General features: G+C 48.5%; 52 protein-coding genes, 1 tRNA gene, 1 pseudogene and 1 riboswitch (2 of these 55 only partly in view). Of the genes and pseudogenes, 35 read left to right on the top strand and 19 right to left on the bottom strand.

Features of this window, described 5'->3' with window-relative positions; translation table 11 throughout:
* Positions 1 to 957 carry the 3' portion of an APC family permease gene (locus OK023_RS15015; protein ID WP_317693487.1) on the top strand. 387 nt of this gene lie to the left of the window's left edge, so 957 of the gene's 1,344 nt are visible here — the last part of the coding sequence; its start codon lies off the left edge, out of view; its stop codon occupies positions 955 to 957.
* A 205-nt stretch (positions 958 to 1,162) separates the two neighbouring features.
* Here the strand turns inward: OK023_RS15015 and OK023_RS15010 are convergent, their stop codons facing one another.
* Complete coding sequence (locus OK023_RS15010; protein ID WP_317693486.1) at positions 1,163 to 2,656, bottom strand: PLP-dependent aminotransferase family protein; 1,494 nt, start codon at positions 2,654 to 2,656, stop codon at positions 1,163 to 1,165.
* Positions 2,657 to 2,777: 121 nt separating this feature from the next.
* Here OK023_RS15010 and OK023_RS15005 point away from each other — a divergent pair, with 121 nt between their 5' ends.
* From OK023_RS15005 to OK023_RS14995, 3 genes are read left to right on the top strand one after another with little or no spacing between them, the layout of a single operon-like run.
* The gene (locus OK023_RS15005; RefSeq protein ID WP_317693485.1) at positions 2,778 to 4,043 is read left to right on the top strand and encodes a 4-aminobutyrate--2-oxoglutarate transaminase; all 1,266 of its coding nucleotides are present in this window, start codon (positions 2,778 to 2,780) and stop codon (positions 4,041 to 4,043) included.
* 12 nt (positions 4,044 to 4,055) lie between these two features.
* Positions 4,056 to 5,510 carry an NAD-dependent succinate-semialdehyde dehydrogenase gene (locus tag OK023_RS15000; protein WP_317693484.1) on the top strand — a complete coding sequence of 485 codons (1,455 nt, stop codon included), beginning with the start codon at positions 4,056 to 4,058 and terminating at the stop codon, positions 5,508 to 5,510.
* A 58-nt stretch (positions 5,511 to 5,568) separates the two neighbouring features.
* Positions 5,569 to 6,813, top strand: coding sequence for an amino acid permease (locus OK023_RS14995; RefSeq protein WP_317693483.1), 1,245 nt, complete (start codon positions 5,569 to 5,571; stop codon positions 6,811 to 6,813).
* 94 nt (positions 6,814 to 6,907) lie between these two features.
* Here OK023_RS14995 and yfcF read toward each other — a convergent pair whose 3' ends face one another.
* Positions 6,908 to 7,543 (bottom strand): glutathione transferase, encoded by a 636-nt coding sequence (yfcF, locus tag OK023_RS14990; RefSeq protein ID WP_317693482.1) that lies wholly within the window; start codon positions 7,541 to 7,543, stop codon positions 6,908 to 6,910.
* A gap of 279 nt (positions 7,544 to 7,822) precedes the next feature.
* Entirely contained in the window at positions 7,823 to 8,206 is a 384-nt protein-coding gene (locus tag OK023_RS14985) for a YgiW/YdeI family stress tolerance OB fold protein (protein WP_317693481.1), read from the bottom strand.
* Between the two features lie 528 nt (positions 8,207 to 8,734).
* On the opposite strand from OK023_RS14985, the gene OK023_RS14980 reads away from it, so the two are divergent.
* From OK023_RS14980 to OK023_RS14970, 3 genes are all read left to right on the top strand, one after another.
* Entirely contained in the window at positions 8,735 to 10,192 is a 1,458-nt protein-coding gene (locus tag OK023_RS14980) for an EmmdR/YeeO family multidrug/toxin efflux MATE transporter (protein WP_317693480.1), read from the top strand.
* Between the two features lie 351 nt (positions 10,193 to 10,543).
* The gene (locus tag OK023_RS14975) at positions 10,544 to 11,455 is read left to right on the top strand and encodes a YPO3983 family protein (RefSeq protein ID WP_317693479.1); all 912 of its coding nucleotides are present in this window, start codon (positions 10,544 to 10,546) and stop codon (positions 11,453 to 11,455) included.
* Positions 11,406 to 11,870 carry a DUF943 family protein gene (locus OK023_RS14970; RefSeq protein WP_317697742.1) on the top strand — a complete coding sequence of 155 codons (465 nt, stop codon included), beginning with the start codon at positions 11,406 to 11,408 and terminating at the stop codon, positions 11,868 to 11,870. The genes OK023_RS14975 and OK023_RS14970 overlap by 50 nt, the downstream gene beginning before the upstream one ends.
* Before the next feature lie 243 nt (positions 11,871 to 12,113).
* Here OK023_RS14970 and OK023_RS14965 read toward each other — a convergent pair whose 3' ends face one another.
* The gene (locus OK023_RS14965; protein ID WP_317693478.1) at positions 12,114 to 12,332 is read right to left on the bottom strand and encodes a hypothetical protein; all 219 of its coding nucleotides are present in this window, start codon (positions 12,330 to 12,332) and stop codon (positions 12,114 to 12,116) included.
* Between the two features lie 255 nt (positions 12,333 to 12,587).
* Between OK023_RS14965 and OK023_RS14960 the strand changes: the two genes are divergently transcribed.
* Together OK023_RS14960 and OK023_RS14955 are read left to right on the top strand one after the other, a co-directional pair.
* Entirely contained in the window at positions 12,588 to 13,466 is an 879-nt protein-coding gene (locus OK023_RS14960) for a YPO3983 family protein (protein ID WP_317693477.1), read from the top strand.
* A pseudogene (locus OK023_RS14955) lies at positions 13,441 to 13,915 on the top strand (DUF943 family protein). Before OK023_RS14960 ends, OK023_RS14955 begins: the two are co-directional and overlap by 26 nt.
* A 323-nt stretch (positions 13,916 to 14,238) precedes the next feature.
* On the opposite strand, the gene OK023_RS14950 reads toward OK023_RS14955, so the two are convergent.
* Positions 14,239 to 14,499: a type I restriction-modification system subunit M N-terminal domain-containing protein gene (locus OK023_RS14950; protein WP_317693476.1), complete on the bottom strand. Its 261-nt coding sequence runs from the start codon at positions 14,497 to 14,499 to the stop codon at positions 14,239 to 14,241.
* Positions 14,500 to 14,660: 161 nt separating this feature from the next.
* Between OK023_RS14950 and OK023_RS14945 the strand changes: the two genes are divergently transcribed.
* Together OK023_RS14945 and OK023_RS14940 are read left to right on the top strand one after the other, a co-directional pair.
* Positions 14,661 to 15,089, top strand: coding sequence for a DUF5681 domain-containing protein (locus tag OK023_RS14945; protein ID WP_317693475.1), 429 nt, complete (start codon positions 14,661 to 14,663; stop codon positions 15,087 to 15,089).
* Complete coding sequence (locus tag OK023_RS14940) at positions 15,082 to 15,261, top strand: hypothetical protein (RefSeq protein ID WP_317693474.1); 180 nt, start codon at positions 15,082 to 15,084, stop codon at positions 15,259 to 15,261. Before OK023_RS14945 ends, OK023_RS14940 begins: the two co-directional genes overlap by 8 nt.
* A 144-nt stretch (positions 15,262 to 15,405) precedes the next feature.
* On the opposite strand, the gene OK023_RS14935 is transcribed toward OK023_RS14940, so the two are convergent.
* The 3 genes from OK023_RS14935 to OK023_RS14925 form a co-directional block, all read right to left on the bottom strand.
* The gene (locus OK023_RS14935; protein WP_317693473.1) at positions 15,406 to 15,852 is read right to left on the bottom strand and encodes a hypothetical protein; all 447 of its coding nucleotides are present in this window, start codon (positions 15,850 to 15,852) and stop codon (positions 15,406 to 15,408) included.
* The gene (locus OK023_RS14930; protein ID WP_317693472.1) at positions 15,845 to 16,549 is read right to left on the bottom strand and encodes a hypothetical protein; all 705 of its coding nucleotides are present in this window, start codon (positions 16,547 to 16,549) and stop codon (positions 15,845 to 15,847) included. The genes OK023_RS14935 and OK023_RS14930 overlap by 8 nt, the downstream gene beginning before the upstream one ends.
* Positions 16,550 to 16,775: 226 nt before the next feature.
* Positions 16,776 to 16,851 (bottom strand) — tRNA-Ile (locus OK023_RS14925).
* A 141-nt stretch (positions 16,852 to 16,992) separates the two neighbouring features.
* On the opposite strand from OK023_RS14925, the gene mug reads away from it, so the two are divergent.
* On the top strand, positions 16,993 to 17,493 hold the full coding sequence (gene mug / locus OK023_RS14920; RefSeq protein ID WP_317693471.1) for a G/U mismatch-specific DNA glycosylase: 501 nt from the start codon (positions 16,993 to 16,995) through the stop codon (positions 17,491 to 17,493).
* Between the two features lie 52 nt (positions 17,494 to 17,545).
* On the opposite strand, the gene rpoD is transcribed toward mug, so the two are convergent.
* From rpoD to rpsU, 3 genes are all read right to left on the bottom strand, one after another.
* The gene (gene rpoD / locus OK023_RS14915) at positions 17,546 to 19,384 is read right to left on the bottom strand and encodes an RNA polymerase sigma factor RpoD (RefSeq protein WP_317693470.1); all 1,839 of its coding nucleotides are present in this window, start codon (positions 19,382 to 19,384) and stop codon (positions 17,546 to 17,548) included.
* A 158-nt stretch (positions 19,385 to 19,542) separates the two neighbouring features.
* Positions 19,543 to 21,291, bottom strand: coding sequence for a DNA primase (dnaG, locus tag OK023_RS14910; protein ID WP_317693469.1), 1,749 nt, complete (start codon positions 21,289 to 21,291; stop codon positions 19,543 to 19,545).
* 134 nt (positions 21,292 to 21,425) lie between these two features.
* Positions 21,426 to 21,641, bottom strand: coding sequence for a 30S ribosomal protein S21 (gene rpsU, locus OK023_RS14905; RefSeq protein ID WP_001144069.1), 216 nt, complete (start codon positions 21,639 to 21,641; stop codon positions 21,426 to 21,428).
* Between the two features lie 285 nt (positions 21,642 to 21,926).
* Between rpsU and tsaD the strand changes: the two genes are divergently transcribed.
* On the top strand, positions 21,927 to 22,940 hold the full coding sequence (tsaD, locus tag OK023_RS14900) for a tRNA (adenosine(37)-N6)-threonylcarbamoyltransferase complex transferase subunit TsaD (protein ID WP_317697740.1): 1,014 nt from the start codon (positions 21,927 to 21,929) through the stop codon (positions 22,938 to 22,940).
* A 30-nt stretch (positions 22,941 to 22,970) separates the two neighbouring features.
* Here tsaD and plsY read toward each other — a convergent pair whose 3' ends face one another.
* Positions 22,971 to 23,600: a glycerol-3-phosphate 1-O-acyltransferase PlsY gene (gene plsY / locus OK023_RS14895; RefSeq protein WP_317693468.1), complete on the bottom strand. Its 630-nt coding sequence runs from the start codon at positions 23,598 to 23,600 to the stop codon at positions 22,971 to 22,973.
* 107 nt (positions 23,601 to 23,707) lie between these two features.
* On the opposite strand from plsY, the gene folB reads away from it, so the two are divergent.
* The 8 genes from folB (at position 23,708) to OK023_RS14855 (ending at position 32,140) form a co-directional block, all read left to right on the top strand.
* The gene (gene folB, locus OK023_RS14890) at positions 23,708 to 24,070 is read left to right on the top strand and encodes a bifunctional dihydroneopterin aldolase/7,8-dihydroneopterin epimerase (RefSeq protein ID WP_317693467.1); all 363 of its coding nucleotides are present in this window, start codon (positions 23,708 to 23,710) and stop codon (positions 24,068 to 24,070) included.
* Between the two features lie 219 nt (positions 24,071 to 24,289).
* Positions 24,290 to 25,114 (top strand): undecaprenyl-diphosphate phosphatase, encoded by an 825-nt coding sequence (gene bacA, locus OK023_RS14885; protein ID WP_317693466.1) that lies wholly within the window; start codon positions 24,290 to 24,292, stop codon positions 25,112 to 25,114.
* 4 nt (positions 25,115 to 25,118) lie between these two features.
* Complete coding sequence (locus OK023_RS14880) at positions 25,119 to 25,385, top strand: hypothetical protein (protein ID WP_317693465.1); 267 nt, start codon at positions 25,119 to 25,121, stop codon at positions 25,383 to 25,385.
* Positions 25,386 to 26,297: 912 nt separating this feature from the next.
* A complete protein-coding gene (locus OK023_RS14875) occupies positions 26,298 to 26,813 on the top strand; it encodes a fimbrial protein (protein WP_317693464.1) in 516 nt (171 codons plus the stop codon).
* Between the two features lie 81 nt (positions 26,814 to 26,894).
* Complete coding sequence (locus tag OK023_RS14870; protein WP_317693463.1) at positions 26,895 to 27,653, top strand: molecular chaperone; 759 nt, start codon at positions 26,895 to 26,897, stop codon at positions 27,651 to 27,653.
* A gap of 53 nt (positions 27,654 to 27,706) precedes the next feature.
* Positions 27,707 to 30,292, top strand: a complete 2,586-nt coding sequence (locus OK023_RS14865; protein WP_317693462.1) for a fimbria/pilus outer membrane usher protein — start codon at positions 27,707 to 27,709, stop codon at positions 30,290 to 30,292.
* A gap of 35 nt (positions 30,293 to 30,327) precedes the next feature.
* A complete protein-coding gene (locus OK023_RS14860) occupies positions 30,328 to 31,395 on the top strand; it encodes a fimbrial protein (protein ID WP_317693461.1) in 1,068 nt (355 codons plus the stop codon).
* A gap of 151 nt (positions 31,396 to 31,546) precedes the next feature.
* Positions 31,547 to 32,140 (top strand): fimbrial protein, encoded by a 594-nt coding sequence (locus OK023_RS14855; protein WP_317693460.1) that lies wholly within the window; start codon positions 31,547 to 31,549, stop codon positions 32,138 to 32,140.
* Positions 32,141 to 32,298: 158 nt separating this feature from the next.
* On the opposite strand, the gene OK023_RS14850 is transcribed toward OK023_RS14855, so the two are convergent.
* Positions 32,299 to 33,537, bottom strand: coding sequence for a multifunctional CCA addition/repair protein (locus OK023_RS14850; RefSeq protein ID WP_317693459.1), 1,239 nt, complete (start codon positions 33,535 to 33,537; stop codon positions 32,299 to 32,301).
* Positions 33,538 to 33,706: 169 nt separating this feature from the next.
* Positions 33,707 to 34,324 carry a TIGR04211 family SH3 domain-containing protein gene (locus OK023_RS14845; protein WP_317693458.1) on the bottom strand — a complete coding sequence of 206 codons (618 nt, stop codon included), beginning with the start codon at positions 34,322 to 34,324 and terminating at the stop codon, positions 33,707 to 33,709.
* Positions 34,325 to 34,717: 393 nt separating this feature from the next.
* Between OK023_RS14845 and OK023_RS14840 the strand changes: the two genes are divergently transcribed.
* From OK023_RS14840 to yjeH, 4 genes are all read left to right on the top strand, one after another.
* The gene (locus OK023_RS14840; protein WP_317693457.1) at positions 34,718 to 36,025 is read left to right on the top strand and encodes an inorganic triphosphatase; all 1,308 of its coding nucleotides are present in this window, start codon (positions 34,718 to 34,720) and stop codon (positions 36,023 to 36,025) included.
* A gap of 48 nt (positions 36,026 to 36,073) precedes the next feature.
* Positions 36,074 to 38,929, top strand: a complete 2,856-nt coding sequence (gene glnE / locus OK023_RS14835; protein ID WP_317693456.1) for a bifunctional [glutamate--ammonia ligase]-adenylyl-L-tyrosine phosphorylase/[glutamate--ammonia-ligase] adenylyltransferase — start codon at positions 36,074 to 36,076, stop codon at positions 38,927 to 38,929.
* Positions 38,930 to 39,050: 121 nt separating this feature from the next.
* The gene (hldE, locus tag OK023_RS14830) at positions 39,051 to 40,481 is read left to right on the top strand and encodes a bifunctional D-glycero-beta-D-manno-heptose-7-phosphate kinase/D-glycero-beta-D-manno-heptose 1-phosphate adenylyltransferase HldE (protein ID WP_317693455.1); all 1,431 of its coding nucleotides are present in this window, start codon (positions 39,051 to 39,053) and stop codon (positions 40,479 to 40,481) included.
* Positions 40,482 to 40,532: 51 nt separating this feature from the next.
* Positions 40,533 to 41,789: an L-methionine/branched-chain amino acid transporter gene (gene yjeH, locus OK023_RS14825; RefSeq protein ID WP_317693454.1), complete on the top strand. Its 1,257-nt coding sequence runs from the start codon at positions 40,533 to 40,535 to the stop codon at positions 41,787 to 41,789.
* A 30-nt stretch (positions 41,790 to 41,819) separates the two neighbouring features.
* Here yjeH and ubiK read toward each other — a convergent pair whose 3' ends face one another.
* The gene (gene ubiK, locus OK023_RS14820) at positions 41,820 to 42,095 is read right to left on the bottom strand and encodes a ubiquinone biosynthesis accessory factor UbiK (protein WP_317693453.1); all 276 of its coding nucleotides are present in this window, start codon (positions 42,093 to 42,095) and stop codon (positions 41,820 to 41,822) included.
* Between the two features lie 198 nt (positions 42,096 to 42,293).
* Positions 42,294 to 42,455, top strand: a riboswitch (FMN riboswitch).
* Positions 42,456 to 42,564: 109 nt separating this feature from the next.
* Here ubiK and ribB point away from each other — a divergent pair.
* Positions 42,565 to 43,218 (top strand): 3,4-dihydroxy-2-butanone-4-phosphate synthase, encoded by a 654-nt coding sequence (gene ribB, locus OK023_RS14815; RefSeq protein WP_317693452.1) that lies wholly within the window; start codon positions 42,565 to 42,567, stop codon positions 43,216 to 43,218.
* A gap of 204 nt (positions 43,219 to 43,422) precedes the next feature.
* On the top strand, positions 43,423 to 44,205 hold the full coding sequence (ygiD, locus tag OK023_RS14810) for a 4,5-DOPA dioxygenase extradiol (RefSeq protein WP_317693451.1): 783 nt from the start codon (positions 43,423 to 43,425) through the stop codon (positions 44,203 to 44,205).
* Positions 44,206 to 44,243: 38 nt separating this feature from the next.
* On the opposite strand, the gene OK023_RS14805 is transcribed toward ygiD, so the two are convergent.
* The 3 genes from OK023_RS14805 to tolC all read right to left on the bottom strand — a co-directional run bounded on the left by OK023_RS14805 (position 44,244) and on the right by tolC (position 47,873).
* Positions 44,244 to 45,404 carry a glutathionylspermidine synthase family protein gene (locus tag OK023_RS14805; protein ID WP_317693450.1) on the bottom strand — a complete coding sequence of 387 codons (1,161 nt, stop codon included), beginning with the start codon at positions 45,402 to 45,404 and terminating at the stop codon, positions 44,244 to 44,246.
* 3 nt (positions 45,405 to 45,407) lie between these two features.
* Positions 45,408 to 46,073, bottom strand: coding sequence for a DUF1190 family protein (locus OK023_RS14800; RefSeq protein ID WP_317693449.1), 666 nt, complete (start codon positions 46,071 to 46,073; stop codon positions 45,408 to 45,410).
* A gap of 336 nt (positions 46,074 to 46,409) precedes the next feature.
* Entirely contained in the window at positions 46,410 to 47,873 is a 1,464-nt protein-coding gene (tolC, locus tag OK023_RS14795; protein WP_317693448.1) for an outer membrane channel protein TolC, read from the bottom strand.
* Between the two features lie 422 nt (positions 47,874 to 48,295).
* Between tolC and nudF the strand changes: the two genes are divergently transcribed.
* The 6 genes from nudF to OK023_RS14765 all read left to right on the top strand — a co-directional run bounded on the left by nudF (position 48,296) and on the right by OK023_RS14765 (position 53,837).
* Positions 48,296 to 48,928 carry an ADP-ribose diphosphatase gene (gene nudF / locus OK023_RS14790; RefSeq protein WP_317693447.1) on the top strand — a complete coding sequence of 211 codons (633 nt, stop codon included), beginning with the start codon at positions 48,296 to 48,298 and terminating at the stop codon, positions 48,926 to 48,928.
* Positions 48,929 to 49,354 carry a DUF1249 family protein gene (locus tag OK023_RS14785; RefSeq protein ID WP_317693446.1) on the top strand — a complete coding sequence of 142 codons (426 nt, stop codon included), beginning with the start codon at positions 48,929 to 48,931 and terminating at the stop codon, positions 49,352 to 49,354.
* Between the two features lie 27 nt (positions 49,355 to 49,381).
* Positions 49,382 to 50,209 carry a 3',5'-cyclic-AMP phosphodiesterase gene (cpdA, locus tag OK023_RS14780; RefSeq protein ID WP_317693445.1) on the top strand — a complete coding sequence of 276 codons (828 nt, stop codon included), beginning with the start codon at positions 49,382 to 49,384 and terminating at the stop codon, positions 50,207 to 50,209.
* Positions 50,209 to 50,784 (top strand): esterase YqiA, encoded by a 576-nt coding sequence (gene yqiA, locus OK023_RS14775; RefSeq protein WP_317693444.1) that lies wholly within the window; start codon positions 50,209 to 50,211, stop codon positions 50,782 to 50,784. Before cpdA ends, yqiA begins: the two co-directional genes overlap by 1 nt.
* Before the next feature lie 193 nt (positions 50,785 to 50,977).
* Positions 50,978 to 52,867: a DNA topoisomerase IV subunit B gene (gene parE, locus OK023_RS14770; protein WP_317693443.1), complete on the top strand. Its 1,890-nt coding sequence runs from the start codon at positions 50,978 to 50,980 to the stop codon at positions 52,865 to 52,867.
* Positions 52,868 to 52,940: 73 nt separating this feature from the next.
* A complete protein-coding gene (locus OK023_RS14765) occupies positions 52,941 to 53,837 on the top strand; it encodes a LysR substrate-binding domain-containing protein (protein ID WP_317693442.1) in 897 nt (298 codons plus the stop codon).
* A 26-nt stretch (positions 53,838 to 53,863) separates the two neighbouring features.
* Here OK023_RS14765 and OK023_RS14760 read toward each other — a convergent pair whose 3' ends face one another.
* Complete coding sequence (locus OK023_RS14760; protein ID WP_317693441.1) at positions 53,864 to 54,445, bottom strand: NAD(P)H-dependent oxidoreductase; 582 nt, start codon at positions 54,443 to 54,445, stop codon at positions 53,864 to 53,866.
* A 337-nt stretch (positions 54,446 to 54,782) separates the two neighbouring features.
* Here OK023_RS14760 and parC point away from each other — a divergent pair, with 337 nt between their 5' ends.
* Both parC and OK023_RS14750 read left to right on the top strand, forming a co-directional pair.
* Positions 54,783 to 57,056, top strand: coding sequence for a DNA topoisomerase IV subunit A (gene parC, locus OK023_RS14755; RefSeq protein WP_317693440.1), 2,274 nt, complete (start codon positions 54,783 to 54,785; stop codon positions 57,054 to 57,056).
* A 219-nt stretch (positions 57,057 to 57,275) separates the two neighbouring features.
* Positions 57,276 to 57,671, top strand: partial view of a 1-acylglycerol-3-phosphate O-acyltransferase gene (locus tag OK023_RS14750; protein WP_317693439.1) — the 5' portion only. The gene runs 339 nt beyond the window's last position; only the first 396 of its 735 coding nucleotides appear in the window; the start codon lies at positions 57,276 to 57,278; the stop codon falls past the right edge of the window.

Genomic DNA, 57,671 nt, shown 5'->3' with positions numbered 1-57,671 from the left:
GCCATCGGCAGCGTGAGTGCGCTGAATATTCTTGGCGTGCGTTTACTGAGTTCAGTTAACTTCACGCTGATTACTTTGCAGATGGTTTTTATCGTGTTGTTTATTGTGTTGTCATTCAGCGAGGCCGATCTCAGCCCAGAGTCATTGATGAAACCGTTATTAGTGGGTGCTGACGACTTCTCTGGTCTGATCGCGGGGGCAGCCGTACTGTGCCTGGCATTTTTGGGGTTTGATGCCATCGCGACTATGGCAGAGGAGGCGAACGACGCCAAACGCACACTACCGCGTGCAATCCTGATTACCGTTATCAGCGCTGGAGCCATTTTTATCGCGGTCTCTTATGCTGCACACCTGGTATATCCGGACTGGCAATCTTTGATCCCTTACCAGGATACTTCTAGCCTGATTATTTCGGAACATGTGGGCGGCAAGTGGATGTACAGCTTCTTTATGGCTACGTACCTGACCGGGGTTTATGCCTCCTGTATGACGGCACAAACCGGCGTTTCGCGCATCTTCTATGCCATGGGGCGTGAAGGGGTATTGCCACGCAAAGTGTTTTTCCATCTCCACACTCGTTACCATACGCCTTGGCGTGCCATTGTATTTGTGGCCATTGTTTCCCTGTTGGCACTGTGGATGGATCTCAGCATGGTGGTGTCGATGATCAGTTTTGGTGCTTTGGGGGCGTTTACTTTCGTCAATCTAAGCGTGATCAAGCATTTCCTGATTAACCAGAAACACCGTGGTCTCAACGCGATGTTAAAATATGGTTTGCTGCCGCTTATTGGCTTTGTTATGTCGATATGGTTATGGGTCAATCTGGATCCAGAGGCATTGAAAGTGGGCTTTATCTGGTTATTTGTAGGTTTTATTTACCTTGTATGGCTGACCAGAGGGTTGCGCCGAGATCCTCCAGCAGTCACCCACGATGATATTGCACACCTGTTGGATTAATATTTTATGATGGCTGATGACACAGCCAGATAGGCAGAAGGATAGCGTGGGCAACTGGCTCGGTACTTCCTGATAATCATGCTAACGTTTCGGTCGCTAAACTGCCGTTGTCCTATTTAACGGCAGTGGCAGCGCCGAGCCAGGAGCACTGGCAACCTGCGCCTGTGCCAAATCAGGTGGGTGCTACGCATCTGTCTTTACTCGGTCATGACGCATTCAAGTCCTGGCTTTTCGGCGCATGTATGCAACTGAGCAAGATGTTGAATGCTGCTCCCATCTGTTCCTCGGGAACGCAGGCAAACCCCATCAGTAGCCCACGCCGGGCGTTAGGCCGCATGTAATAACGTGATAACGCACGTACCAACACCCCTTTTTGGTTTGCGAGGGCAGCAATAGCAACATCGTCGGCATCGTCAGGCAAGTTGAGCACCAAGTGAAGCCCAGCATTGCTGCTGAATTCGCCAATAGCCTGTTTTCCTAGATGTTGTTCAATCAACCCGGTAAGAAAAATGCGCCTTTTTGCATACAACAGGCGCATACGGCGGATATGGGCCGCATAGTAACCCTCTTGAATAAACTGTGCTAATGCAGTCTGCATGATCAGATGACCGCCGCGATAGAGTTCGGCATGGGCTGTTTTTAGTGCATCAACCAAGGGTTCGGGCAGAACCACATAACCCAGCCGCAATGCAGGGTAGAGGGTTTTGCTGAAGGTACCGATGTAGATCACGGGGGCATTGGCTTCTAATCCCTGTAGAGCGGGGATGGGTTGACCGGAGAAGCGAAACTCGCTGTCGTAATCATCTTCCACGATCCAGCCACCAGCAGCACGGGCTAAAGCCAGTAGTCGTTGACGTCGCGCCAGGCTCATTACCGACCCTAATGGATATTGATGCGAAGGGGTGACGAAAATTAACCTAGGCGCCCTAGCAGGCTGTTCAGGTGGTGCCATACCCGCTTCATCCACTTCCCAAGGGCAAATATTTACATCGTTCATCCGTAAAATATTGCGGATCCCCCAATATCCCGGCTCCTCGATCCAGGCAATATCACCCGGATTACATAACATGCGTGTCACCAGATCGATCGCCTGATGGATGCCTTCAGTAATTAGGATCTGGTCAGGAGAACAGCGCACCGAACGCGATACCCGCAGGTAGTCCACTAACGCATGTTGCAGTTCCGGGCTGCCTCCTTGATGGCTATAGGTTAAGCGCTGTGACGTTGGACTGTGGCTGATACGTGCCTGTATCTTGCTGAAAATATGGTGTGGGAAGGCATTAACGTCCGGTACACCGGGAATAAAGGGTCCCCATTGTTTCGGGCTGGCACTGGCATGATGCAATAGCGCAGCCCCGCGTTGTGAAAGCTCAATATGCCTTTGTTCACCGTCAGCATGAATCGGCTGGTGACCGGTCGATAAGTAGCTATCTGGCACCGTTTCTGCAACGAACGTCCCGCTTCCCTGCCGCGAATAAACATAGCCCTCCGCCAGTAATTGTTCGTAAACGGTTAAAACTGTGTTGCGTGACAGGCCAAGCTCCTGAGCAAGATCGCGCGACGCCAGCAAACGGCTGGAAGGGGGAAGGCTGCCATCCAGAATACTGGTGCGAATAGCGTTATATAAACGTTTATGCAGCTTGTTATCAGCCTGTTCACCGAGGCGTTGCAGTAACAGGTCACCACTTAATGAGCGCAATTGGCTCCCTCAATTAATCGAAACTGGCACTAGATTATAGGGCCACATTCCGTGTAAATAAACGCTAATGTTTCAATATTGTAAACAAAAATCACGTTCAGCACTGTCTGGAGAGGACAACATGAAAAATGCAGAATTGAACCAACGTCGTCTGGCTGCCACCCCGCGTGGTATTGGCGTCATGTGTGGCTTTTACGCAGAACGTGCAGAAAATGCCACCTTATGGGATGTGGAAGGTAATGAAGTTATCGATTTTGCTTCGGGCATTGCTGTGCTCAATACGGGTCACCGTCATCCGAAAGTGATCGCTGCCATTGAAAAACAACTTCTAGCCTTCACCCACACGGCTTACCAGATTGTGCCCTACGAAAGTTATATCGCGCTTGCTGAGCGTCTCAACCAGCGTGCACCGATTGAGGGAGCCTGTAAAACAGCCTTCTTTACGACCGGTGCTGAAGCGGTCGAAAACGCGGTAAAAATTGCCCGGGCATACACCGGACGCCCGGGGTTGATTACCTTTGGGGGGGCCTTCCATGGGCGTACCTACATGACCATGGCACTGACTGGCAAGGTTGCGCCTTACAAACTGGGCTTTGGTCCGTTCCCCGGCTCGGTGTTCCACGGTCAATATCCGAATGCGCTGTATGGTATTAGCACGGAAGATGCCATGAACAGTCTGGAACGCATCTTTAAAGCCGATATCGACCCTAAGCAGGTTGCTGCGATTGTTCTGGAACCCGTACAGGGCGAAGGGGGATTCAATATTGCTCCGGCTGAGTTTATGCAGGCGTTGCGTTCGTTGTGCGATCAACACGGCATCCTGTTGATTGCCGATGAAGTGCAGAGCGGCTTTGCCCGTACCGGGAAGCTGTTCGCGATGGAGCACTACTCAGTGAAACCGGATCTGATCACCATGGCGAAGAGTCTCGCCGGGGGAATGCCGTTGTCCGCTGTCGCTGGTAGAGCCGATGTGATGGATGCCCCAGCTCCGGGTGGGCTTGGTGGAACCTATGCGGGTAACCCATTGGCCATTGCAGCCGCACTAGCAGTATTAGACGTGATCGAAGAAGAGCAGTTGTGTCAGCGTTCGCAGCGTTTAGGACAACATCTGGTGGAAGTATTACAGCAGGCACGCAGTCAGTGCCCGGCGATCGCTGAGATCCGTGCACGCGGATCAATGGTGGCCGTGGAATTCAACGATCCGCAAACAGGCAAACCGTCACCAGAGTTTACCCGCCAGGTACAGCAAAAAGCACAGCAAGAAGGGTTACTGCTGCTCAGTTGTGGTGTGAACGGTAACGTGATCCGTTTCCTGTATCCGCTGACCATTCCTGATACTCAGTTTAATCAGGCGCTGGCGATCCTTTCCCGCGTACTGACTCAATAAGGAGTGACAGTGATGAAACTGCAAAACCCCGACCTTCTCCGCAACCAGTGTCTGATTAACGGTGAATGGTGCAATGCGCTGAGCGGTAAACGTAAAGCGGTGATCAACCCGGCGAACGGTGCGCAGTTGGCAACGGTTCCTCAGGTGGGTGCTGAAGAAACACAACAAGCCATCAATGCGGCGCAGCAGGCGCAGGCTGGTTGGAAGAAGCTGACCGCTAAACAGCGTTCAGTGCTGTTACTGGCCTGGGCTGATAACGTCATCGCTGCACAGGAAGATCTGGCGCAGTTGATGACTGCCGAACAAGGTAAACCTTTAACGGAAGCGCGCGGCGAAGTGGCCTATGCGGCCTCGTTTATCACTTGGTTTGCCGAGGAGGCTAAACGTATTGACGGTGCCGTATTACAGGCACCGCAAACAACGCAGCGTTTGATGGTGGTCAGACAGCCGATTGGTGTTTGTGCAGCCATCACCCCTTGGAACTTCCCCGCAGCGATGATTACCCGCAAGGCCGCACCTGCGTTGGCGGCAGGTTGTACAATGATCGTCAAACCTGCAGAGCAAACACCGCTGACCGCACTGGCACTGGCCAAACTGGCGGAGGATGCCGGGATCCCGGCGGGTGTACTACAAGTGATCACCGGTGAAGCGGCTCAAGTTGGTAAGGTGCTGTGTGATAGCCCGGTGGTGAGCAAACTGAGTTTCACAGGATCGACCGAAGTCGGGCGTATCCTGATGGCTCAATGTGCACCAACGATAAAAAAACTTTCCTTGGAACTGGGGGGCAATGCGCCAGTGCTGGTGTTTGACGATGCGAATCTGGATGTTGCCGTCGCCGGGATCATGGCGTCCAAATTTCGTAACAGTGGTCAAACCTGTGTATGTGCCAATCGCGTTTATGTGCAAGACGGTATCTACGACCGCCTTGTCGATAAGCTGGTGGCCGCAGTCGAACAGCTGAAGGTGGGTGATGGCAAAGAGGAAGGGATCACTCAAGGGCCGTTGATTGATGCTGATGCGATAGAGAAAGTGCAGAGCCACATTGATGATGCGTTGATCAAAGGGGCGCAGATCGCCACTGGCGGCCAGCCACATGCGCTGGGCCATACTTTTTTTCAACCAACTGTTATCACTGGTGTAACGCAGCAAATGCGTTTTGCCAAAGAGGAAACTTTTGGTCCGGTTGCACCGCTGTTCCGTTTTCATGATGAGACGGAAGCTATCGCGATGGCTAATGATACGGAGTTTGGCCTGGCAGCTTATCTGTTTACCCAGAATGCTTCGCGCCAGTGGCGTGTTCCTGAAGCGCTGGAATACGGCATGGTAGGCATCAATACCGGCTTGATTTCTAACGAAGTTGCCCCCTTTGGTGGCATCAAGCAGTCAGGGCTTGGACGCGAAGGATCACGCTATGGGATTGAGGAATATCTGGAGTTGAAATATCTGTGTATCGACGTGAGCTGTTAAACCTCTGGTCTTTAATGCCCACCGGCAGTCTGGGCTGCCGGGTATCAAAGGATAAACTATGGCCTCTGAAAATATCCCTATTCCTCAGGCGATTATCGCCGGGGAGCGAGAGCTTGCACCCGCCAAATCGCTGAGTTTCCTTGAGGGGGTTGCGATGATTGTCGGCACCAATATCGGTGCTGGTGTTCTCTCTATCGCCTATGCCTCAAGTAAAGCGGGCTATTTATCCCTGTTATTTTGGCTGATATTGGTTGGCTGCTTAACGACTGTCACCATGTTGTATGTTGCCGAATCGACTTTGCGTACCCGTGGACACTTCCAATTGAGCGGGCTGGCCCGGCGCTATGTTGGGAACTTCGGTTCTTGGCTTATGTTTGCTTCAGTTTGTGTGAACAGTGTAGGGGCACTTACCGCCTACATGACCGGCAGCGGTAAATTGTTGCAATCCTTGCTTGGTATTTCCCCCGCATTAGGTAGCCTGCTGTTTTTTATCCCGGCAGCGTTGGTACTGTATCTCGGTTTGAAAGCGATTGGCCGTGGTGAGAAGTTCATCAGTATCGGTATGGTGGTCATGCTCACGGTGTTGGTTGTCGCCACATTGCTGAAAGAGACGACGCAAATGAGTCATCTGCTGGAGGGTGACTGGCGTTTTATGGTGCCGGTATTCAGTGTGGTCGTGTTTTGTTTCTCTGCTCAATATATTGTGCCAGAGATGGCCCGAGGTTTTTCCGATAAACCCGAGCAACTGCCTAAGGCCATCATCGTTGGTATGATAACAACGTTTGTGTTGCTGGCGGTGGTACCCATGTCGGTGATCGCACTTAGCGGGTTGAACAATATTTCAGACGTCGCGACGATTTCTTGGGGACAGGTATTGGGGCAGTGGGCCTTTTTCTCTGCCAATATTTTTGCGCTTTGCGCGATGCTGACCTCTTATTGGGGGCTGGGCGGCAGTTTCCTCACTAACATTTTCGATAACTTCAGGTTGGGAGACGATGAACACCCCTTCCGACGTTTCGGCGTACTGCTGGTGGTGGTGTTACCGCCATTTGTTTTGGCCTATAGCGGGTTGGTTTCATTCGTCAATGCGTTGTATTTCGCCGGAGTATTCAGTGGGGTTATCCTGTCGATCATGCCCATGCTTATCTTGCGGGGAGCCCGTGAGCGAGGCGATCAAAACCCTCTCTGGCAGTGCAACTGGATCACTCACCCAGTGCTGCAAGTGAGCATTGTGCTGCTGTATATGGGCAGCGCTGTCTATGCTATCGCTTCGCTGTTTGGGTATTTGCCTGCCGGTTGGTGAACTAGGCCGTGTCGCCAATTGCACGCGACAGCCTAAATAAGTGGTGTTGTTTCTCTATATTGAGAACGGCGGCGTCGTGGCCGCCGATTTTTTTCTAACCGTGCATTTTTTCTGGCAACTTTAGCCATGCCTGTACCGAAGGGCGCAACCACTGTTTCTGCGCATAGTGGCGAAGCGCCTCGGGTACGTCGTCACCGTGCATAACCAGCCGATTCAGCATCAGTGCCAAATCAGTATCGGCGATACTCCACGTCCCGAATAAGTGCTCCCGGCCATGACTGAGCAAGCTTTCCGCCGCGGCAATCAGTGTCTTGGTCGCCTGTTCTGCCGCAGCACTCAATGGTGCAAATTTACCCGCATTGAAAATGACTTCTGTTGGGCGCTCTGCACGTAGTGGCAGTAGATCGCTACGTAGCCAGGCTTGTATTTCTCGTGCTTTGGCGCGTTGTTTAACGTCACGCGGATAGACTGGATGGGTGAGATAAATCTCTTCCAGATACTCATCAATCGCTGAGGATTCTGAAAGCTGGAAATTATCGATGACCAGCGTTGGCACCCTGCGGGTTAACGACAAAAAGCCGTAATCCTGACCTTGGTTTTCCCCTTGTGAAAGGTTTACCGGCTTAATTGTAAAAGGAATGCCTTTCTCTACGAGCGTAACAAAGGCTGACATGGCATAAGGACTGTAAAAATTGGCATCGGTGTAGAGGACAGTGTCAGATTGATTCATACCTGTTCCTGAGAATCAGAGGGTTTTTAATCATCTGCCGGCAGCACAATAAAATCAAGGCGTGTGCCGGAATGGCTGAATATAAATACTATATCCGCCGCCTTTTAAGCCGCAGCTTGTTGGCTGCTTTACTCGGCTATCTGTGTGAGCTACTGACAGCAAATTTTAAATCAGCGTGTTACCGCCTATCCAGGTATTGTTGACTAATAGGATCCCAAGCCATTCGATGAATGCGGCAATTTATTGGGTGCCCAACCGCACACCCAACAAATAGAATAATTACTTCAGTACACTCAGATTTTTCACATCAATCTCAATTCTGTTCCAGTCTTTATCTATCTCACCCTCGATGCGAACTTTATCATTCGGTGAAGCGGTTTGCCCCATCCAGTCTTTATCATCGATATCAACATGAATAGTACCGCTGCTATCACGGAATTCATAAAGTTCATGGCCAACTTGTTTAACAATCTTGCCTTCGAAAATAACCCAGGTGTCATCCCGCAGATTTTTTGCTTGGGCTACAGAGGTTAATCCTGGCTTTTGCCCTGTAAATCCTCCTTGAGTATTTCCCTGAGTATCAGAGGAAATAAAACCGGATTGCTGTGCCACGGCACAGAAAGAAAGGCTAGCCAACACCATAGCAGTGAATGTTTTTTTCATTAATCATCTCCTTGTAGAAATCATTCAGTAAAAATACAGGAGAGATCTTAATTAAATCTTAAGGGGTAAAATTAATGGTGTGTAATCAGCATAAAAAAGAGGGTTTTTTAATCTAAATAGGTGAGCGTAATGGTGCCACGGGTGGGGGGATGCAGGTTATAGCCGACCATTGAGCGTATGGATACGCGATACTAGCCCCAGAGAGGGGGAGACTCTGTTCAAGCCGTACAACACAGAGAACGGTCTTTTGGGGGGCGCCCTTCGGGCTGGAGCCATTTGCGTGCATTGCTTATTTAGTCCACCAAACTTTATGACTTACACCTTGCCCTGTGCACAAATGACCGCTAGCGGCACTCGTATGCAGTTAAGGGACACAGCCTAACAGCTTAAAATGTCAGATGCATAAGCCTGTGTTCTGCCGATGCCCGACTACCAGTAATAGCGGTGGTTAAAAAGAATACCTTGTAGAATAAGCGTGTATAAATCATCATTTAAAACATTATTTCACTTTTTTCGTGCAGGCTAGCCTTGAACCTACATACGGTGTTGCGCCAGAACGTTGCCAAAACGCGCTGGTATACCAAACGAAAAAGCTATCGCGTGCTTTTTTGGCGCGAGATCACACCGTTGGCAATACCTATTTTTCTGGAAAACACCTGTGTATTGCTAATGGGGGTCTTAAGCACTTTCCTGGTGAGTTGGCTGGGTAAAGAGTCAATGGCGGGAGTAGGGCTGGCAGACAGTTTCAACATGGTCATTATGGCCTTTTTTGCCGCTGTGGATCTGGGTACGACAGTCGTAGTTGCCTATAGTCTTGGCACCCGCGATCGCAAACGGGCACGTGCGGCAGCTCGTCAGTCACTGGTACTCATGACTCTGGTAGCCCTATTCTTGGCAATCGGAATTCACTTTGCTGGGGAGCAGATCATTAATGTGATCGCTGGTGAGGCTACGCCGGAGGTGAAAGCGCTGGCACTTTCTTATCTGCAAACGACCGTATGGAGTTATCCAGCAGCAGCCATCGCATTGATTGGCAGCGGGGCATTACGTGGGGCAGGAAACACCAAGATCCCACTGTTGATTAACGGAGGGATGAATATCCTCAACATACTGATCGGCAGTGTGTTGATCTATGGCGTGTTTGATTGGCCGGGGCTGGGCTTTGTTGGGGCGGGATTGGGATTGACGATTTCCCGCTATATTGGTGCGTTTGGTATTCTTTATGTGTTGATGGTGGGTTTTAACCCGGCACTGCACATCACGCTAAAGAGCTATTTTTCTCCTTTGAACAGCAACATCCTGCGCGATGTTTTGGGGATTGGTATTCCTGCCAGTATTGAGTCTGTGCTATTTAACTCGGGCAAATTAGTGACGCAAATGTTTGTAGCAGGGATGGGGACCAACGTCATCGCCGGTAATTTTATTGCTTTCTCTATCGCCGCATTAATCAACTTGCCCGGTAACGCCCTAGGTTCGGCTTCAACCATTATCGTCGGTAGGCGCTTGGGGAAAGGGCAGATTACTCAGGCGGAACAGCAACTGCGACATGTATTTTGGCTGGCGACGATAGGATTAACGGTAGTGGCCTGGGGAACGGCACCGTTTGCCAGCTTTATTGCCTCGCTTTACACCCAGGAGGAGGATGTTAAAGAGGTCGTTAAAATCCTGGTCTGGCTCAACGCTGCATTTATGCCAATCTGGGCGGCTTCCTGGGTATTACCCTCTGGGCTAAAGGGGGCTCGCGATGCCCGCTTTACCATGTGGATCTCGATGCTGGGTATGTGGGGTTGCCGCGTTATTGCAGGCTACATCCTGGGGATCGTGCTTGGTATGGGGGTTATTGGCGTTTGGATGGGGATGTTCTTTGACTGGGCGGTTCGTGGAGCCTTTTTCTATTGGCGAATGGTCAGTGGGCGTTGGCTGTGGAAGTACCCCCGGCTTGGTAAAGCGCGGACTGTTTCGCAAGACGAGTCACAGTCTGGCTAAAGGTGAGGCTCTGCTGTTGAATGCAACATCGGTACCTCGATAGATGTGTTAAAACTTGCTGTATTACCTAATGGACGGTTTTTTAAGAGGTTCACGCGTTAGAGAGTGTTTCTTTTCTGTCAGTAGCCAGTTGGTTGGGAATGACGCCTGAAGCCCTTCAGACTTGTGGGCTAAAGGCATACATCATAGCCAGTGCAATGCTTTTACGCCCGAAGTAAGAAGGAGCCGATTGGTAGCGCAGATGTACTGATAAAAAAGCGTATTTTTGAAAAATTTGAACATTCTTGCATTGGGGATATGTCGACATATACTTGCCTTCTTAAAACCCGTTGACAACGCAAGGCATGTGCCGTGTCAGAAACCTCTCAACCCATCCCGCAAGCGTTACGTTTTCCCTGTACGGTATTCAGAACGCAAAAGCGCATGGATGATTACGCTGCCGATGACATGCGGTACGCTGATCTCAGCGCAATGCAGTTAAAAACAGATTTTAAACTGAATAGTGTGTCCAGCAAGGTTGATCCGTACACCCTTACGTTGTTCAAGCAGCTAAAACCTAGGGCTTATGGTTATGACTTTAAGGCTGAAACAAATTTTGAAAGTAATCAGAAGATAACACGGCAGGAATGCGCCAATATTCTTTTTGATGAATTTCGCAAAGCATCACAAACGTTTGCTGTGTATGGTCCGTATAAAAGTGTTATGGGAAAGATGATTGACCATATGCAAAATGGTAACGGTGCACCATTTAGGGATATGTTATTAAATGCAGCATTGAAAGAACAGATCCTTAGTGATACATCAAACAACAGTACATACCTGCTGATAAAAGAAGCTCTAAATAAGTATATAGACTGGGAAAATAGGTGTTATCCGGTAGAAAAACAAGGTCATATAACAGATGCGGTCTTTAGTGGTAGACTGCCAAAATTTGACCGACCGCAAGATCTTATAAACGGATTGGGGATAACTGTTCATGATACATACGCAACACATATCACTATAAAATCGCTACAGATTGATAATGACCGCTACCGTGCTGTTGTTCATTATAATGTCCAAGATCACTTTGGACTGGATAATGATAACATTATAAAATTCAGGAGTTATAATATATTCCGCATTTGGTTTGTACTCCAGCGATTCAATCAGTTTGGCTATAAACCATTCATGACTAATATGGAAGCCACATTGGAAATTATTGATGAGCGCAATGAACGCAAAAAGCAAAAGAATTACCTGTGTGCTGTTACTGATTGTTAGCGTTATGTCGGGTTATTTTATATGGTTATCACTACATCCAGTTGAAGTTATCTCCGTTCACCAAAGAAATAATTACAGTGATGTCTTAGTGAGAAACTTCCCTTTTACCAATAATGGTAAAGTAAATTGGTGGTTAGAGAATAAAGGTATGTTAAAAGATAAATATAATATACCTAAACCTGCCGAGGATGGCTTCTATACTATAATTTTTTGGGATTTTATGGACGGATATAAAGAAGAAGAGAAATATGACAGGTTATGCTTTTATGACATGGATGCTAGCAAGAATTGCATTGATAAAAATGCTGTTTTCTCTGTAAGCAATAATAGAGATAACACGGTGTCATTTAAAGTCTATGATGGAAATTATCTACTCAAGGAAAATGGTGAAATAGTCGAGATTGAAAATAATTAGAGCTATTTTGGGAGGCGTACCCTGAACAATATTAGGACTTTTGGGTAAAAAAGATAGGCTGCTTTATAAGGATTTTTAAATATTTTTTCCATGTTTATTTTTGTTTAGCCCTCGATAGTAGAGGGCTTTTAATTATCTTTTTCATGTATATGTTGATAAGTGGCACTTAGACGTAAGTTGTCTTTGCGCCACGGGGGTTAATTTATTGACTCTGACAAAGTGTCTTTCACGGTGTATCAGAGATTATTGTAAGTACCTTTGGTATACGAGCTTACACACACCCATGCCATCTACAAAGGTTTCAATAAACTGCTTGATGCGCTCCCCGACGCGTGCCAGTACGCCTTTACGTTCCAGAATGCGCGGTTTCTGATTCAGGGCGTCGATAATTTTCTGGTCACGCGGTAAGCGGTTGGCAAAGCTGTAGGTATGTAGCCGTGTTTCCAGAGCAAGCGAATTCAAAAATCCATAATCAAGTGTTAAATTGCTGTTCGAAAGTTAATCGTACAGCCTTGAGGCTTTTCTTTGGCTGGCCTTGAACATACGTTTGCTAACGTAAGGATTTCAGAGGGGTATAGCCGTCTTCTTGCATTGGTGCTATGTCGATATATACTCTTTACGCTTCAAGTTGCATCCACAGGCTTTCCGCCTTCCTGTGACTTGAATTATGGTGATACTCAGCCTCATAGAACCCGTTGGCAACGAAAGGAATGTGCCGTGTCAGAAACCTCTCAGCCCATCCCGCAAACGTTACGTTTTCCCTGTACGGTGTTCAGAACGCAAAAGCGTATGGATGATTACGCTGCCGATGACATGCGGTGCGGTGACCTCAGCGCAACACAATTAAAAACAGATTTTAAGCTGAATCATGTGTCCAGTAAGGTTGACTCCTACACACTCACGTTGTTCAAGTATCTAAAACCAAAGGCTTATGGTTATGGCTTTGAGGCTGGAACGAATGGGGAAGGCAATCAGAAGATAACACGGCAGGAATGTGCCAATATTCTTTTTGATGAATTTCGCAAAGCATCACAAACGTTTGCTATGTATGGCCCGTATAAAAGTGTTATGGGAAAGATGATTGACCATATGCAAAACGGTAACGGTGCGCCATTTAGGGATATGTTATTAAACAAGGCATTGAAAGAGCAAATTCTTAGTGATACATCAGAAAACAGTTCATTATTGAGAATAAGAAAGGTATTAACAGATAATATCGATTGGAAAAATAAACTATATCCATTAGAGATGGAAGGCAGGATAAAGGATATTATTCTTGGAGGGAAATTACCAAAGTTTGACCGATTACAGGATAATATTAATGGTTTAGGTATAACTGTTCATGATATATACGCCATTCACATTACTATAAGAACGTTACAGGTTGATAATGAACGCTATCGTGCAGTTATTCATTACAATGTTCAGGATCATTTTGGACTGGATAATAAAGATATTTTAAAGTTTAGAAATTACAGTATATTCCGCATCTGGTTTTTGCTTCAAAGGTTCAATCAGTTCGGTTATAAACCATTTATGACCAATATGGAAAAAACGATTGAAATTGAAGGTGGTAGTCATGATAGTCAGGAATAAAAAGAGATTCTATTTATTCACACTGGTATTACTATTTATCTCCGCTTTTTTTATTTTTTATGGGTGGAGTATCGACCTGTAAAAGTAATTTCAGTTCATCAAAGGAATAATTACACTGATATTTTAGTGAGGAACTTCCCTATAACCGATAATGAAAAAATAGCTTGGTGGTTAAAAGAAAAAGAGATGCTAAAAGCCAATTACAATATTCCAAAACCGGCCCCTGATGGTTTTTTTCTGTTACATTCTGGGTTTTTGATGGGGTGTATAAAGAAGATGAGTATGACAGATTATGTTTCGAGGATATGAAAACGGATAAAAACTGTATAGATAAAAATGCTGTTTTTACCGTTAATACAGATAGTCATAATCGGATGTTTTTTACTGTGTACGATGGCACATATCTGCTGAAAAAAAATGGTGACATAGTTAAATACGAATATAAATAGAATCACTTTTAATAGTAAAGCTTAAAGATAGGCTGCTTTATAAAGATTTGTAAATGCTTTGTTCTCATGTTTTTTTGTTTAGCCCTCGATAGTAGAGGGCTTTTAATTATCTTTTTCATGTATATGTTGATAAGTGGCACTTAGACGTAAGTTGTCTTTGCGCCACGGGGGTTAATTTATTGACTCTGACAAAGTGTCTTTCACGGTGTATCAGAGATTATTGTAAGTACCTTTGATATACGAGTTTATACACTCCCCCCATACCATCCACAAAGGTTTCAATAAACTGCTTGATGCGCCCCCCTACGCGCTCCAGTACGCCTTTACGCTCTAGAATACGCGGCTTCCCGCAGGGCGTCGATAATCGCTTTCCCTTCTGGGGTGTTCTCATCAATCTGATCAAACGTGAGGTTATCCGGTGCCAATTCGGCATTGGCGAACGCCTCAATTTTTTCCGACAGGTATTTATAGAAGATAAAACCCAGAATGTAGTCACGGAATTCATCCGCGCCCATTTTGCCGCGCAACGTGTTGGCGATGTTCCAAAGTTGTTGTTGTAGTTGTCTGCGTTGTTCTTCTGACATGGTGGCTTCTTATTTGTTGAAACAGATAAAAAAAGATAGCGCTACTTTAGCAGTTAATCCCATTGCGTCACATTATTGGAGTCCATAAAACAGAGGTATAAAAATGATATAGTTACATGAGTTATTATTTCATTGGTAAACAACAGTAGAGACTACAACCGATGGCATTCAAAAAAGGACAGTGCGGCAACCCGTCCGGCAGGCCGAGAGGTTCAGCCAATAAAAGAACGCTTATCCGTGATGCGTTGGCGGCAACCTTTCCAGAAGGTGAGCCGGGCTTCTGGTTGGCAGTGGCACAACAAGCCAAAGCGGGAGACTTGCAGGCGGCGGAAATGATTGCCAAGCGGCTTTACCCCACACTGAAACCCACCAGCCAGGAAGTGACCTTCAGCTTGTCAGGGGATACGCCCACGCAACAGGCTACCAGCATCTTACAGGCGATTGCAGCGGGAGAAGTGCCACCGGATACCGGCAAGCTGCTACTTGATAGCGTAGCGGCTGCGTTAGGTATCAAAGAAGCGGACGAACTGGCGCAGCGTATCGCCGTACTGGAACAGCGGTTAGCAGAACAGCAGGCGGATAATGAGTAAATCACTGTTGTCACGGATAGCCGTTATAGAGTGTTACGCCGCCAGCAGGCAACCACTGCCATTTGATAAGATTGAGCTTAAAGTGGTGGAAGAAGTGGACGGTAAGCTGGTCTATCTTCCCACGATTATTTACACCATCACCGCACGACAAAAAAAGTCCCTGAAAGGGTAAAAGCCGTGTCCTGCCTTGCCAGCTTTGGCGCTGCCTTTTACTGTGAAGGCTGTGAACGCATTTCCTTACCTGACACAAAATCAAACGAAAGAAGATGCAGTGAAAAATGCCGTTATATAATCCATTTTTTAGGATTTTTTATCTCTAGTTTGCACGGGAAACGTTATGTGTGAAATCGTAGACAACCTGTACTATCACCGTTTTTTCGCCAGTCAAAATTCCAACATAAATAGTTTCATTGGGGTCAGAAGCACGCCAACATGATGAATTTAAATCACATTCGTCTTGTTTCTTGTATCCTATAGCGGTTAGGTATGCATCAATTTTGCTAGTGTTATCGGTGCCATAAAATTTTACTGCATTAACATGCTTTGCCGGACCAGTGATATTCGCAAAATCAAAGTCATAATTTTCAGTAATACGTGGCATTTTTTTCAGGATATCGGGAGTATAGAATTCATATTCACGCTTATCTTGCTCGGTGTAGTTAGCAAAGCCAGCAAGCTCCATTTCTACATAAGGCCAAGCATAGAGTAATGCGGCGACAACCACGATAACGACACCAAAGAGCACTTTAAGGGATTTACGCATAAGGGAGCCTTCCTCCTCGCGCTTTATCGATATAGGAACCGTCAGCGGAGGCGATCGCTACGATCCCAGAACTGAAGTCACTCCACGGTTTCACTGTCTGCATAAAGTGAGGCAGGATCCCTTTACGCGGTGTGGCGTTAGGGAATTTTTCAGGGTCGGGGAATAAAAGTGGAGAAAAGGAGTCGTTTTTCCAGGAACCTATCTTGCCGTAGTAATCCCATCTTTTCAGCGCTTCAGACTTACTGACGGGGCGCAGCATTTCAAAGGGATTGCGGATGGAGACGATGCGGTAAAAACCCAGTAGGTCCGAAACTAAATCCTCTCCGCTAAATCCACTGTCTGTCGCCAAGTTAATCGGGAATGACGCTTGAAGCCCTTCAAATTTGCGGGCTAGCGACATCATCATTGCCAGTGCAATACTTTTACGTTCGAAGTAAGAACGACCACGCTTAATACGCCAGGTAATAAATTTACCCATTTTTATGGTTCTAGTTGGGTCAATCATCGACTGCGAATAGGTAACATTGTAGTACTCTTTGCCTGACAACTCCCCTGAGTCAATATTTCGCAACAGGTTCTTGATATCAGTACCCTGTGCATGCTCTAAGTCAATCCATCCGAGTACCTCTGTATAGACCACTCCATAACTTAGGTCGTTACTAAGACGACCATCGACAATTTCATTACGTTTACTCATCCTGAACTCCCCGTTTGGTTTTTCATAGTATTAAAACTTGCACGATGAAGGTGTAGTAAGTAAGCCTCTGAAAGGGTAAGACCTGTGTTCTACCTTGCTAGCTTTGGCGCTGCCTTTCTCTTACGGTAGGTTTTGTATCCCGACGCTACTTAAGCGGTTACTTAAGCGGTAAACGCTACAAAGAAAAAGGACTCAGATAATTTCTTATCTAAGTCCTTGTTTTATATGGTGGCCCCTCCCCGGTTTGAACGGGGGACCAAGCGATTATGAGTCGCCTGCTCTAACCACTGAGCTAAGGGGCCAAGTGGTGCGATTATACGGTAATTACAGGACGCAGGTCTACAGTCAAAAAATCATATGGCGTTTTTATGCACAGTTATAGCTTATTGTATTTGCAGATAGATTTTGCGATAACCGATTTAAATGATTTGACGGAACAAACTATGATTACCGATATTTTGGCACCAAACTTGCGAGTGGTATTTTGCGGCATCAATCCTGGGCTTTCGACTGCACATCATGGCTATCATTTTGCCAACGGCAATAACCGTTTCTGGAAGGCAATTTATCTGGCCGGTTTCACTGAACGTTTGTTGTCACCAGAGGAAGAGCGGCATTTGCTCGATACAGGCTGCGGGATCACCATGCTGGTGGAGCGCCCAACGGTAGAGGCGAGCGAATTGGCGCGTAATGAGCTGCGTGCAGGCGGTGAGTCATTGAAAGAGAAGATATTGCAATACCAGCCGCTGGCGTTGGCCATTCTTGGGAAGCAGGCGTTCAGCAATGCGTTTGGTATCCGTAAGGTTGCATGGGGACGTCAGGAGTTGATGCTGGGAAAAACGGAGGTTTGGGTACTGCCTAACCCGAGTGGGTTGAATCGTGCCACATTGGAGCAGTTGGCGGAAAGTTATCGTGAATTATTCATGGTGCTAAATGACAGGTGATAAAAAACCCCGGCGTGTAACTCGAGCCGGGGTTTTCACTGCTTATTAAATCTTAATCATCCAAGAAACTGCGTAGCACTTCTGAACGGCTTGGGTGACGCAGCTTACGCAACGCTTTAGCTTCGATCTGACGAATACGCTCACGAGTAACGTCGAACTGTTTACCCACTTCTTCAAGAGTGTGGTCAGTGTTCATATCGATACCGAAACGCATACGCAACACTTTCGCTTCACGAGCGGTCAGGCCAGCCAGAACATCGTGTGTGGCAGAGCGTAGGCTTTCTGAAGTCGCAGAATCCAATGGCAGCTCGAGGGTCGTATCCTCGATAAAATCGCCCAAATGCGAATCTTCATCATCGCCGATCGGCGTTTCCATGGAGATTGGCTCTTTGGCAATTTTTAGCACTTTACGGATTTTGTCTTCCGGCATCAGCATGCGCTCAGCGAGTTCTTCCGGTGTGGGTTCACGGCCCATCTCTTGTAGCATTTGACGTGAAATACGGTTGAGCTTGTTGATCGTCTCAATCATATGCACCGGAATACGGATGGTGCGTGCCTGATCGGCAATAGAACGGGTAATCGCCTGACGGATCCACCAAGTGGCGTAAGTTGAGAACTTATAACCGCGACGGTATTCAAACTTGTCTACCGCTTTCATCAAACCGATATTGCCTTCTTGGATCAGGTCCAAGAACTGCAGGCCACGGTTGGTGTACTTTTTGGCTATCGAAATTACCAGACGTAAGTTGGCTTCGACCATCTCTTTTTTCGCACGGCGGGCTTTTGCTTCGCCGATTGACATGCGACGGTTGATGTCTTTGACTTGTTCGATAGTCAGGCCGGTTTCTTCCTCGATCTGACGCAGTTTTTGCAGGCTGCGCTGAACTTCTTCGCTCACATCCTTAAGTTTTTCTGACCAAGGTTTAGACATAGCCAGAGCGGCTTCGAACCAGGTTTCATTGGTTTCATTGCCAGCGAACAAGGTAACGAAGTTTTTCTTCGGCATTTTGCATTGTTCAACGCATAGCTTCATGATGAGACGTTCTTGAGTACGAACGCGATCCATCATGGTACGCATGCTGTTGACCAGAAAATCGAACTGTTTTGGCACTAGGCGGAACTGCTTGAACACCTCAGAGAGTTTCAGGATCTCTTCTGCTGCGCTGGCGTGGCTACGACCACTGGTTTTAATAACCTTGCGGGTTGCCTCATATTGATCACGAAGATCGGAAAACTTCTGGCGAGCCAGTTCAGGATCGATGCTGTTATCGTCTTCAGCATCGTCTTCGTCACTTTCGTCGTCTTCGTCACTATCCTGTTCTTCGGTCGTTAATTCGGAGCCGATATGCGTCGCAGTAGGGGCGATCTCCTCTTCTGCGTTGGGATCGACGAAGCCAGTGATCAGGTCGGACAGACGCGCTTCACCAGCTTCGACGCGGTCGTACTGCTCCAACAGATAAGTAATGGCTTCTGGGTACTCTGCAACTGAACACTGCACCTGATTGATACCGTCTTCGATACGTTTGGCGATGTCAATCTCGCCTTCACGTGTCAGTAACTCAACGGTACCCATTTCACGCATGTACATGCGCACAGGGTCAGTAGTACGGCCAATTTCGGACTCAACGCTGGAGAGCACCTGAGCAGCAGCTTCCGCGGCGTCTTCGTCGGTATCGGTGGTATTCTCGGCCAGCATCAGGTCATCGGCATCCGGTGCTTCTTCCATCACCTGGATGCCCATGTCGTTAATCATCTGGATGATGTCTTCGATCTGGTCGGAGTCGACGATATCTTCCGGCAGATGGTCATTGACCTCAGCATAGGTCAGATAGCCTTGCTCTTTACCACGGGTGACAAGTAGCTTAAGCTGTGACTGCGGGTTTTGCTCCATAAGACGGTATCCACACTTCAGAGTATTTGGGTTGGTGTCGGTCGGCGAAACTGCCAACAATAGCATTTGGGGCGTTTTTGTTGTTGCCGCTGCCCACTATGGCGGCATATTGCAGGGTATATACCCTGACATTTATCGGCACTTAAGCCGTCAGGTATTCAATTTTTTTTTGCTAAAACCTGATTCAGAGAACGAACTTCTTCACGCTCCTCAGGACTCAGGCCGTGTGTTCTGGCTTGGGCGATTAGCGTTTCTAACCGTTGCTCAAGTACAGAGTCATAAAGGCTGGTTAGCGTATCTAAAAAGGTCTGTTCGACCATGTCCTCAACGATCATATGGTTCCATGTCGCCAAGGTTTCAAGCTGAGGGCTGAACTTGTTATCGCGGTACAGCTCAAGTATCTGACCGGTCGTCAGGCCGGGTTGTGAAAAACAGGTCTGCACAAGTTCAACAAATAACGGTAAACCCGCTTGTCTTGTTTGCTCAAGCCCCTCCAGTGAAGGAATAAGTGTAGCCAAACGTGGATTTTGTACCAGTAATCCTATCAGTATACGCATGGTTGTGCGTTTTAGTTGGGGCGCTTGATAAGTATTCGCATTTTCAGATTGTTTACCTAGCAACTTCTCTAGTTGGAATTCGTCGGGAATGCCCAATTTTTTACCAAGCTCTTGTCGTAAATACAGACGCAATGTTTCACTTGGTATTTGGCTTATCATCGGAATTGCCAACGAACTGAGTTTAGTTCGCCCATCAGGGCTGCTCAGATCAACCTGTGGAAGCAAAATTTCGAACAGGAAAGCGGAAAGCGGCTGAGCCTGCTCCATCCGTTGTTCAAAAACTTCCTTACCTTCTTTTCGCACCAGGGTATCTGGGTCTTCACCATCAGGTAAAAACATAAATCGCAGCTGGCGCCCGTCATTCAAATAGGGCAGCGCTGTTTCCAGTGCACGCCAGGCTGCTTCACGACCAGCTCTGTCACCGTCATAACAACACACAACATTGTCTGTGGCGCGAAACAGTAATTGAATATGCTCAGCCGTTGTTGAGGTACCGAGCGAAGCAACGGCGTAATCAATGCCGTACTGCGCAAGCGCCACAACGTCCATGTAACCTTCTACCACCAACAAACGCTGCAGAGTAGGGTGACTCTGCTGTGCTTCATACAGGCCGTATAGCTGGCGACCTTTGTGGAAGACTTCAGTTTCGGGTGAGTTCAGGTATTTTGGCATACCGTCACCCAGCACACGCCCACCAAAAGCGATAACCCGCCCACGTTTGTCACGGATGGGGAACATCACCCGTTCGCGGAAACGATCGTATGTACGTCCCTGATCGTTAGTCACCAACATTCCTGCATCGTTCAAAGTCGTTCGGTTGTTGGTATCGCGTCCAAAACGTTTTAGCGCATTATCCCAGCCTGCAGGAGCAAAGCCGATGGCAAAATGGCGGATAATATCGTCACTTAACCCTCGCTGTTGCAGATACTGACGTGCCTGCGTACCGCTAGATTGATGCAATGCTTGCTGATAGAACGTACTGAGTTGTTCCAGCAGTTGGTAAAGGCTTTGGCGCTGATGGCGTTCAATTTGTGTCGGCCCGGCACCTGCCTCGTAAGGCACTTCCAGCCCATGCATGGTGGCCAGTTCCTCGATGGTTTCGACAAACTCGAGCCTGTCATAATTCATCAGGAAATCAACGGCGTTACCGTGCGCTCCACAACCAAAACAGTGATAGAACTGTTTTTCGCCATTAACGGTGAATGAAGGTGTTTTTTCGTGGTGGAACGGACAGCACGCGTGATAGTTTTTGCCTTGCTTCTTGAGCTTTACCCGGGCGTCGATCAGATCGACGATGTCGGTACGCGCCAGCAAGTCATTGATAAATACGCGCGGAATTCGTCCAGCCATAAGCCCCTGTTCAACTGCTTATAAACAAGAACAAGCCGCGCATTCCTTTCGGAAAGCACGGCCTTCGTATGCAACTACTCGGTCTGCGTGTTCTTGGAAAGAAAAAACCACGCGCTGGGGTTACCCCCAAAGGATTAATACAGACGAGTGCGGCGTGCGTTTTCGCGAGCCAGTTTCTTCGCGTGACGTTTCACAGCAGAAGCTTTAGCGCGTTTACGTTCGGTAGTCGGTTTTTCATAAAACTCACGACGACGAACTTCTGCTAAAACACCCGCCTTTTCGCAGGAACGCTTGAAACGACGCAGAGCAACGTCAAATGGCTCGTTTTCACGTACTTTAATTACCGGCATGTGCCTCTTACCTCAATATAATTCGGTTTGCTGCTGGCCAAGCGCCAGCCTTTTCAAAATGGTGCGGAATTTTACTTCAATGGATGCTGCTTTGTAAAGCAGCATAGCAAATTGAAACATGCCGCGTTCCGGCAAACCCGCGCAATTATGCATTGGCCGCAGAGTATAGACTAACCAGTAAAAATTGCTCGCTTTTAATCACTTTTGCGTGGTTAAACGCGTATTCGCAGTAAATAGCGCTGATTGTGATAAACTAGCGGCTGCACGTGAATGATGGGAAATGTAATGCGAGTACTGGGTATAGAAACGTCCTGCGATGAAACCGGGATTGCAGTGTATGACGATCAAACCGGTTTATTGGCCAACCAATTATACAGTCAGGTTGCGCTGCATGCGGATTATGGCGGTGTTGTGCCGGAACTGGCTTCCCGTGATCATGTGCGTAAAACCGTACCTCTGATTCAAGCTGCATTGCAAGAGGCGAATCTGGCGCCTACGGATATCGACGGTGTGGCTTATACCGCTGGACCAGGCTTGGTGGGGGCGCTGTTGGTGGGGGCGACGATAGGGCGTGCGCTGGCGTTTGCCTGGAATGTTCCTGCGGTACCGGTGCACCATATGGAAGGCCATTTACTGGCACCTATGCTTGAAGATAATCCACCTGCTTTTCCGTTTGTTGCTCTACTTGTTTCTGGCGGCCATACTCAGCTTATTAGCGTAACTGGCATTGGCAAATATATCTTACTGGGTGAGTCGGTTGATGACGCTGCCGGTGAAGCGTTTGACAAAACGGCAAAACTATTGGGGCTGGACTATCCTGGTGGTCCTATGCTGTCAAAAATGGCGCAACAGGGTGTGGAAGGGCGCTTCGTTTTCCCTCGGCCGATGACCGATCGCCCAGGGCTGGATTTCAGCTTCTCTGGTGTGAAAACCTTTGCTGCGAATACGATCCGTGCCAATGGTAACGACGATCAAACGCGTGCCGATATCGCTAGGGCTTTTGAGGATGCGGTAGTGGATACCTTGGCAATCAAATGTAAAAGGGCACTTGATCAAACCGGATTTAAGCGCCTGGTGATAGCTGGGGGCGTCAGCGCTAACCAAACGTTACGCAAGAAACTGTCCGAAATGATGAAAAACCGTGGTGGTGAAGTGTTCTATGCCCGCCCGGAATTTTGTACTGATAACGGTGCGATGATTGCTTACGCAGGGATGATAAGGCTGAAAAACGGTACTAGCCCTGAGTTAGGTATTTCGGTACGTCCCCGTTGGCCATTGGCAGAGCTGCCTGCGGTATAAAATCCATGGGCCGGAGATCTCCGGCCCTGATCATTCTTCTTTATTCTCTGGCGTTGCATCTTTCTTTTTACGCAGTTTCCCCCAGATTTTCCCTTCCTGGCCACGCCACAGGCGTTGGATATTGTCGTGGTGGCGCATCAGGATCAGGCAGGAAAGCATTGCTACCGGAAAAGTAAACTGCGGTTTGAACCACCAGACGTAGAATGGCGCAATTAGTGCGCTGACGATCGCACCTAGTGAGGAATATCCGCTTAGCAGCACGGTCAGCAACCATGTGCCAGTCATCAGGCCAGTGAGATCCCAGCCGATAGGAGCAATGGCGCCAAATGCCGTTGCTACGCCTTTTCCGCCACGGAAATGGAAAAATACCGGATAGATATGCCCAAGGCAGGCGGCGATTGCTGTTAAGCCAAGGTACAGTGGCGGTACATTGAGCGCATAGGCTAACCAGACCGGTAACATTCCCTTCAGAATATCGAACACTAATACCGTTGCTGCAGCCAAGCGGCCGCCGATACGCAAGACGTTAGTCGCCCCAGGATTTCCTGAGCCATGCACACGCGGATCGGGCAGCTTGGCGATCCGGCAAACCAGGATCGCACTGGAAATTGAGCCACACAGATACGCGAAGATAATCATGCCAAGTGCGGTAGCACTCATAAAGCGGTTCCGTTTAATAATGGTCGTTTTACTCGCAACATCTATGGATAATACGCATATTCAGCTGGAAGTGGTATCCGGCAAGGCTAAAAACTGAGAATGAAGTGATGGATATCGTATTTATTGAAGAACTTACCGTGATCACCACCATTGGTGTTTATGACTGGGAACAAACCATTCAGCAGAAACTGGTGTTCGATATCGAAATGGGTTGGGATAACCGTAAAGCGGCAGCCAGTGATGACGTGAATGACTGCCTGAGCTATAGCGATATCAGTGATGCGATCATCCAGCATGTTCAACCCAATCGCTTCGCGTTGGTGGAACGCGTTGCAGAGGAGGTGGCTGAAATCCTGCTCCAGCGTTTTAAATCCCCCTGGATCCGTATTAAGGTCAGTAAGCCTGGAGCGGTTGCGCATGCAAACCGGGTTGGTGTGATTATTGAACGTGGTGCGCGCTCTGGGAGGTAGCATCTTAATGCAACCCTGGGTCGTATTCTGATTTTTCACAAAACTGCATCATTCATATCGCCTGGCTAATAGCTCCCTTAGACGCCAAGAGATACTGGCTATGCTTTCCGCCCTTCGGAGTGCGGAGGGACGCAGCCTGGAATTGTTAAAGCGGCAATCTATAAGCACTGCCGCTTTTTTGTATTGATACCTTAAACTGGAAATGGGGAAAGTGGACTGATGACAGACATGCATTCATTGTTTGTGGCGTTTGTGCTCGGCGTGGTTGAAGGATTAACAGAGTTTCTGCCGGTTTCTTCGACTGGGCACATGATTATCGTAGGGGAGTTGTTGGGTTTTACCGGTGACAAGGCTAAAACTTTCGAAGTGATTATTCAGTTGGGCTCGATCCTGGCAGTGGTGGTTGTATTCTGGCGGCGTCTGTTTGGCCTGATTGGTATTCATTTTGGTGGCAAACCGGTTCAGCATGAAGGTAACACCCAAGGGCGACTGAAATTAGGTCATATTTTGTTAGCCATGATCCCTGCTGTGGTATTGGGATTAGTATTCCACGATGTGATCAAATCACTGTTTGAACCGAAAAACGTGATGTATGCCTTAGTGGCTGGTGGCTTGCTGCTGTTGGCGGCAGAATGGCTGAAACCGAAGCAACCGAGCGCTGTCGGGTTGGATGATATCACTTATCTTCAGGCATTTATGATCGGTTGCTTCCAGTGTTTGGCGCTGTGGCCGGGATTCTCACGTTCAGGTTCAACCATTTCTGGCGGAATGTTAGTGGGGGTCAGCCGTTACGCTGCTTCCGAGTTCTCCTTTATTCTCGCTGTTCCGATGATGATCGGTGCCAGTGGATTAGATCTCTATAAAAGCCTGCATTTCCTCACGTTGAATGATTTGCCGATGTTTGCAGTCGGTTTTATTACCGCATTTGTCGTAGCGCTGTTTGCGATCAAAACTTTTCTGACCCTTATCAAGCATATTTCGTTTGTGCCATTCGCTATCTATCGCTTTATCGTTGCTGGAGTCGTTTACATGGTATTCATGTAGGTAAATGCTAACGCTAGGCAGTGTCCCTCAATTGCCGGTGGTGCCGTCGCAGACCCAAAAGCCCGTTATCAAGGCGGAGGGTGAAGGGCAGAGTGTCCCTCTGTTCAAGCCCGACAACACAGAGAACGGGCTTCTGGGGCGCGGCCCATCGGGCTTGTGGCCATTGGCGTGCATTGCTGCGTTGTTCGCCGCTTATTTGGCCCATCCAACCTCGCGGCTCACGCCTTGCTCTGTGCGTAATAGTGCTACGGGTGGGCGTGATGCAGGTTAGCCGACCGTTGAGCGCAGTGATGCGCGATACCAGCCCCCAGGGAGGGGTGTTTCTCATCATTCCCTCCTGCTGAAAGCATATGCGTAGCGGTATTAAGAACACCTATTTAGGTAAGGCCGAGAACTGGGAACCAAAGCGTGCTTAATAACCAGTAAACAACGTGCTTATGCGCTCAAATGGCTGTACCACAGTCGCGTCTGTACCAAGTCTATTCAAGTGTGTAGACGGCAACTGAGCGACCAATCGGTCACAGAGTGATCTGAGCAGCGCTTACGCTGCGGAAGGACTTGTACCCACTGGCTTGCGCGCGGCAAGCCCAATACTGCTTTAATTTGAATGGCGACGGTAGTCAGTATCCCTATTTGGCTGTCTGCCTTTTGATTATAAATTGAAAACTTATGTACAGATATTTAAAATATATTATTTTATTTAATAATAAGTAATAGGGTTTGTATTTTATGGGTAATTTATTGCAAAAGGTATCTCTGTTAATAGTTAATGTCTAATGGAAAAGAAATGTAATACCAATATAGTTTTTAACTATTGTTTTTTAAAATTCCATCAGAGTATATTCGCTTGATTTTTCCTATTACTTATTTAAGATGTCACACATATTGCAATGAAGTTAAGATTTACTCATTTGAATTAACTAAAATAGGGTAGTGTTATAATTTCAACCACTTTGTTAATAACCAGAATGAGTTATAAAGTGGTGATAAAATGATTTAAATCAGTCAGTGGCTGAGGTGGGTAAAGTTGGTTTTTTTGTATGTTATGAGGTTGGTTTTAAAAAACATGAGGCTTCCATCAGGATGGGTGTCGTAATTAAAAAAGGAGGTAATACAAAATTTATTAATCTTCCATTTTGTGGTTGGTTAATTTTTAAATAAAACTATGAAGTAAGGAAATTAAATGAAAAAAAATTTTTTAATTGTGTTTACCGCTTGTGCTTTGTCGGCGTCGACATTAGCTGACGATGGCAAAATCAATTTTTATGGCACTATCACTGATGTTTCCTGTACCGTGGTGAATGATGTAAGTAACCCACTGACGGTAACTATGGGCACGGTATCAAGCAAAGCGTTTACAGGCGCGGGTTCCACAGCGGCACCAACCAGGTTCACATTGTTGCTTAAAAACTGTCCATCCAGTGTGAAGTCTGCCGTTGTAAAATTTGATGGTATACCTGCCCTGAATGATGATACCGTTTTGGCATTATCCAAAGTGACCGGTATGGCGACCAATGTCGGTATCCAGATTACCGATAATCAGCGCAGGGTTGTTCCACTGTTTACCCCTTCCTCCAGTTATCCGCTCAATGCAGGTGAAAATAACCTTAATTTTGTCGCTCGTTATTATGCTACAGGCAATAAGGTGACATCCGGGCCGGCGAACGCAACAAGTAACTTCACCATTATTTATAACTGAATCACTTGTTCATTTTTACTTCCTCTTTGGTAGTTTAGATTTTAGATGTGTTTATCTTGCCTTTTTATGAGGAGTATTCTGATGAATGCTTTATTGAAGCTATTTGCTTTTTTGACTTTTTTATTAACGTCTACCTCTATTCTTGCTATGGACTCCGGTGGTATTACGGTAGGCGGAACACGGCTTATTTATGGAGAAAGTCGGCGAGAGGTTTCTCTGAGTGTGAGTAACTCAGATATTCATCCTTATCTTATTCAGTCATGGGTTGAAAACCTTGATAGAGGGAGTGGTAAATCACCTTTTTTAGTTACACCTCCTTTATTTCGCTTGGATGGAAACCAGCAGGATCTGTTACGCGTGGTACGTACAGGTGATCTTCCCAAAGATCGAGAATCTCTTTTTTGGCTCAATGTTAAATCCATTCCATCGACCAGTGAACGAGATAGCGTTAATACGCTACAAATTGCGGTTAAAACACGTATCAAACTTATTTATAGACCGAAAACCCTGAAAGGTGTACCGGAAGATATGGCAGATAAGCTGTCTTGGAACCTGTCAGACAATAAACTTACGGTCTATAACCCAACCCCTTTTGTGATGAATTTCAACCGGGTGAAAGTGGGCAATGCTGAGGTGAAAGACGTGACTTATGTGTTGCCGATGAGTTCAGCCACTTTTAAGGCTCCATCAGTAGGAAATGGTCCTTTGAGTTGGAATTTGATTACTGATTATGGGGGAGAGGGTGCCGTTCATACGGCAGCAAACAATTCACAACCAAAAGAACAGACAAAGCGTGCCGCTGTTTACTCTGAACAAAGCGCTAAACCGGTTCGCCGGTAAATGAATTGATTAATAAAAATAAATTAGTTTCGTGTGCAATGGAGTCATTAAGCATGGCTGATAAACAAAGGCCTTCCAGGCAGCGGTGTATCCCGCTAGGCGGTATTATGGCTGTCATGTTGTTAGGAGCTGTGCTTGAAGCTCATGCTCGTGACTATTTTAATCCAGCTTTGCTAGAACTTGAAGCACCAGGACAAGTCCCCTCAGATCTCCATATATTTGAGGAAAAAGGTGGGCAGATACCGGGTAAATATCTTGTTGATATCTATTTTAACAATGAAAAAATAGAGACTCGTGATGTTATATTTCGCAATATAACGGATGAAATGGGAAAAAAAACATTACAGCCCTGTATCCCGGTCAATGATTTGGAAAAATGGGGAGTACTGATAAATAAATATCCTGGTTTAGGTCTAAAAGGCGCAGCCTGTGCCAACTTAGCTGCTATTCCTCAGTCGAAAAGCGATTTTCGTTTTAATCAGCAGCAACTGCTGCTCAGTTTTCCGCAATCTGCGATCAATAACGCGGTTCGTGGCTGGATTGATCCGAAACTGTGGGATGAAGGTATTAATGCGGTACAGCTCAACTACAGCTTAAATGCTGCCAGTAGTTGGGCAAAAAATAATACCGGTGATGATAGTAACAACCTTTATCTTAACCTGCGTCCAGGTATCAATATCGGAGCCTGGCGATTGCGTAATTACAGCACTTGGATACGCACAAATTCAAGTCATCTCGGGAGTTACCCAGAAAGTCGTTGGGATAATGTGTATACCTATGCACGGCGCGACATTATCTCATTGAAAAGCCAACTTACTCTCGGTGATAGCACGGCAGCATCGGATATATTCGATGGTATCTCCTACCGTGGTGTCCAATTGGCCTCCGACGATGAAATGTTACCAAGCAGCTTAATAGGTTATGCACCGGTGGTGCGTGGCATTGCACGATCTAATGCGCAGGTTACTGTGCGTCAAGACGGTTATGTGATTTACCAGACGTATATCTCGCAGGGGCCTTTTGAAATTAATGACATGTTCCCTACAGGGAGTTCCGGTGATTTATATGTCACGATCAGGGAGTCTGATGGCAGCGTACAGCAGATGGTAGTTCCATTTGCCTCTCTGCCGGTATTACAGCGCGAGGGCCAGTATAAATACAGTGTGATTGCAGGAACATACCGCTCTTACGACGCGAATGTTCAGAGAACACCACTGACTCAAACCAGCTTTGTTTATGGTTTGCCCAAGGAATATACCGTTTTCGGTGGGGGCCAGTTCAGCGGCCACTATAGGTCACTGGCTGTGGGTATTGGAAAAAATCTGGGTGATTTTGGAGCCCTATCTTTGGATATGGTTCGAGCGTGGTCGCAACAGAAGTACCTGAATTGGGAAAACGGTCATTCGTTTCGAACCCGTTACAGTAAAGATTTCCTAATGACGGGCACCAATCTTGCCATCGCAGGCTATCGGTATTCTACGGATGGCTATTGGAATATGCAGCAAGTACTGGATTCTTATACGCGAGGTAATAGCTATCCACTGCATGAACGCCGCCGCAATCGTGCTGAGGTGACTATAGCTCAGAATTTGTGGAGAAATGCGGGGAGTCTGGCGCTGACGGCTGTATGGGAAGATTACTGGAATAACGATCGGAAGATGGCTTCTTACGGGGCTAGTTATAGTAACTCGTTTAATGGTATTAGTTTCGGCATCAGTTACACCTATAGCAAGAATGCGTTTTCCACATCTAATAGTGGGGTAAATAGCGGCAAGATTTACAGTTCGGACCAACTGTTCTCTTTTAACGTTAATGTGCCTCTGGATAAGTTACAAAACAGCGTCAGTCAGCATCCTATCTACGCCAGTTATATGCTTAATAGCAGTAAGAATGGTACGACTAACAATAACCTAAGCGTAGGGGGGGCCCTGTTGCAAGGCGGCAATCTCAGTTGGAGTGTGCACCAAGGTTATGGTTCTCAAGGGCAAAGGAACAGCGGCGGAGTGAATGCGGACTGGCTGGCAAGTTATGGTGAAGTAACCGGTGGCTATCAGTATGACACTTACAGTAAACGGCTTGACTATGGGGTACAAGGTGGAATTGTGGCGCATGAAAATGGCATTACTTTCAGCCAACCATTAGGGGAAACGGTTGTTCTGGTGGCAGCACCTGGAGCAAAGGGGGTTGCAGTTCAGGGGCAAACTGGCGTTAAAACCGATTTCCGTGGCTACACGATAGTGCCCTATGCCAGTCCGTACAGTAAGAATGAGGTCACGCTTGATACTGAGATGTTAGGGGATAATACAGACGTGGAACTCTCCACTCAGAGCGTTATACCAACCCGCGGTGCAATCGTGAAAGCGAGTTACCAGGTTAGTGTAGGTAACCGGGTAATGATGACTTTGACCCGACGAGATGGAACCCCGGTACCTTTTGGATCAACTGTCACCACTCGGAAAAGTAAGACAACACAAGGTTTTATTGTGGGTGAATGGGGACAGGTGTATCTGACAGGTTTAGCGAATAGTGGAACTCTCTTGGCTAAATGGGGAAGGAATAAAAATGAGCGGTGCACAGCAGCTTACCGTGTTCCTGATAAATTCAGTGGAATAGTGACGATTAGCAGTGAGTGCAAATGACGAAGCACAAACGCCCCGAAAGAGCAGGTGACAATATGAAAATAAATATTTTTTTTATTAAGTGCGGTGCAAAATTAGTGCTAATGTTTGGTGCTGTTTTGATGTTAGGAATAGGGCAGGCTAGTGCTGCGCAGGGGTGGTGTAGAGCAGTTCAAGGAACGTATATATATAATGTCAATTACACCAAAACATTCCTTGAACCTAGTGATAATCAGGCAGGAAAAGTGAGTAAGCGAGATAAGCCCTGGAATCTTGGTCAACGATATTCTGTTATTTGCGATTGTACTGGAATGAATAACATAATTAATTATGCACCAGTATGGTATAAAGCCGTTGTGAATGGTTTGTCACCGGATGTTTATCGTGATGGGCTACAGTACTATCGTTTAAATGAAAATTTGGAAGTGGCCAGTGAAGTATGGATTGGGGGGGGGGCACAGAAATACTTACCTGTTCCATTCGATAATGTAAATAATCTAAATAAAAAAGCAATATGCGAGAGTGGGCGCATCGATAACGATTTTTACGCTGGCAGTCGTGGTTATTTATCTTTATATATACGACATCCTTTTGTTGGACATGTAGATATTCCAGACACGAAACTTTTTGATCTTTATGGAACTCGCGTTTCTGGCTCTTACGGTTCCGAGCCTATGTCATCGGTATTTATCCATGGTAGTGTTACTGTACCCCAAAGTTGTACTGTCAATGCAGGGCAAGTTATCAATATTGATTTTGGTGATATTGACTCATCATTATTGAGAAGAAAAGGGCAAGCAGGGGCTACAGAGAAAAGGGTGGAAGCCAAGATACGTTGCAACAATATTTCAAATGGAGTGAAAATTCAGCTGTCGTTCAAAGGAACCAACGATCGTAATGATTACAGTGCACTTGAGACATCAAATCGAGATATTGGTATTCGGGTAAAAGACTTTAATCATCTTACGGTAACACCTAATCGAGATCGGCTTCCTGTTATTTTTGATTATCCGAATCAAACAGGAATAAGCACCTTTTTTTTGGCACCAATCAATACCAGTGGTAGAAAACCGAACGCTGGTCGTTTTGACGCTACTGCGACGTTGGATGCCGAAATACAATAAAACGGTGTCTTGATATATTATAGATAACTCGAGCCGCAAGAAAAAATGCAGTTCTTTTTTGACGGTGCTTATGCTAGCCCTAGCTCGAAAGGGTGAATACTATGGACGGGCAGAGTAGCGGAATGCAGTCAATACCCATAAAAATTCAAGTATGACGAACATATTTACTTTCCTGTCTCCGCGATGTGGAGGTAATAAAAATAAAGGTGATAATGAAATGGGAAAACGTAATTATAAAAAAAAAGTAATTCTGATAATGACGGGGTTGTTATTAAGCAAAATTTTTTTTGCCGAGGCCACAGAGTTGCATGTTACTGGGAACCTAGTTGAAACTGCCTGTACTATTGAGAACGGCGGTAGCTATAATATCGATCTCGGAGAGAAGATCCCATCTTTCCGCTTAAACAGTAGTGCCCCTTACTCTGACTGGAAGAACTTTAATATAAATCTGATAGATTGCCCCGCGAGTATCAAACTCGCTACTGTTACTTTCTCTGGCAAACCGGATAGTGTTCAAAAAGAAATGTATGCCAACAGTAAGGGGGCTCTCTACGCGGCTAACGTAGCTGTTGAACTTCAGCAAGTGCCTTATGGCATTAATGTGGGTAATGGTAAAAGCCTTAGCATGACTGTAGGTTATCTAGGGAGGTCGACTTTTAAACTTAGGGCCCGTGCTCACGGCTCGGGGCATGCTACACCGGGCCGAATTAGCGCCGCAGTACTGATGAATTTAACGTATAACTGAGCACTCTGCGGTCTATTTAGGTGGTATCCTGTATTAGCCTTGGAGCCAAAATCCTGTCACTGAAGCGAATGGCACCGTGGCTCCATGTTTCTGGCTGTGTTTCTAGGGGCTAGATTTCTTCATGGTTGCAGCATTACAGAAATTTTGCCCCAAGGATATCAGACGGCCGGAGGCTCCTGCAGTTGTTTCCATTGCGCCAGTGCCTGCTGGCGGCGGCGTTTGACTTCGTCGCGGATAGCCATTCCTTGCAGACCGCTTTCTACCACTTCTTTTACCGAAACCGTACTGGCGACCTGATAGGCTTGACGCAGATAATCACCTTGCGGATAGGGATTGTTTTCAAAACCAGTACGCCCACGGGCATCGGCTTCGCTGGTGAGGATCATCTGCTCGAGCCGCTGCGGTTTACGCCATACGTCGATAGCATCGAACAGCTTCAACAATGTTTCTGGGCGCAGTTTAAACACGGTATGGATCAGATCATGGTATTCGGCCACTAGCCTGGCAAGTTCACGTACCTGATTGGGCACGCGTAATCTTTTGCACAGTCTTTCAACCAGTTTGATACCCGCAGGTCCATGGCCGTGGTGATGAGGCCACAGTTCTTTAGGTGTTACCCCCTTACCGAGATCGTGGCATAGGGCTGAGAAGCGTACATCCACTTCAGGGCTTAGTTGTGCAGCGATGGCTAGCGTCATCAGGGTATGTATGCCGGTATCGATTTCCGGATGCCATTTTTCAGGCGCTGGGACACCAAACAATGCATCAATTTCCGGGAATAATACTTTTAGTGCACCGCAGTCGCGCAGTACCTGGAAATAAACCTGAGGGCTTTGGCTTTGCAATGCTTTCTCTGTTTCTTTCCAGACACGCTCTGCTGTTAGTGTTGCTAATTCGCCGTTTTGCGCCATTTGTTGCATAAGGCCAGCGGTTTCTGGGGAGACAGTGAAGCCCAAATGCGCGAATCGGGCGGCAAAACGTGCAACACGCACGACTCGTAGGGGATCCTCACCAAAGGCGTTTGAAACATGGCGTAGAATGCGAGCCTCAAGATCGACCTGGCCGTTATAGGGGTCGACCAAGTTGCCATCTTCGTCTTTCGCGATCGCATTGATGGTAAGGTCGCGCCGAAGCAAATCGTCCTCTAGCGTCACGTCAGGTGCGGCATAACAAGTAAATCCGGTATAACCTTGGCCAGATTTGCGTTCGGTGCGTGCCAGTGCATACTCCTCATGGGTCTGGGGGTTGAGGAATACCGGAAAGTCTTTACCTACCTGCTGATAACCGCGAGCTAACAGGTCAGCCGGGGTCGCCCCCACGACTACCCAGTCGCGATCAAATACAGGGATATTAAGCAGACTGTCACGGACGGCCCCGCCGACCAGGTAAATCTTCACGGTTTAACTCCTGAATGTGTTTGGCAGCTTGTTTTAATCAGAATAAATCAACAGAAATCGACGATGTCTTTCGTCTGGGTGGCAATAGTTTTGAACTGCGATAGCCTGCAGAGACCTCGCCAAGTAAAAAGGGCGCTCGCAGGCGCCCTCTAACCTGTATTCATTGAGCTTAGTTCATCCAGCGATTATTTTTACGACTAGGGACAAGGCGGGGTAACAGCAGGCCGATCAACAATCCTATCCCGGCAACCCCCCCGCCATACATGAACCACTGCAGAATAATGGTGCGCTGCTTGTCGTCAAGCTGCAGATTTACGGCATTTACCTTTTTTTGCGCAATAATCAGTTGATTTTTCAGTTCTTGATTTTCTTGTTTCAGTCCATTGATCGTACTGTCGCTGGCGGCGACTTTCTGTTGCATTTCAGCGGTGCGCTGGTTCCAGCTATTATCGATATTGGCCAATTTGTCTGTCAGAGTTTTCACCTGCAGCTCTAACTCAGGAACCTGACTGCGTAGGCTGGGGGTTTGACTTAGCTGGTCAATCTGGATCCAAACGGTACGCCCTTTGGCGTCACGGATTTGGCCATAAGTGTTACTTTCATTCACACTCAACAGAGTGACTTCTTCGCCAGCATTCAATGTGCCGACGATGCGATATTGGTTACCTGGGCCGCTATGGACATAGGTATTTAATTCATCAGAGATATAGCGCTTCTCTTCGGCATGAGCGCCCCAAGTAATACTCAACGTTAGCAAGGTAAGGCAAATCAGGCGTAATTTATGCATGAGTTCATCGTTTCTGTATGGATTTATGGAACGATAGTAGAGCGTTCAGACTGACGGTGCAACGCCAAAACCGGGATCAGAACGCTCTTTGTGTGCTGGATTCAGCGCGTTGCGAGGTTCTAAACTACGTAACAGGTTTTTTCTGCAGTCATCAGAGTGAAGCCGGGTCAATCGCGTTAATATATGTCACTGTGCGTTGGCAGAGTGAGTACGGCGAGTTGGCTTTGCCACCGTGTAGACCGACGCGAATGCCTATACTTGTCACACTTCAAGTTGCATGTGTTGGCCTTCCTCGCTCACCCCAGCCACTGGCTGGAGTGAGCTACCGGGGATTTGCGGCGTTGTCATGCCACTCGAATTATTTAGAGTATAACTTATTGGTGCAAAAGAAATATGAGCGTTGAAATAGAACTGAAGTTTATTGTTTCCCCCGAAGCTATCGCAACACTCCCTGAGCGGTTTGCGGCTTGGCCTAACCAGCATTCTGCGCCGCAGAAACTGACCAATATCTACTTTGAAACCGCTGATAACTTTCTGCGTCAGCAGGATATGGGGCTGCGTATTCGTGGTTATGATGACAGCTATGAGATGACGCTCAAGACTGCAGGTTCGGTGGTGGGGGGATTACATCAGCGGCCAGAATATAATGTGGCTATCAGCGAGCCTGAGTTAGTCTTAAAAGAATTTCCGGCTGATATTTGGCCACAAGACTGTAATTTAGCTCAGTTGCAAAACGCGTTGCTGCCACTGTTCCGAACTGACTTTGTGCGTGAAAAGTGGGTGGTCACTTACGGTAAGAGCGAAGTCGAAATAGGTTTGGATCAAGGCGAAATAAGTGCAGGTGATCTGAGTGAAGAGATCTGCGAACTTGAACTGGAGCTTAAATGTGGTGAAACCGGCGATTTGCTCGCGTTGGCAACGGTATTGGCGGAGCAAGGTGGATTACGACAAGGCAGCCTGAGTAAAGCGGCGCGAGGTTACCATTTAGCGCAAGGCAATGCTGAGCGTGAGTTGCGCCCGCTGGCTGTGTTGAAAACGGTACCCAAGTCTACGGTGGAACAGGGTATGGTTGCTGCTTTTGAACTTGCGCTGAGCCACTGGCAGTATCATGAAGAGCTATGGCTGCGCGGCGATAAACAGGCGCGACGTGCGGTAATTGAAGCTGTCGCCCTGATACGTCAGGCTCTCGTGATCTTTGGTGGTTTGGTACCACGTAAGGCAAGTGCCGACCTGCGCGCACGTTTGACCACATTGGAACCGTTGCTGATAGACAAAACCACCCAACCGCAAGTCCTATGCTATAGCACAGAGTACTTACAATGTAAGTTGGCACTTACATCTTGGCTAATTACCGGTGCGTGGCGGCCATTTATTGATGCCAAATCGCAGGCCAAACTGGATGGTTCCTTCAAGCGTTTCAGCGATATTATGTTGAGCCGCAGTGCTGCCGAGTTGAAAGAAGCTTTCGCGCGCTCCCTCAATGACGATGAATATCAAGAGCAATTGCCGCGCCTGACGCGTCAGGTGCTGTCGTTCATTTTGCTTTCTGGGGCTTATCCGGACAACGAAGCCAGGCCATATATTGAAAATTGGCGTGAACTGCAATCCGCGGTCGCGGAACGCCGCCAGGGGGGGTATGACGCCGTTCGTAAACAGGCATTATCCCATGTGCCATTCTGGTTAAATGGCGCGATTCGTTAATCAAAGCGGGTCTGCAGGGCCGTAGACCACTGAACGGGATCATTTACTATGTTGCCACTCTCTGTTGCATTACAGATTCAGGCACAGAATATCGTGCAACGTTTTCAGGAAACACAGGGTGCAGGAGTGGTGTTGAGTGCTGCAGAACAAGGTGTCTTGGCGTCGAGCGATTTTATCAGTGACATGCTGCTGGGTGAGCCTGAATGGCTGGCAACGATACGCCATCAGCTGCCAATGGCTGATGAGTGGCTGCATTACGCAAGCCAACTGCATGAGTTACTCCAAGAAGTATACGACGAAGCCCAGTTAATGCGGGTGTTGCGCCTGTTCCGCCGGGAGAGCCTAGTCCGCATTGCCTGGGCGCAGGCAATGCGGCTATGTACGACAGAAGACACGCTGCAGCAGTTGAGTGAATTAGCAGAAATGCTGATCGTTAGCGCCCGCGACTGGCTCTATCAAGCTTGTTGCCGTGAGCTTGGAACTCCTTGTAATGCTGAGGGGGTACCACAACCTTTGTTGATACTGGGAATGGGCAAACTGGGTGGCAACGAATTGAATTTCTCGTCAGACATCGATCTGATTTTTGCTTATCCGGAAAATGGTTCAACCCAGGGTGGAAGGCGTGAGCTGGACAACGCCCAGTTCTTTACCCGCATGGGACAACGTTTGATCAAAGTACTGGATCAGCCAACCCTTGATGGGTTTGTCTATCGTGTTGATATGCGCCTACGGCCATTCGGCGATAGCGGGCCGTTGGTGATGAGTTTCGCTGCACTAGAAGATTACTATCAAGAACAAGGCAGAGACTGGGAACGCTATGCAATGGTGAAGGCCCGCTTGATGGGAGGCTCGGAAGATCCCTATAGCCAGGAACTGCGTAAAACCTTGCGGCCATTTGTATTCCGCCGGTATATCGATTTCAGTGTGATTCAGTCCTTGCGCAATATGAAAAGTATGATTGCCCGTGAAGTGCGGCGGCGTGGGCTGAAAGACAATATCAAGTTGGGCGCGGGTGGCATACGGGAAATTGAGTTTATCACACAGGTATTCCAGTTGATCCGCGGTGGGCGTGAGCCGAGCCTGCAAGGGCGGTCATTGTTACCGACACTGCAAGCGATTGAGCAACTTGGATTACTAACGTCGCAACAGGTTGCTGAACTGAGCCAGAGTTATCTGTTCCTGCGGCGGCTGGAAAATCTGTTGCAGGCTATTGCTGATCAACAAACCCAGACCTTACCACAGGATGAATTGGATCAGGCCCGACTTGCGTGGGGAATGGATCAACCTGACTGGCCATCGCTGATGGTGGTATTGGAAGGCCATATGCGGCAGGTTCGTACCGTATTTGATGACCTGATCGGTGATGATAGCCCTGATATAGGGGAAGATCCCGACTATCAGCATTTTTATAGTCTGTGGCAGGACGAACTGGAAGAAAAGGAGCTTTTGCCTCTTACGCCGCACTTGAACGAAGATGCACGGCAACAACTGTTACGCACCATCGTCGAATTCCGGCGCGATGTGGATAAGAGGACAATTGGCCCGCGTGGTCGGGATGTGTTGGACCAACTGATGCCGCGTCTGTTGGCCGTCGTCTGCCCACGCAATGATGCTGCCACAGTGTTGATGCGGCTGGCTCAGTTGTTACTGAGTATTGTGACACGTACGACCTATCTAGAACTGTTGGTGGAATATCAGGCTGCGCTTAGCCATCTTATCCGGCTTTGTGCCGCCTCTCCAATGGTCACTAGCCAACTGGCACGCTATCCGCTGCTGTTGGATGAGTTGTTGGACACCGCTACGTTGTACCAACCTGTAGCCCCGGAAGCCTATCGCAGTGAATTGCGTCAATATCGACTGCGCGTGCCTGAAGATGATGAAGAGCAGCAGTTGGAAGCGTTGCGGCAGTTTAAACAGGCGCAACTGTTACGTATTGCCGCGGCTGATATTGCCGAAGCGTTGCCGGTGATGAAAGTGAGCGATCACTTAACTTATCTGGCTGAAGCGATGATCGATGCGGTGGTGCAACAGGCATGGAAAGATATGATTGCGCGTTATGGTCAGCCGACCCATCTGAGGGAACGTGAGGGGCGCGGTTTTGCCGTGATTGGTTATGGTAAGTTGGGGGGATGGGAGCTGGGCTATAGTTCCGATCTTGATCTGGTATTTCTGTTGGATTGTCCACCGGAGGTCATGACCGATGGCGATCGCTGTATCGATGGTCGTCAGTTCTATCTGCGATTGGCACAGCGCATTATGCATTTGTTCAGTACCCGAACGTCATCCGGCATTCTGTACGAGGTAGATGCTCGCCTTCGTCCTTCTGGCGCAGCGGGGATGTTGGTTAGCACCGTGGAGGCTTTCGCCGATTACCAGCATAAAGAGGCTTGGACCTGGGAGCATCAGGCTTTGGTCCGGGCGCGTATCGTGTATGGCGATCCGGCTTTGCACCAACAGTTTGACGTGATCCGTCGAGATATCCTGTGTAAACCGCGCGAAGCGGAAAAGCTGCAGCAAGAAGTGCGTGAAATGCGCGACAAAATGCGCAATCACCTCGGTAATAAACAGCGTGATTCTTTTGATATTAAAGCGGATGAGGGTGGGATCACCGATATTGAATTTATCGCTCAGTATCTGGTTTTACGCTACGCTGCGACTGAGCAGCGTTTGACGCGTTGGTCGGATAATGTCCGTATCTTTGAGCTGATGGGTAATCACGGCATCATGTCTGAAGAGGAGGCGCAGGCGCTAACCAAGGCCTACGTCACTATGCGTGATGAAATCCATCATTTGGCGCTGCAGGAACAATCTGGCAAAGTTAGCCAGGAACGTTTTGCGGCAGAACGTGAACAGGTGCTTGCCAGTTGGAGAAGATGGCTGTGTGAGTCCGAAGTGCTGTCTTAGCGGCATTGCAGACGTTTATGTTAGGCTGTGCCCCTTAATTGCATGCGAGCGCTGCTGGCAATTAAGGGAAACAGCCCGGTATTCGGCAAATTTATTTTTACGACCTATTTGGAGTTTTTGGATGAAAGTTACACTGCCTGATTTTCGCCGCGCCGGTGTTTTGGTGGTTGGTGACGTCATGTTGGATCGCTATTGGTATGGGCCGACCAGCCGCATTTCACCGGAAGCGCCAGTACCGGTGGTTAAGGTTGAAACCATCGAAGAGCGTCCCGGTGGTGCGGCTAACGTTGCTATGAACATTGCTTCACTTGGGGCGACTTCTCGTCTGGTAGGATTAACCGGTATCGACGACGCTGCACGAGCGTTGAGCGCGAGGTTAAATGAGGTTAATGTCCGTTGTGATTTTGTTTCTGTGCCAACGCACCCAACCATTACCAAATTGCGCGTGCTTTCCCGTAATCAACAGCTGATCCGCCTCGATTTTGAAGAAGGATTCTCCAACGTTGATCCTCAACCGCTCTTGGAACGTATTCAACAAGCGTTACCGCAGATTGGTGCGCTGGTGTTGTCGGACTATGGCAAAGGTGCATTGAGTAAAATACAGGGGATGATTACCCTGGCACGTGCGGCCAATATGCCGGTACTGATCGACCCAAAAGGCACTGATTTTGAGCGCTATCGTGGTGCTACGCTGTTGACGCCGAATCTGTCTGAATTTGAAGCCGTAGTGGGGCATTGCAAGAACGACGATGAGTTGGCCGAGCGCGGTATGAAGCTGGTTGCTGATTATGAGCTGTCTGCGTTGTTGATCACCCGTTCCGAACACGGAATGACGCTACTGCAACCGGGCCGTGCGCCGTTGCATTTGCCCACTCAGGCTCAGGAAGTGTTTGATGTGACCGGTGCAGGGGATACGGTCATCGGTGTTTTGGCTGCGGCTCTTGCCGCGGGCAATACGCTGGAAGAGTCCTGTTTCCTGGCGAATGCTGCTGCTGGTGTGGTTGTGGGTAAATTGGGAACGTCCACCGTTTCGCCAATCGAACTGGAAAATGCCATTCGTGGTCGTGCGAGAACCGGGTTCGGTGTGATGACGGAAAGCGAGTTGAAAAAGGCGGTGGTGCAGGCGCGGCAGCGTGGCGAGAAGGTGGTTATGACCAATGGCATCTTCGATATTCTGCATGCGGGTCATGTCTCCTATCTGGCCAATGCCCGAAAATTGGGCGACCGCCTGATTGTGGCGGTCAACAGCGATGCTTCAACCAAGCGCTTGAAAGGAGAAACCCGACCGGTCAACCTGCTGGAAAACCGTATGGTGGTGCTGAGTGCACTGGAAGCAGTAGATTGGGTTGTGCCGTTCGAAGAAGACACACCGCAGCGACTGATTGCCGATATTCTACCTGACCTGTTAGTGAAAGGTGGCGACTACCAACCGCATGAAATCGCTGGCAGTGCAGAGGTATGGGCTAATGGTGGTGATGTACGGGTACTGAACTTTGAGGACGGGTTATCAACCACTAACATCATCAAGGCTATCAAGGATGGGCGCGGTTAAGCATGCCGTGGTCTGAAAGTTACAGATAGATTAAAAACGGAGCGGCTTAGCGTGAGCAGTGGACTGAAGCAGGAGTTGAGTTTGGCGCAGGGTGTTGGGCTATTGTCCACTTCGCTATTGGGCACGGGGGTGTTTGCCGTTCCTGCTTTGGCGGCGCAGGTTGCAGGAGATGATAGCCTATGGGCTTGGCCGATACTGATTGTGCTGGTGTTCCCCATTGCCATTGCGTTTGCGGCATTGGGCCGTCATTTCCCTAGTGCTGGTGGCGCTGCGCACTTTGTTGGTATGGCTTTTGGGCCGCGCATGGCGAAAGTCACTGGCTGGCTGTTTCTTTCTGTGATCCCCGTTGGTCTGCCCGCTGCTTTACAGATCGCTTCGGGTTTTTGGCAAGCTGCATTTGGTTGGGATGCTAACGGGTTGTTGTTGGTTCAGATCGTTACAGTCGGGGTTATTTGGCTGCTGGGTACGCGCAGTGCAGGTTCTAGCGCCAACATACAGACGTTAATCGCCATTCTGGTGGTAGCCTTGGTAGTGGCAATCTGGTGGCGGGGAGATATTACGCCTGCACAAGTGCCGTGGCCAGCGGTCAGTGACATTGCCTCTTCCAATATGTTCCATGCATTGGCGGTTATGTTCTGGTGTTTCGTTGGGTTGGAGGCTTTTGCTCATCTGGCTACCGAATTCCGCAACCCCGAGCGGGATTTTCCTCGTGCTCTAATGCTAGGGTTGTTGGTTGCCGGGGCGGTTTATTGGGGATGTACCGTAGCTGTGCTTCATTTCCATGCCTATGGTGAACAACAGGCTGCAGCTGCTTCTTTACCTGGAATTGTAGTGCAGTTGTTTGGTGAACATGCGCTTTGGGTTGCCTGCGTTATTGGCTATCTGGCCTGTTTTGCCAGTGTGAATATCTACACTCAGAGTTTTGCGCGTTTGGTATGGTCGCAGGCGCAGGGAAAACCGTCCAGCGCTTTGGCAAAGCTTTCACCAGGTCGGGTGCCGGTCAATGCTCTAAGTACGGTCGTGGGCTGTAGCCTGATCTTCGTGTTATTGATTTATTCCCTGAAACTGCCGTTGGATATGCTGTTGGTGTATGCTAATGGCATTTTCGTGCTGATTTATTTGCTATGCATGCTGGCCGGGTGCCGGATCTTGCAGGGGCGCTCGCGACTCATGGCGATAGTCGGTTCTGCTTTGTGTTTGCTGCTACTCGTGATTATTGGTTGGAAAAGCCTCTATGCGCTGGGGATGTTGGTACTGATCTGGCTGGTGTTGCCGTGCAAACCCTATACAGTGGTCAAACAGCAGTAAGGGCGTGTTTGCCACGCCCTTGCCGAAAACTTATTCGTCCCCAGGTTTAGCTTGCGACGTATTATTCAGCTTGCTTTCCAGTTCGTTCAGGCGTTGCTCGAGCAACGCCAGCTTTTCACGGGTACGCAGCAGTACCTGAGTCTGGACATCGAACTCTTCACGATTCACCAGGTCCATGCGGGTTAGCTGAGATTGCAGCACCTGACGGATTTTTTTCTCAACGTCTTCCCCGAATTCTCGTACGCCTTTAGGAAGGGATTCTTGCACCTGGCGTGCAATCTGTTCAATTTTTTTCGGGTCAATCATAGCGTTTCCCTTTCTGATGGTGGGTGGTTAATGCGTTCGTCTGCGTCCCTTAATTGACCGTCAAGCGATAACACGGTCAATTAAGGGGCACACAGGCTAGTGTAATGCGAGTTGCTTGCTGGATAAACTATTAACCTTGTCTGTCGGTCTATTGAGCAGTGCCTTGAAACAGGAAAGGGATGGCGTTATAGTCAGGGTACTTATTCTCAGGGCGGGGTGGAAGTCCCCACCGGCGGTAAATCATCTTATACGGTGAAAGCCCGCGAGCGCTTAACCTAATCTTTCAGGAATAGGTTGAGGTCAGCAGATCCGGTGTAATTCCGGGGCCGACGGTTATAGTCCGGATGGGAGAGAGTAACGACACTTGCTGTGCTCAGGCTCACTCGCGTTGTTTTTTAGGCTATTTCTTAGCCACTCCTCAAGATCGCCCTGGTTCTGGTAATCCATAATTTAATGAGGTTTTTTTACCATGAATCAGACTCTACTTTCAGATTTTGGCACGCCGTTAGAACGCGTTGAGCGTGCTCTTGATGCATTGCGCAATGGGCACGGTGTTATGGTGCTCGATGATGAAAATCGTGAAAACGAAGGTGACATGATCTTCGCGGCAGAAACCATGACCGTTGAACAAATGGCGCTAACCATTCGCCACGGCAGCGGTATTGTCTGTTTGTGTATCACTGAGGATCATCGTCAGCATCTTGAATTGCCGATGATGGTGACCAATAATTCTAGCCAGTTCCAGACCGCTTTTACCGTGACGATTGAAGCGGCTCATGGTGTAACGACCGGCGTATCTGCCGCCGACCGCCTGACGACTATCCGCGCGGCGATTGCAGACAATGCCAAACCGAGCGATCTGAGCCGCCCGGGTCATGTATTCCCGCTGCGAGCACAACCAGGCGGTGTATTGAGCCGCCGTGGTCATACCGAAGCCACTATCGATTTGGTCGCAATGGCCGGCTTCAAACCTGCTGGAGTGCTGTGTGAACTGACCAACGATGACGGCAGTATGGCACGAGCTCCAGAAGTCATCACCTTTGCTAAACAGCATGATATGCCGGTATTGACCATCGAAGATCTGGTTGCCTATCGTCAAGTACAGGAAAAAAAAGCCAGCTGATTGATTAACTGGCAGAGATAAAAAGGCCGCAAACGCGGCTTTTTTACGCTCAAAATTGCCTTTGTGCCGTGCTTGAACAATTCTCAATAAGTGTGCCCACCATTCAGATTTCTTGAATATCTTTGTCATGGTTATCCGGCAGCTTACGCAGAGCAAAATGTGTAAGCTCGTTAGCAGAAAGATCACGCTAACCCAAGGAAACTCATGAGCACCTCTCGCATGCCTGCACTTTTTCTTGGCCACGGCAGCCCAATGAACGTTTTGGAGGATAATCGCTATACGCAAGCATGGCGTGCGTTGGGTGAGCAACTGCCGCGGCCTCGGGCGATTGTCGCTGTCTCCGCCCACTGGTACACCAGGGGAACGGCAGTGACAGCGATGGCGTATCCAAAAACTATTCACGACTTTGGCGGCTTTCCAAAGGCACTGTTTGATACTCAGTATCCGGCACCGGGTTCGCCTGAGTTGGCGGCAGAGCTACAAAACTTGTTGTCGCCCATTGAGGTGATCGCTGATATCCACGAATGGGGATTGGACCATGGCAGTTGGGGAGTACTGATCAAGATGTACCCACAAGCCGATATCCCGGTGGTACAACTGAGTATCGATGGTACCCAGCCAGCAGAATACCATTATCAACTGGGGCAAAAATTGGCAGTGCTGCGTGAACGAGGGGTTATGATCGTTGCCAGTGGTAACGTGGTGCATAACCTGCGCATGGCGAAATGGCACGGCGATACCAGCCCGTACCCTTGGGCGGAGTCATTTAATCGTTATATTATTGATAATCTTAGCTATCAAGGTCTGCATCATCCGTTGGTGAACTTTATGCAACACGAAGGTGCGGCACTGTCCAATCCAACGCCTGAACACTATCTGCCGTTGCTGTATGTATTGGGAGGTTGGGATGGTAATGAGCCCATTTCGATCCCGATTGATGGCATCGAAGTGGGCGCATTGAGTATGCTTTCAGTACAGGTCGGCTGATTTTTAGTTTCCAGGGGCAGTAAGCAACAGCTCTGTCATCAGTCGAGGATGATATGAGGATAGAAACGTGACAGATCCTGAGTGATCAGTTCGCGATCTTCACGAAGACCAATACCACAGGGTTGATCGTTAACCAGCCAACTACCAATTAGCGTATAGCTCCCTTCAAACTTCGGTAGCGGGTGGAACTGTTGCACGATCATGCCTTCTTCGCCATAGGGGCCTTCAACGCGAGCTACCTCTTGGCCATTTTGCACGATCTGAATATTTGCACCTTCGCGTGAGAACAGCGGTTTGGTGACGTAATGTTCTAGTGGTGGGTGAGCGTCTTCTGCAAAATAGGCCGGTAAAAGGTTAGGGTGATTCGGGAACATTTCCCAGAGCAACGGTAGCAACGCTTTGTTGGATATTATGCTCTTCCAGGCTGGTTCGAGCCAACGAACTCCCGCATCTTCCAATTTGGTGGAAAACATCTCGCGCAGCATAAACTCCCACGGGTAGAGCTTAAACAGATTACTGATGACCTGATCTTGCACATCGGTAAACTGCCCCCTCTCTCCTAGGCCGATCTCGTCCATAAACATGAACTCGGTCGGTAAACCGGCTTCCAACGCACAATCTTGCAAATATTGTACCGTGCCGCGATCTTCTTCGCTGTCCTGGCTGCAGGCCAGATGAAGCAGATTAAAACCGTGGTTCGCTTGCAGGTCAGCAAAGCGCTCGATCAGTTTTTCCTGCAGGCTATTGTACTGATCTGACTCAGAGGGCAACTTACCCGCGCTGACTTGATCTTCAAGCCATAACCATTGGAAGAAAGCCGCCTCATATAACGAAGTTGGTGTATCGGCGTTGTTTTCCAGTAACTTAGGTGGGTTGACTCCGTCGTAGGCCAGATCGAGACGTGAATACAAGGAAGGTTGGTTTGTTCGCCACGAACTGCGCACAAAATCCCACGTATGTTTGGGAATGCGGAACTTGGCCATCAGCAGGTCGCTGTTAACCACTTTCTCAACTACTTGGAGGCACATTTGGTGTAGGTCGGCAGTGGCACTTTCTATCTCTTCGATTTGTGCCAGTGTGAATTGGTAATAGGCATCTTCACACCAGTAAGGTTCTCCGTACATGGTGTGGAACTGGAAACCAAATTCAGTCGCCTTTTCGCGCCAGTCCGGACGCTCGGTAATCGCAACACGTTTCATGCATTAACCGCCCATACTACGTGAGCTGGAGTTGGAGGTTGCACTGCTACGCTGCATGCTGGTCTGTTGTTTAGCTACGGTTTCACCGAAACCTCCGCGTGTGACGGTATTGGTCACTGCGGGTTTTGGTGCCATTGCGGTTTTAGGGACCGTCATGGTGCGTCCGCCAGCTGTTGCAGGGCCATAGCTTTTGCCAGTGGCGTCAACAAACTTACCATTTGCAGGGCTGGCAGCATTTTTGGATGTAAACAGCGGTTGTTGCGCATAGCTACCGCCACCCATCATGCGGCCCATCATGTAACCAGCCATCAGTGGCATCCAAAAACTGCCGCTGCTTTGCGATTCTGCCGCCATCCCCGCCTGTGCAGGAGCCTGTGTACACTGTGCTTCGCCAAATTCGGCCACGCAATCTTCACGGGTGGCGTATTTAGGGGCGGTTTTTTCTGCTTCTTTCATCGCGTTGTTGTACGCAGTGGTGCATTGTTCGCTCATTGACGGGTTAGCGCGGGAACAATCGTCTGCATTCTGATACAAAGAAACGGTTTCATCGGCCTGTTCGCAGCCGGCCAGCATCAAGACTGCGCTGATCGCCAAAGCTACGGGCGCTGCGCGGTAGCTGCGCCAGGATTTGCGGAATGTCTCTTTGTTTATGTTCTTTGTCCGTTTCATCGATATTAATCCCATCATTCGGGCTGTATTCGCCCTTACCCAGTAGTTACGTAAGGATAGGGGAAACATGGTCATAATTAAAGCCGAAAAGCCCGTATACTCGACTCTTTACGCAGTTATACGTAAGGTTGCGAGCCAGTTCGCTTATGCTCAAAAAAACCAGAGATGCCACTCACGTCAAAACGCTATAAAAGGCATCGAATCATATCATGCTGCAAGTATGTCCCCGTTGAACAAGGGGCACTCTATTGTACCGAAAGGTTGTTTGTACAGTTGGTGGCGAGATGAAGGGGAAACGGGGCCTGGTATTGCAGTGCCCCGTGCTCACTCAACCGATCAGTTGCTTGATGGATTGGTGTTTGGCGCGTTTTTTGCGCTAGCTCGAGCGACAGGCGCTGATGATGACGTGTTGGCGCCGTTGTAACTGTCTACCCGGTTATCCAGGGATGACGTTGGAGGTGCAACAACATCTGGTGCGGTTGATGTCGGTTTACCCAACGCCCCGTTTAACATCATCAGATCGTTTTCATTCAACGTACCGAGTGCAGATTTGATATTCAATTCGTTGATCAAATAATTATAGCGAGCACTGGAAAGTAACTGCTTGGCACTATAAAGAGCAGAGGTAGCGTTCAATACGTCGACAATGGTACGTGTACCCACTTCATAACCAGCTTCTGTTGCTTCAAGAGAGCTTTGTGCAGAAATCACCGCTTGCTTGTAGGCGTTGATACTGCTGATGGAGGCGGAGACGTTATTGAAGGAGGAACGTACGGTTTGCACTACGCCACGGTGTGCACTTTCCAATTGCTCACTTGCACCGACGAAATTGTATTTCGCCTGCTGCACTTGGGAGTTAGTTGCGCCACCGCTGTAAAGCGGCAGGTTAAGGCTGACACCAACCTGATTCTGGCCGTTATTCGCGTTAGGTGAATTGTTGTTAGAACCGTTATTCCTGGTATTACTGACGTTGCTAGAGGCATTCAGATTTACGGTTGGCATATAACCGGTTTCCGCAGACTTGATTTGCTCGCGAGCCAAATCCTGGCTCAGTCGGGCAGAAAGCAGGCTCAGGTTACGGCCTTCTGCTTCTTTGAGCAGGTTATTAACGGCATCTGGACGTTTGGTGGAGAATTTATCTGTATCCAGCGAAGCCAGTTCCGGGTAGAAAACACCGGTTATCTGGCGCAGTGATTCTAATGCGTTATCCAGATTGTTGCGGGCAGTCACTTCGTTTGCCAGAACGGTATCGTAGTTGGATCGGGCGTTCTGCACGTCGGTAATGGCAACCAGGCCCACATTGAAACGCTGGGTGGTTTGATCCAGTGTCCGATACACTGCCTGTTTGTTTGCCTGGGTGAATGACAGGGCATCTATTGCCTGCAACACGTTAAAATAGGCAGTAGCGGTATTCAAGATCAAACTCTGCGAAGCAGCCTGATATGTGACATCGGATATACCAGCGGTTTTTTCTTGCAACGTCAGTATACGCCACCTGGACATGTCAAAGATTGTTTGAGTTAACGTCAAGGCCCCGTTGGTGGTATTGCTGTTGACGCCGTTTGCATCACGGAAACCGTTATTGTAGGTATAACCTGCAGATAACCCAAGCTGCGGTAGTAATGGGCTACGTGTCTCGTTAATCTTTTCATACGCGGCATCACGGTCTGCAGCTATTTTACGCAGGTCTGGGTTGCTTTCTCTGGCCTGTTTGTAGACCTGCAGCAAGTTTTCTGCCTGGCTCATGGTACTGAAGCCGCACAGGCTCAGTCCGATAAGAAGGGGGAGCAGTTTCTTCATTTGCATTCCTTGTTGTGCAGCAATATTGCTAAGTTAGCGCTGACGATAGACCAAATAATTGCTGATTCTAGCAGAGTCTGCCAGTCGCTGAAGGTGGCTTAATGTGCCATCTTACGGAACTTTTACTTTTCATGACGCGATACACAAGTTACTTCGATATGCAGGTAGATAGCAACTGAGCGACAAATTGGTCAGGAACCGGTTTGAACAACGTTTGTGTTGTCCGTTGGGAGAGCTAAAGCAGCCAAATTGCCTTGCATATTGAAAGACGACGGGTATTTAGCCTGATACTTGACTATTTGTATAGGCGTCACCTGATATCATGGTTCACAATCTAACACAAAGCCGGAAAATAAAACTCAGACGTTTCTGTCATCAAAACCGTTTATATTCAAGGCATAATTTAATAGGAAAATTCGCAGATGAATGATTCACAACTTTCACCCGTCACCCTTGGTAAAAATGACATAGAAATTATTACACGTGAGACGCTATATCGTGGTTTTTTTTCGCTTAATTTATATCGATTTCGCCATCGTCTATTCAATGGGGAAATGAGCGGCGAGGTAAAACGTGAGATTTTTGAGCGCGGACATGCCGCAGTATTGCTACCCTATGATCCAGTAAGAGATGAAGTTGTGCTGATTGAACAGTTGCGGATCGCAGCACTTGATACCTCAGCTTCCCCTTGGTTACTGGAAATGGTGGCAGGTATGATCGAACCCGGAGAGAGCGTTGAAGATGTATGCCGCCGTGAGGCGCTTGAGGAAGCGGGTATTATCGTTGGGCGTTGTCGGCCTGTGCTGAGCTACCTGGCTAGTCCTGGAGGAACCAGCGAGCGTCTATCGATTATGGTTGGGGAGGTCGATGCCCTAACGGCTGAAGGGGTTCACGGATTGGCCGAGGAGAATGAGGATATCCGTGTCCATGTGGTCAGCCGTGAACAGGCGTGCCGCTGGGTGGAAGAAGGCGCGATTGATAACGCAGCATCAGTGATTGCATTGCAGTGGCTGGCGTTGCACCATGAATCGCTGACAGCAGAATGGGCCAACTAAATGCAAAAGCGTTATACCCCTGATTTTCCTGAAATGATGAGATTGTGTGAAACCAACTTCGCACAATTGCGGCGTTTGCTGCCGCGAAACGATGAAGTGGGTGAAACGCTAACTTATCAGGTGAATGGTGCCCGTTATCGGCTGACTATTGTTGAATCTACACGTTATACCTCGTTGGTGCAGATTGAGCAGACTGTACCCAGCATCAGTTACTGGAGCCTGCCGGCAATGTCGGTACGGCTGTATCACGATGCGTTGGTTGCGGAAGTGTGTTCAAGTCAGCAGATCCATCGTTTTAAAGCGCGCTATGATTATCCGAATAAAAAATTGCATCAACGAGATGAAAAGCACCAAATTAACCAGTTTCTTGCTGATTGGTTGCGCTACTGTTTGACGCATGGAGCAATGGCAGTTCCTGTTTGTTAGACAGACTGAATGATCAAAGGATACCATTTGGAAAGCCTTTTTAGACTACCTATGGCAAATGGGGCCAGGGTCAGGATACTACAAATAACAGATACCCATCTTTTTGCCGGCAAAAATGAGACCTTGCTTGGTATCAATACCTATGCCAGTTACCACGCGGTGCTGGATGCGATTATCATGCAGCAGTGTGGGTGTGATTTGATTGTTGCCACAGGCGATCTGGCGCAGGATCACTCCCCGGCTGCGTATCGGCACTTTGCCGAAGGGATTGGCCGCCTACCAGCCCCTTGTTTCTGGTTGCCTGGCAATCACGATTTCCAACCCGCTATGGTCGATGTCTTGGCTGGTGCCGGGATCGCTCCCTCGAAGCAAATTTTGCTGGGGGAGAACTGGCAGATTTTGCTATTAGACAGTCAGGTTTTTGGTGTGCCGCATGGCGAACTCAGTGAATACCAACTGGAATGGATGGAACGTTGTCTGTCGGCTTATCCAGAACGTCATACATTGCTGTTGCTTCACCATCATCCATTACCTTCAGGGTGCACCTGGCTTGATCAACATAGTTTACGTAATCCACATATGTTGGCGAGTATTCTGTCGCGCTATGAAAAAGTGAATACATTGTTGTGTGGACACATTCATCAGGAGCTTGATCTAGACTGGCAAGGGCGTCGTGTATTGGCATCGCCGTCTACCTGCGTGCAATTCAAACCACACTGCACCAATTTTACCATCGACGACGTTTCTCCAGGCTGGCGCTGCCTTGACTTGTTGCCTGATGGTAGGGTAGAAACTCGGGTGTTCCGGTTGGAGAACGATGATTTCCGCCCCGACATGAACTCGGACGGTTACTGATGCCATCAACATTACTTTATTTGCACGGTTTCAACAGTTCGCCGTTGTCAGCGAAAGCCACAGCGTTGAAAATCTGGCTGGCTGAACACCATCCTGAAATCTCCATGTTAGTACCACAACTTCCCCCGTATCCGTCTGAAGCAGCAGAACTGCTTGAGGATCTGGTCATGACGAGGGCAGGCCAGACGATGGGGATCGTGGGTTCTTCTTTAGGTGGCTACTATGCGACCTGGCTCTCGCAATGTTTTGCGCTGCCTGCCGTGGTGGTAAATCCTGCTGTGAAGCCATTTGAGTTGTTGCTCAACTATGTTGGCCAGAACGAGAACCCCTACACTGGACAGCAATATGTGTTAGAGTCACGCCACGTTTATGATCTGAAAGTGATGCAGATTGATCCTTTGGAATCACCAGATTTAATCTGGTTGTTGCAACAAACTGGCGATGAAATTCTCGACTATGGTCAGGCTGTGGCTTATTACACTGCTTGTCGGCAAACGGTAGAATCTGGAGGAAGTCACGCCTTTGTTGGTTTTGAGTACTACTTCCCTCAGATTGTGGATTTTTTAGGGCTATGACATTGTTGCAATTTTAGATACCGCAGGCACACCCAGACGATTTGGCGTTGCTGATCATGGGCAACGGTACAAGGCCCGATGCACCTGCCGAGGCAGGTGATTTGGAAGACGAACGTCCAGCAGCTTAATGCCCCAAGGGTTATACTGAATTGGCGGTTCCGGCACCTATCTTAACCACGAAAAATAATCAACGATGACTCAATCCAGCTATAACGCTGATGCCATTGAAGTACTCAGCGGTCTAGAACCAGTGCGCCGTCGTCCAGGTATGTATACCGACACGACGCGCCCGAATCACCTTGGTCAAGAGGTGATTGATAACAGTGTCGATGAAGCGTTGGCTGGCCATGCCAAGCGCATTGACGTGATCCTGCACGCCGACCAATCACTTGAAGTGATTGATGATGGGCGCGGCATGCCGGTAGATATCCATCCGGAAGAGGGGGTGCCTGCCGTTGAGCTGATCCTCTGTCGTCTGCACGCGGGAGGCAAATTCTCCAATAAAAACTACCAGTTCTCCGGCGGTCTGCATGGTGTAGGGATATCGGTGGTTAACGCCTTGTCAAAACGTGTTGAGGTCAACGTTCGCCGTGATGGCAATGTGTACAGCATCGCTTTTGAAAACGGCGATAAAGTGCAAGAACTGGCGATCACCGGAACTTGTGGTAAACGCAACACCGGGACCAGTGTGCATTTCTGGCCGGATGAGCAATTTTTTGACAGTCCGCGTTTCTCGGTTTCACGCCTTTCTCATCTGTTGAAAGCCAAAGCAGTGTTGTGCCCCGGTGTCGAAATTTACTTTATTGACAAGGTTAACAACACCGAGCAGCGCTGGTGTTACCAAGACGGCCTGACCGACTATCTGATGGAAGCGGTGAATGGTCTGATTACCCTCCCAGAAAAGGCATTTGTTGGTAATTTTGCCGGTGATACCGAAGCTGTGGACTGGGCGTTGTTATGGCTACCGGAAGGCGGTGAGCTACTGACGGAGAGTTACGTTAACTTGATCCCGACGATGCAAGGGGGAACCCATGTCAACGGTCTACGCCAGGGGTTGTTGGATGCGATGCGTGAGTTTTGCGAGTTCCGTAACATCTTGCCACGAGGTGTAAAGCTTTCCGCAGAGGACATTTGGGATCGTTGCGCTTATGTGTTGTCGGTGAAAATGCAGGATCCGCAATTCGCCGGGCAAACCAAAGAACGTCTTTCTTCCCGTCAGTGTGCGGCCTTTGTTTCTGGTGTTGCAAAAGATGCATTCAGCCTGTGGTTGAACCAGAACGTTCAGGCTGCCGAACAACTGGCTGACCTGGCGATCTCCAGTGCTCAACGCCGTCTGCGGGCGGCGAAGAAAGTCGTGCGTAAGAAGTTGACCAGCGGTCCGGCTCTGCCGGGCAAATTGGCAGACTGCACCTCGCAGGATCTGAGTATGACCGAACTGTTTCTGGTGGAAGGAGATTCTGCAGGTGGTTCAGCCAAACAGGCACGCGATCGTGAATATCAGGCGATCATGCCGCTGAAAGGTAAAATCCTTAACACTTGGGAAGTCTCCTCCGACGAAGTTCTGGCTTCGCAGGAAGTGCATGATATTTCTGTGGCGATCGGTATCGACCCAGACAGTGAAGATCTTAGTCAATTGCGTTACGGTAAAATCTGTATTCTGGCAGATGCTGACTCGGATGGTCTGCATATAGCGACGTTGCTGTGTGCGCTATTTGTTCGCCACTTCCGAACTTTGGTTAAAGGTGGTCATGTCTACGTTGCTATGCCACCGTTGTATCGTATCGACTTAGGTAAAGAAGTGTATTACGCCCTTGATGAAGAAGAGAAAATCGGTGTTCTGGAACAACTGAAGCGTAAGAAGGGCAAACCAAACGTGCAGCGTTTTAAAGGGCTGGGCGAAATGAACCCGCTGCAATTGCGGGAAACGACCTTGGACCCCAATACGCGGCGTCTGGTGCAATTGGTGGTTGATGATGAAAATGTTGATCAGACAATGGCCGTTATGGACATGCTTTTGGCGAAGAAGCGTGCTGAAGATCGCCGAAACTGGCTGCAAGATAAAGGTGATACTGCCAATCTTTAAATATCTGTGCACTCAACATTGTCTATATCTTGAAGGCGCTGCGTGCAGCGCCTGACAATTCAAGGTGGAACAGATGAAGATTACCCTTGAAGAGTTGTTGGCATATACCTCAGTCGTTGATAGTGGTTCGATTACCGCTGCTGCTGGCCAGCTTGGCCAGACCACCTCGGGTATCAGCCGTGCGCTTAGCCGTCTGGAAAAAAAGCTTGATACCACCTTACTGCGCCGTACAACGCGCCGTTTGGAGTTGACCGAAGAGGGGCAGTGTTTTTTGGCTCACGCTCGGGAAATTATTCACGCGGTGGAACATGCTGAAGAGCAGATGGCGATGCGCCGCCTGATACCGGCTGGGCTGCTGCGGGTCAATGCCGCAGCACCGTTTATGGAACACGTTATTGTCCCTTTGGTTGCGGGGTTTCGCCAGAATTTTCCGCAAATTGAACTGGAACTGAACACGGATAATCTGATTATCGACCTGCTGGAAAAACGCACGGATATTGCCATTCGTATTGGTGTATTACGTGACTCAACCATCCACGCGCGCCTGCTGGGCACCAGCCGGTTACGCATTCTCGCCAGTCCGGAATATATCGCCCGTTTTGGTGCGCCACGCAGTGTAGAAGACCTGCGTCACCACAGCCTACTGGGTTTTACCCAACCAGAATCGTTAAATTTATGGCCATTGCGTAATCACCAAGGGGAGAACTTTGCGATTACGCCGACGATTTCAGCCTCCAGCGGAGAAACGTTGCGGCAACTGGCGTTACGTGGTGAAGGCATTGTTCGGCTGGCGGATTTCATGACCAGAAAAGATCAACGCGAAGGGCGTTTAATTCAGGTGCTGGAAGAGGATACTCTGGAGGTGCGCCAGCCGATTAATGCGGTGTATTATCGCAATACTCAACTGGCGGCACGTATTACCTGTTTTCTGGATTATGTCAGCGCGCATATCAATGAGCAGACTTTGTAGCTGTGCCCTCTTTTTTGCCAAGTGGCTTAAGCAAAGACTTCAGCAAGGTGTGTGCGATAGCGTGCGATGTCACCAGCGATGTCCGGTTGTTTAATCACATCATTACAAATAAAGGTTGGCAACGCTTCCATCCCCAGAAATTGGTTAGCTTTGTGGAAGTGGAGATAAACACCATCAACGCCCACACCGTGGAAAAATTGCTCAGGATCGGTAAAGGCTTGCAGTGGTGCATTCCAAGTCAGGCTCAGCATGTATTTTTTTCCTTGGATCAGGCCACCAGAACCGTATCTTTTAGCAGCATCGGAACGGGTACGACCATCGCTGGCATACAGACTTCCGTGGCCAGCTGTGAAGACTTCATCGATATATTTTTTCAGTATCCAGGGTTCACCCATCCACCAGCCCGGCATCTGGTAAATCACCGCATCGGCCCACAGATATTTCTGTACTTCGGCTTCAATGTCGTAACCATCATCCACCACGGTGACCTGTACGTCATGCTTGGCATCACGCAGGAAGCTTTCAGCAACGTCGCTGAGGGTCTGGTTCAGTTCACCGTTAGAATGGCCAAATTGTTTCTTGGCGTTAATAATTAGAATATTGCTCATGAGTATAGGGTTCCGTCAGAATAAAATAGGCGATGACAGCCACAAAGGGCAGAAGTCAGATTGCTGAAACAGAGTGTAATCCTTCCTGTGTTTGGGAAAAATGCGATATAGCGCACAACAGTGTTGACTAGAAGTCAATAAAAGCGCTATCGATGGTGCAACGCTCTCGAGAGGTAAATATCGTTGAGCGATCTGAGCGTCAACTGTGACAGCTACCCTGTAGATGAGTTACTATCGCGGGCAGAATCTTGAAATCTATTGCGATACAGCGGGTAGAGAACAGCACGTTGTCTCGTTGTCAGGGATAACTAGGCCACGGTCTGAGGATATTTGAGTAATGAGTGAACTGACTCATGACGGTGTTGAGCGTTTACCGCTGCACACATTCACTGAAAGCGCCTATCTGAACTACTCCATGTACGTCATCATGGATCGGGCACTGCCTTATATTGGCGATGGTTTAAAGCCGGTACAGCGCCGGATTATCTATGCTATGTCAGAGCTGGGGCTAAACAACAGCGCTAAATTCAAAAAATCTGCACGTACCGTCGGTGATGTGCTGGGTAAATACCATCCGCATGGCGATAGCGCCTGCTACGAAGCGATGGTATTGATGGCACAACCTTTCTCCTACCGTTACCCACTGGTTGATGGCCAGGGAAACTGGGGTGCTCCAGACGATCCTAAATCGTTTGCCGCAATGCGTTACACCGAGTCGCGTTTATCAAAGTATGCCGAAGTCTTGCTGAATGAGTTGGGACAAGGAACGGTAGAGTGGGGCGCTAACTTTGACGGTACGATGCAGGAGCCGAAGATGTTACCCGCGCGCCTGCCAAACATTTTGCTCAACGGCACGACCGGGATTGCCGTGGGGATGGCGACCGATATCCCGCCGCATAACGTACGTGAAATAGCAGCGGCTGCGGTTGCCTTGATCGATAAACCGGACGCTTCACTTGATGATTTGCTGGAATTTGTGCAGGGGCCCGACTTTCCTACAGAAGCAGAAATCATCACCTCGCGCGCCGAGATCCAGAAAATCTATCAGAATGGTCGTGGTTCGATACGCATGCGTGCCATTTGGAAGAAAGAAGATGGCAGTGCCGTTATCACGGCATTGCCGCACCAGGTTTCCGGGGCTAAGGTGTTGGAGCAGATTGCCAGCCAGATGCGGGCCAAGAAACTGCCGATGGTGGAGGATTTGCGTGATGAATCCGATCACGAAAATCCGACCCGGCTGGTAATCGTACCCCGTTCAAACCGAGTGGACCTGGAACAGGTGATGAACCATCTGTTTGCTACCACCGATCTAGAACGTAGCTATCGCATCAACATGAATATGATCGGCCTGGATAACCGCCCGCAGGTGAAAGGGTTGGTAGAGATCCTCACTGAATGGTTGGTTTTCCGCCGTGATACGGTGCGTCGACGGCTGAACTATCGGCTGGAGAAAGTGCTCAAGCGGTTGCACATTCTGGAAGGTTTACTGGTTGCGTTCCTCAATATTGATGAAGTGATCCACATCATCCGTAGCGAAGATGAACCAAAGCCGGTGCTTATACAGCGCTTTAGCATCACGGATACGCAGGCTGAAGCGATCCTTGAGCTGAAGTTGCGTCATTTGGCTAAGCTGGAAGAGTTCAAGATCCGTGGTGAGCAGGATGAGTTGGCGAAAGAACGCGACCACTTGCAGGCGCTGCTGGCTTCTGAGCGCAAGCTGAATACCTTGATCAAAAAAGAGATCCAGGCGGATGCACAGGCTTATGGCGACGAGCGTCGTTCACCGCTGATGGAACGTGAAGAAGCAAAAGCGATGAGCGAGCATGATATTGTGCCGTCGGAGCCAGTGACGATAGTTCTATCTGAAATGGGGTGGGTTCGCAGCGCCAAGGGCCACGATATTGACCCTAGTGGCCTGAGCTACAAGGCCGGTGACAGCTTCCGTGCGGCAGCGCGTGGCAAGAGTAATCATCCAGTGGTGTTTATCGATTCGACCGGGCGAAGTTATGCGCTCGATCCACTGACGTTACCGTCGGCGCGTGGGCAAGGTGAGCCATTGACGGGTAAACTGACGCCACCGCCAGGTGCAACGGTGGAGCAGGTCTTGATGGCTGATGACGATAAAAAACTGCTGATGGCTTCCGATGCCGGTTATGGTTTTGTCTGTACCTTCAACGATCTGGTCGCCCGCAATCGCGCAGGTAAGGTGATGATTACTTTGCCAGAGAATGCTAAAGCATTACCGCCGATGGAGATTAACAGCGACGACGACATGCTGCTGTCTATTACTGCCGCTGGCCGTATGCTGATGTTCCCGGTAGCCGATTTGCCTCAGCTTTCGAAGGGTAAGGGTAACAAGATCGTCTCGATACCCTCGGCACAAGCCGCCACCGGCGAAGATAAACTGGCCTGGTTGTTCGTGCTACCGCCGCAAACTTCGATCACTTTGCATGTTGGCAAACGCAAGCTGAAGTTACGGCCTGAAGATCTGCAAAAATTCAGAGCTGAACGGGGCCGAAAAGGCACCTTGTTACCGCGTGGGCTGCAGCGTATTGATCGGGTTGAGTTGGATATGCCAGAGCGCGTATCAACCGGTGATAGCGAAGAGTAAGCCGGGGTTAACTATCGGCGATGCGCGTCACTGAGTTAAATTTTACGGCATTATAGTTACAGTGTTGTTCGCCTGCTGGCACTAAAAAACATTACTGTAACTTTAAGTACGATAGTGATTTGGGCACCCGGCGGCCCTCCATATAAAAGGCGCTTTCGCAGTCATGTCCTGCCATTCTGGGGTTTAATGCTGTGTCAGTTGTGTGCTAGTGAGGTTGTTATGTTATTGATATTGCGTGCGATTATCGTTTTGATTTACTCTGTTTTGGTATGTATTCTCGGTTCGGTTTACTGCTTGTTCAGCCCACGTAATCCCAGCCATGTAGCGACTTTTGGCCATCTGTTTGGCCGCTTGTCAACGGTATTTGGCTTGAAGGTTGAAATCCGTAAACCTGCTAACGCAGCGCATAACGGCAAGTGCATTTATATTGCCAACCATCAGAATAACTACGATATGGTCACGGCCTCTAATATTGTGCAGCCACGTACTGTGACCGTAGGCAAGAAAAGCCTGTTGTGGATACCATTCTTTGGGCAGATCTATTGGTTAACCGGTAATCTTTTGATCGATAGAGAAAATCGTGCCAAGGCGCATGGGACTATTGCTCAGGTGGTT

It is taken from the genome of Serratia sp. UGAL515B_01 (genome assembly GCF_033095805.1).
Taxonomy (GTDB): Bacteria; Pseudomonadota; Gammaproteobacteria; order Enterobacterales; family Enterobacteriaceae; genus Chania.
Note: the sequence above shows the minus strand (reverse complement) of the source record. Positions and strands in the feature narration are given on the sequence as shown.

What these genes read in the sequence shown, in the direction of transcription:
- parC (WP_317693440.1), top strand. Translation starts at nt 54,783, where the DNA reads ATGAGTGAACTGACTCATGACGGTGTTGAGCGTTTACCGCTGCACACA.
- bacA (WP_317693466.1), top strand. Translation starts at nt 24,290, where the DNA reads ATGACAGACATGCATTCATTGTTTGTGGCGTTTGTGCTCGGCGTGGTT.
- tolC (WP_317693448.1), bottom strand. Translation starts at nt 47,873, where the DNA reads ATGAAGAAACTGCTCCCCCTTCTTATCGGACTGAGCCTGTGCGGCTTC.
- OK023_RS14860 (WP_317693461.1), top strand. Translation starts at nt 30,328, where the DNA reads ATGAAAATAAATATTTTTTTTATTAAGTGCGGTGCAAAATTAGTGCTA.
- OK023_RS14875 (WP_317693464.1), top strand. Translation starts at nt 26,298, where the DNA reads ATGAAAAAAAATTTTTTAATTGTGTTTACCGCTTGTGCTTTGTCGGCG.
- OK023_RS14995 (WP_317693483.1), top strand. Translation starts at nt 5,569, where the DNA reads ATGGCCTCTGAAAATATCCCTATTCCTCAGGCGATTATCGCCGGGGAG.
- OK023_RS14765 (WP_317693442.1), top strand. Translation starts at nt 52,941, where the DNA reads ATGAAGATTACCCTTGAAGAGTTGTTGGCATATACCTCAGTCGTTGAT.
- ribB (WP_317693452.1), top strand. Translation starts at nt 42,565, where the DNA reads ATGAATCAGACTCTACTTTCAGATTTTGGCACGCCGTTAGAACGCGTT.
- glnE (WP_317693456.1), top strand. Translation starts at nt 36,074, where the DNA reads ATGTTGCCACTCTCTGTTGCATTACAGATTCAGGCACAGAATATCGTG.
- tsaD (WP_317697740.1), top strand. Translation starts at nt 21,927, where the DNA reads ATGCGAGTACTGGGTATAGAAACGTCCTGCGATGAAACCGGGATTGCA.
- rpsU (WP_001144069.1), bottom strand. Translation starts at nt 21,641, where the DNA reads ATGCCGGTAATTAAAGTACGTGAAAACGAGCCATTTGACGTTGCTCTG.
- rpoD (WP_317693470.1), bottom strand. Translation starts at nt 19,384, where the DNA reads ATGGAGCAAAACCCGCAGTCACAGCTTAAGCTACTTGTCACCCGTGGT.
- hldE (WP_317693455.1), top strand. Translation starts at nt 39,051, where the DNA reads ATGAAAGTTACACTGCCTGATTTTCGCCGCGCCGGTGTTTTGGTGGTT.
- nudF (WP_317693447.1), top strand. Translation starts at nt 48,296, where the DNA reads ATGAATGATTCACAACTTTCACCCGTCACCCTTGGTAAAAATGACATA.
- ubiK (WP_317693453.1), bottom strand. Translation starts at nt 42,095, where the DNA reads ATGATTGACCCGAAAAAAATTGAACAGATTGCACGCCAGGTGCAAGAA.
- OK023_RS14800 (WP_317693449.1), bottom strand. Translation starts at nt 46,073, where the DNA reads ATGAAACGGACAAAGAACATAAACAAAGAGACATTCCGCAAATCCTGG.
- OK023_RS15005 (WP_317693485.1), top strand. Translation starts at nt 2,778, where the DNA reads ATGAAAAATGCAGAATTGAACCAACGTCGTCTGGCTGCCACCCCGCGT.
- OK023_RS14760 (WP_317693441.1), bottom strand. Translation starts at nt 54,445, where the DNA reads ATGAGCAATATTCTAATTATTAACGCCAAGAAACAATTTGGCCATTCT.
- OK023_RS14880 (WP_317693465.1), top strand. Translation starts at nt 25,119, where the DNA reads ATGCTAACGCTAGGCAGTGTCCCTCAATTGCCGGTGGTGCCGTCGCAG.
- OK023_RS14930 (WP_317693472.1), bottom strand. Translation starts at nt 16,549, where the DNA reads ATGAGTAAACGTAATGAAATTGTCGATGGTCGTCTTAGTAACGACCTA.
- OK023_RS14985 (WP_317693481.1), bottom strand. Translation starts at nt 8,206, where the DNA reads ATGAAAAAAACATTCACTGCTATGGTGTTGGCTAGCCTTTCTTTCTGT.
- dnaG (WP_317693469.1), bottom strand. Translation starts at nt 21,291, where the DNA reads ATGGCTGGACGAATTCCGCGCGTATTTATCAATGACTTGCTGGCGCGT.
- OK023_RS14840 (WP_317693457.1), top strand. Translation starts at nt 34,718, where the DNA reads ATGAGCGTTGAAATAGAACTGAAGTTTATTGTTTCCCCCGAAGCTATC.
- OK023_RS14845 (WP_317693458.1), bottom strand. Translation starts at nt 34,324, where the DNA reads ATGCATAAATTACGCCTGATTTGCCTTACCTTGCTAACGTTGAGTATT.
- OK023_RS14935 (WP_317693473.1), bottom strand. Translation starts at nt 15,852, where the DNA reads ATGCGTAAATCCCTTAAAGTGCTCTTTGGTGTCGTTATCGTGGTTGTC.
- OK023_RS14940 (WP_317693474.1), top strand. Translation starts at nt 15,082, where the DNA reads ATGAGTAAATCACTGTTGTCACGGATAGCCGTTATAGAGTGTTACGCC.
- folB (WP_317693467.1), top strand. Translation starts at nt 23,708, where the DNA reads ATGGATATCGTATTTATTGAAGAACTTACCGTGATCACCACCATTGGT.
- parE (WP_317693443.1), top strand. Translation starts at nt 50,978, where the DNA reads ATGACTCAATCCAGCTATAACGCTGATGCCATTGAAGTACTCAGCGGT.
- mug (WP_317693471.1), top strand. Translation starts at nt 16,993, where the DNA reads ATGATTACCGATATTTTGGCACCAAACTTGCGAGTGGTATTTTGCGGC.
- OK023_RS14945 (WP_317693475.1), top strand. Translation starts at nt 14,661, where the DNA reads ATGGCATTCAAAAAAGGACAGTGCGGCAACCCGTCCGGCAGGCCGAGA.
- ygiD (WP_317693451.1), top strand. Translation starts at nt 43,423, where the DNA reads ATGAGCACCTCTCGCATGCCTGCACTTTTTCTTGGCCACGGCAGCCCA.
- OK023_RS14855 (WP_317693460.1), top strand. Translation starts at nt 31,547, where the DNA reads ATGACGAACATATTTACTTTCCTGTCTCCGCGATGTGGAGGTAATAAA.
- OK023_RS14805 (WP_317693450.1), bottom strand. Translation starts at nt 45,404, where the DNA reads ATGAAACGTGTTGCGATTACCGAGCGTCCGGACTGGCGCGAAAAGGCG.
- yfcF (WP_317693482.1), bottom strand. Translation starts at nt 7,543, where the DNA reads ATGAATCAATCTGACACTGTCCTCTACACCGATGCCAATTTTTACAGT.
- OK023_RS14950 (WP_317693476.1), bottom strand. Translation starts at nt 14,499, where the DNA reads ATGTCAGAAGAACAACGCAGACAACTACAACAACAACTTTGGAACATC.
- OK023_RS14970 (WP_317697742.1), top strand. Translation starts at nt 11,406, where the DNA reads ATGAACGCAAAAAGCAAAAGAATTACCTGTGTGCTGTTACTGATTGTT.
- plsY (WP_317693468.1), bottom strand. Translation starts at nt 23,600, where the DNA reads ATGAGTGCTACCGCACTTGGCATGATTATCTTCGCGTATCTGTGTGGC.
- OK023_RS14785 (WP_317693446.1), top strand. Translation starts at nt 48,929, where the DNA reads ATGCAAAAGCGTTATACCCCTGATTTTCCTGAAATGATGAGATTGTGT.
- yqiA (WP_317693444.1), top strand. Translation starts at nt 50,209, where the DNA reads ATGCCATCAACATTACTTTATTTGCACGGTTTCAACAGTTCGCCGTTG.
- OK023_RS14870 (WP_317693463.1), top strand. Translation starts at nt 26,895, where the DNA reads ATGAATGCTTTATTGAAGCTATTTGCTTTTTTGACTTTTTTATTAACG.
- OK023_RS14865 (WP_317693462.1), top strand. Translation starts at nt 27,707, where the DNA reads ATGGCTGATAAACAAAGGCCTTCCAGGCAGCGGTGTATCCCGCTAGGC.
- OK023_RS15000 (WP_317693484.1), top strand. Translation starts at nt 4,056, where the DNA reads ATGAAACTGCAAAACCCCGACCTTCTCCGCAACCAGTGTCTGATTAAC.